The sequence below is a fragment of the Streptomyces sp. WAC 06738 genome (assembly GCF_003945505.1).
In the GTDB taxonomy this organism is placed as follows: domain Bacteria; phylum Actinomycetota; class Actinomycetes; order Streptomycetales; family Streptomycetaceae; genus Streptomyces.
This window is the reverse complement of record NZ_CP029618.1, coordinates 4831227-4888449: the sequence shown is the minus strand read 5'-3', so window position 1 is coordinate 4888449 and position 57223 is coordinate 4831227. Positions and strand designations below refer to the sequence as shown.

Sequence of the window (57223 nt, the reverse complement as noted above, 5' to 3'; positions counted from 1 at the left end):
CACACACGCGCAAGGGCCTCCGCGGGGAGCGCGGGCGCGGAAACGGATCCGAGTGATGTGGGCCACAGTACGAGTTGTGGAGCAACCGTCCTTGCTTGGTTTGCGGCGGCAGAAGTGATAACCGTCCGGCAACGTTCGGCGCGCGGGCCAAATCCCGTGCGTATCAAGGAGGTAACGACGCGGGGGAAGGCCGGCCGCCGGCGAGCACCCGGGGAACGGACCGCCCAAATGCCTCATTTCACAGGCCGGGCAGCCAAGTGTGGCGCATCCCACGACTGTTGAAACAGGGTCCTTCCCCCTGATAGCGCTGGTGTTCATGTCCCGTAAACCGCACATACCCAGCCACCGGAAGCCCCGGCGCCGGCAGGCCCCCGCGTGGGTCGTCCGCACCGGGGTCGCCGGTGGCGCCCTCGGCACCATGGTCGCGACGGCGGCGTCCGCTCCCGCCCTCGCCGACACCAGCAGGACCACCGGTTCGACGGCCACGGAGTCGACCGCCGCACTCCCCACCGTGGACGTGAGCACGGCCCTCACCACCGGCGTCGAGCAGAGCGCCGACGCCACCCAGACCGCGGCCCTCCGCCTCGAACTGCGCACGAACGCGCAGGAGGCCGCCGAGGACGCCCGCAAGGCGGCCGCGAAGGCCAAGAAGGAGGCGGAGGCCCGCGCGGCCGCCGAGGAGCGCGCCAGGGAGCGCGCAGCGGCCCGCGCGGCGGAGCGCGAGGAGTTGGCCGCGGCCTCGGCCTCGGACGCCTCCACCGCCGACTCCACGCCCGCCGCCGAGACCCCCGCGGCGGCCCCGGCCGCGTCGGGCAGCGCCGGCACGGTGCTCGACTTCCTCAACGCCCAGGTCGGCAAGGCGTACGTGCTCGGGGCCACCGGCCCGTCGTCGTACGACTGCTCGGGCCTCACCCAGGCCGCGTTCCGCACCGTCGGCGTGGAGCTCCCCCGCACCGCCGCGGAGCAGTCCACGGTCGGCACCCCGGTCGCGGTCTCCGACGTCCAGCCCGGCGACCTGGTCTTCTGGGGCGGCACCGGCTCGGCGTACCACGTGGCCGTCTACATCGGCGACGGCAAGTACCTGGACGCGGCCAACCCGTCGAAGGGCGTGGTCATCCAGGAGATGTCGTACTACATGCCCACATCGGCCGTGCGGGTCCTCTGAGCCCTCCCGCACACCCGCGCACGCGTACGCGAGAGCCCCCGCCGGCGGTCCGGCGGGGGCTCTCGCGTGTGCGTCCGAGGCGCGTGTGCGCGAATTCTCAAGCCCGCGGGGCGACCTTCGTCAGGCCGTTGATGATGCGGTCCATGGCGTCGCCGCCCTGGGGGTCCGTGAGGTTCGCCAGCAGCTTGAGGGTGAAGCGCATCAGGACCGGGTGGGTGAGGCCGCGCTCGGTGGCGAGCTTCATGACCTTCGGGTTGCCGATGAGGCGGACGAAGGCGCGGCCGAGCTGGTAGTAGCCGCCGTAGGTGTCCTTGAGGACCTTCGGGTAGCGCTGCAGGGCCAGCTCGCGCTGGGCCGGGGTCGAGCGGCCGTGGGCCTGGACGACGACGTCCGCGACGATCTGGCCGGACTCCATCGCGTACGCGATGCCCTCGCCGTTGAACGGGTTGACCATGCCGCCGGCGTCGCCGACGAGGAGCAGGCCGCGGTCGTAGTGCGGCTGGCGGTTGAAGGCCATCGGCAGGGCGGCGCCCCGGATGGGGCCCGTCATGTTGTCCGGGGTGTAGCCCCACTCCTCCGGCATCGAGGAGCACCACGCCTTGAGCACGTCCCGCCAGTCCAGCTCCTTGAAGGCGGACGAGGAGTTGAGGATGCCGAGGCCGACGTTGGACGTGCCGTCGCCCATGCCGAAGACCCAGCCGTACCCGGGCAGCAGCCGGTCCTCGGGGCCGCGCTTGTCCCACAGCTCCAGCCAGGACTCCAGATAGTCGTCCTCGTGCCGCGGGGAGGTGAAGTACGTCCGCACGGCCACGCCCATCGGGCGCTTCTCGTTCCGGTGCAGGCCCATGGCCAGGGAGAGCCGCGAGGAGTTGCCGTCGGCGGCGATGACCAGCGGGGCGTGGAAGGTGACGGGCGTCTTCTCCTCGCCGAGCTTGGCGTGCACGCCGGTGATCCGGCCCGTGCGCTCGTCGATGACCGGCTGGCCGACGTTGCACCGCTCGTAGAGCCGGGCGCCGGCCTTCTGCGCCTGCTGGGCGAGCTGCTGGTCGAAGTCGTCGCGCTTGCGCACCAGCCCGTAGTCCGGGTACGCGGCCAGCTCCGGCCAGTCGAGCTGCAGCCTGTTGCCCCCGGCGATGATCCGCAGGCCCTTGTTCCGCAGCCAGCCGGCCTCTTCCGAGACGTCGATGCCCATGGCGAGGAGCTGCTTCGTCGCCCTCGGGGTGAGCCCGTCGCCGCAGACCTTCTCGCGGGGGAACGCCGTCTTCTCCAGCAGCAGGACGTCGAGCCCGGCCTTCGCGAGGTAGTACGCGGTCGTCGAGCCGGCCGGCCCGGCCCCGACGACGATCACATCGGCAGTGCGGGTGGACTCAGAGGCGTCGGTCACGGCGGCTCCCAGGGAACGCGGGTCGGTCCCCGCATTCTAGGTCCCGCCCCCGACACCCTCACGTCCGCCCCGGCCGTGCACAGGACCCGGCGGCCTCAGCTCGGGGCGTACGCGCGGTGGAGGGCGACGATGCCGCCGCTGAGATTGCGCCATGCGGGGCGGGTCCAGCCGGCGGCGCCGAGTTCGGCGGCCAGCGCGGGCTGGTCCGGCCAGGCGCGGATGGACTCCGCGAGGTAGACGTACGCGTCCGGGCTGCTGCTCACCCGCTCCGCGATCGGCGGCAGCGCGCGCATCAGGTACTCCGTGTAGACCGTCCGGAACGGTGCCCACGTCGGGTGCGAGAACTCGCAGATCACCAGCCGGCCGCCCGGCCGCGTCACCCGCCGCATCTCGCGCAGCGCCGCGGCCGTCTCCTGGACGTTGCGCAGCCCGAAGGAGATCGTCACCGCGTCGAACACCCCGTCCGCGAACGGCAGCCGCGTCGCGTCCCCCGCCGTCAGCGGCAGCCGGGGGTGGCGCCGCTTGCCCTCGCGCAGCATGCCCAGCGAGAAGTCGCACGGCACCACGTACGCGCCCGCCGCCGTGAACGGCAGCGACGACGTGCCCGTACCCGCCGCCAGGTCCAGCACCCGCTGCCCCGGCCGGGCGTCGACCGCGCGGGCGACCGCCTTGCGCCACAGCCGCGCCTGGCCGAGCGAGAGGATGTCGTTGGTGAGGTCGTAGTTCGCGGCGACGTCGTCGAACATCGCCGCCACCTCGTGCGGCTGCTTCTCCAGGGTCGCGCGCGTCACCGGTCGGCCTCCACCAGCGTCAGTTCCGGGTGCGCCGTACCGCCGTCGAGGGCGGTGGACGACAGGTGCGAGACGACGCGGTCGTCCACGGGGTCGTCCGCCGGATCGTCGTGCACCACGAGATGCTCGTATGTCGTCGCCCGCTGCGCCGGCACCCGGTCGGCGCCGCGGATCATCTCGATGATCTCGCGCAGGTTCGAGCGGTGCCGCGCCCCGGCGGAGGACACCACGTTCTCCTCCAGCATCACCGAGCCGAGGTCGTCCGCGCCGTAGTGCAGCGTCAGCTGGCCGACGTCCTTGCCGGTGGTGAGCCAGGAGCCCTGGATGTGCGCCACGTTGTCGAGGAAGATCCGCGCGATGGCGATCATCCGCAGGTACTCCAGCGTGGTCGCCTGGGTGCGGCCCTTCAGCTTGTTGTTCTCCGGCTGGTAGGTGTACGGGATGAACGCCCGGAACCCGCCGGTGCGGTCCTGCACGTCCCGGATCATCCGCAGGTGCTCGATCCGCTCCGCGTTCGTCTCCCCCGTGCCCATCAGCATCGTGGACGTCGACTCCACGCCCAGTCCGTGCGCCGTCTCCATGATCTCCAGCCAGCGCTCGCCGCTCTCCTTCAGCGGCGCGATGGCCTGCCGCGGCCGGGCCGGCAGCAGCTCGGCGCCGGCGCCGGCGAACGAGTCCAGCCCGGCGGCGTGGATGCGGCGGATGGCGTCCTCGGCGGTGGTGCCGGAGATGCGCGCCATGTGCTCGACCTCGGAGGCGCCGAGGGAGTGGATGACGAGCTGCGGGTACGCCTTCTTGATGGCGGAGAAGTGCTCTTCGTAGTACTCCACGCCGAAGTCGGGGTGGTGGCCGCCCTGGAACATGATCTGCGTGCCGCCGAGCTGCACGGTCTCCTCGCAGCGGCGCAGGATGTCGTCCAGGCCGCGGATCCAGCCCTTGTCCTTCGCGGTGGGCGGCGCGTAGAAGGCGCAGAACTTGCAGGCCGTCACGCAGACGTTGGTGTAGTTGATGTTCCGCTCGATGATGTACGTCGCGATGTGCTCGGTCCCGGCGTAGCGCCGGCGGCGCACGGCGTCGGCGGCGGCGCCCAGCGCGTGCAGCGGGGCGGAGCGGTACAGGTCGAGGGCCTCGCCGGGGGTGACGCGGCCGCCCGCGGCGGCGCGGTCCAGGACTGCCTGCAGATCGGTGGTCACGGTGACCGGCCCCTTCCGCGAGTGGTGCGTACGAGCGGACCCCAGCCTACGCGGGGCAGGCCGCGGGCTCCGGCGCAGGGGCGGGCGCCGGAGTCAGCCGCCGCCCTTCCGCAGGGTGGCGCGCGGGTTGCCGGACGCTTCGGCGTCGGAGCGGTACTCCACCGTCGCGCCGCCCTTGTGCGTCAGCGTCACCTCGGAGGTGCCGGGGGCGCACACGCCCTCGCTGTTCTTCCTCGCCGGGTCGTCCTCCTCGCGCAGGACGAGGGAACCGCCGGTGGCTGCGGTGAGCTTGGCGCGGCTGTAGCAGTGCGCGACGTCGTAGAGGGAGTAGTCGAAGTACGCGACGTACTCGCCCTTCCCGCCCTCCTCGATCTCGACGCTGACGCGGCCGTTCGGGACGCCGTTGTCCTGGAGGACCTCGCCGTTCCAGGTGCCCAGGAACCGATCGGGGACGCTGTCGACGGTCTTCGTGGGATCGGGGGACGGGCTGTCGGTGGCCGCGCCGCCGCTGCCGCCTGCTCCGTCCTCGTTGCCGCTGTCGTTGCCGTTGCCCGCGGAGTTGCCTCCGGTGGGGTTCTGGGCCTGCGGGCGGTCGGCGCCGCCGTCGTCCAGCAGTCCGGGTACGAGGAAGAGGCCGAGCCCCAGCGCCGCGAGGGCGCCCGCGACGGAGAGCACCAGGGTGCAACTGAACCGGCGCGAGCGCAGGCCGACTTCCGCGCGCCGCTCCGGCCCCGTCGCCGCGGCCGCGCCGAGCGCGGCGCCCGCGGCCCCGGCGGGCGGCGTCGCCGCCGCCGCGGCGCCGTCCGCAGGCGGAGCGCCCGGCGCCCCCGCCCCGGCCGCCGCGCCCGGCGCCGTGCCGTCCAGCACCGGCGGCGGCCCGAACGCCCCCGGCCCGTACTCCGCCTGCTGCAGCGGCACGGGACCCGACGGCAGCCCGTCGTCCCGCCGCTCCGGCGCGGCCGCCGGCTGCGCCTCCATCGCCAGCAGTTCCACCGCGCGCCGGCTGATCTGCTCCGTGACCGGCGGCGGCAGCCATCCGGGCCGTACGAGGTGCGCCGCCTCGCCGCCCGCCGTCAGCCGGTCCACCAGCTCCGCCGGCTCCGGCCGCCCCGCCGGGTCCTTCGACAGGCACGCGAGGGCCAGTTCCCCCAGCTCACCGGTGAGACCGTGCAGTTGCGGCTCCTCGTGCACCACCAGGTACAGCAGCGTCGGCGCGCTGTCGCCCGGGAAGGGCGACTGCCCGGTGGCCGCGAAGACCAGCACGGCGCCGAGGCTGAAGACGTCGCCCGCGCCGGTGACGGGCCGGCCGAGTATCTGCTCGGGCGACATGTAGCCGGGCGAGCCGACCGAGGCGCCGGAGGCGGTCAGCGAGGCGGTGCCGTCGGTGGCGCGGGCGATGCCGAAGTCGATGAGCCGGGGGCCGTCGAGGGTGAGCAGGACGTTGGAGGGCTTGACGTCCCGGTGGACGAGCCCGAGCCCGTGCACCGCCGCCAGCGCCTCGGCGAGCCCGGCGCCCATGGGGCGCAGGGTCTCCTCGGGCAGCGGTCCGTGCTCGGCGACGGCGTCGCTGAGGCTGGGTCCGGCGACGTATCCGGTGGCGACCCACGGCACGTCGTCGTCGGGTCCGGCGTCGAGCACGGGCGCGGTCCAGGCGCCGCCGACGCGGCGGGCGGCCTCGACCTCGCGGCGGAAGCGGGCGCGGAACTCGTCGTCGTGCGCGAAGTGCGGGTGGACGACCTTGACGGCCACGGTCGCGCCGCCCGGGCTGCGGCCGAGGAAGACCCGGCCCATGCCGCCGGAGCCGAGCCTGCCCAGCACCCGGTACGGCCCGACGGCCTCGGGATCACCGCTCTGAACTGGCTGCATGAACTCCCCCCGGTCCCGCCTCTCCTACGGTCCCCGTACGCCCCTCGTGGCCGCCCCAGCTTAGGGCCTGTCGTTTGGATCTTCGCCGGGCTCGCGACGCCTGGCACTGCACCTCGCGGCGTTGTCGTCGGTCGACGACGCTCCGCGTCGCCTCCCTCCTCCGCCTTGCGATGCACAGCACCAGCCGCCGCTCCCTGATCCGGCAAGACCCAAACGACAGGCCCTATGCGCCGCCCGCCGCCGGCAGCAGCCGTACCCGCGCCTCGTCCGGGAAGCCCGCGCGGCGGGCGAACTCGTCGATGCCCTCCAACTGCTCGGCGCCCAGCCGGAAATCCAGCGTGCGGAAGTACCGCTCGAGCAGCGGCGGGTCGAACGACTCCCACCGCGCCGCCTGCTCCGCCACCTTGTCGACCTCGGCCAGCGACAGGTCGCGGGAGTCGAGGAACGCCCGGTGCACGTTCGCCACCAGCTCGGGCTCGCGCGCCAGGAAGTCGCGGCGTACGGCCCATACGGCGAAGACGAACGGCAGCCCGGTCCACTCCTTCCACATCTGCCCGAGGTCGTGCACGTGCAGCCCGAGCCGCGGGGCGTCGTGCAGCGACGCGCGCAGCGCGGCGTCCCCGATGAGCACGCCGGCCTGGGCCTCGCGCATCATCAGGGAGAGGTCGGGCGGGCACGAGTAGTAGTCCGGCGTGATGTCGTACTGCTCGCCGATGAGAAGCTCGGCCAGGCGCACGGAGGTGCGGGAGGTCGAACCGAGCGCCACGCGCTCCCGGTCCAGATCCCCCAGCGGGCGCTGCGAGACGATCACGCAGGACATCACGGGCCCGTCGCAGCCGACGGCGATGTCGGAGAGGGCGACGAGCTCGTCGGCGTGTCGGAGGTACTCCACGAGGGTGACCGGAGCGATGTCCAGCTCCCCGTCGATGAGCTGCTCGCTGAGCCGTTCCGGGGTGTCCTTCGAAAGCTCCAGGTCGAGCAGGGTGCCCGTACGGGCGAGGCCCCAGTAGAGGGGGACGCAGTTCAGGAACTGGATGTGGCCGACTCGTGGCCGGCGCCGGGCTCCTGCGTCGTCAGGCGGTGCTGTCACGGCTCCGAGGCTAACCGCAGCCCTGACCGCACTCGGGTACGGGGGCACACCGGAGGGTGATCTTTTCCCTACCGGGGCGGGCTCGCGCGTGCTAGGCTCAACCGCAAGTTGCAGTTTGGTTTCCTTGCAGTACCGTGCCTGCGGAGATTCTGACGCCGCGGGCATGTGTCGTTTTCAGGCTTCTTCGAGGCTCTGGGGCAGGGCGACCCTTTGGCCCAAGGAGGGCTCATGGCTACCGGAACCGTCAAGTGGTTCAACGCTGAAAAGGGCTTCGGCTTCATCGCCCAGGACGGCGGCGGTCCCGATGTCTTCGTCCACTACACCGCTATCAACGCCCAAGGCTTCCGCTCGCTCGAGGAGAACCAGCAGGTGACCTTCGACGTGCAGCAGGGCCCGAAGGGTCCGCAGGCGGCCAACGTCTCCCCGTCGTGACGCTAGCCCCAGGCTGACCTGAGAAACCCCCGTCCTCCTGGCGGGGGTTTTCTCATGCCCGGATGCCGGCGGGGAGCGGATACGGTGGCGTCGTATGAGCGACGCGGAGACGGGCGTGGGGCCCGAGCACGAGGCAGGCACGGCGGGCGGTACGGGCGGCGGGGGCGCGACCGGTGGCGGGGGCGGGGGCGGGGCTGACCGGGAGGCCGAGCACGGGACCGGGGCCGGGCACGGCACCGGCGCCGAACCCGCTTCCGAACCCGCCTCCGGCGCCGACACCGACGCCGGCGCCGGCCCCGAGATCACCGCGGACCTGATCCGCGAGCTGCTGCGCGAGCAGCACCCCGACCTCGCCGACCGCCCCCTCACCCTCGGCGCCCGCGGCTGGGACAACCAGCTCTGGCGGCTCGGCGACGACCTCGCCGTCCGCCTCCCGTGGGCCACGGAGTCCGCCGACGAGCTGCTGCGCAAGGAGCACGCCTGGCTCCCCGAGCTGGCCGCGCACCTGCCGCTGCCCGTGCCCGTACCGCAGCGCATCGGCGAGCCCTCCGAGCGCTTCCGGCGCCCCTGGATCGTGACCACCTGGGTGCCCGGCACCCCCGCCGACCGCGCCCCGGTCACCCGCGGCCCGGCCGCCGCCGACGCCCTCGCCGCGTTCCTCACCGCGCTGCACCGGCCCGCCCCCGGCGGCGCCCCCGCCGGGCGGGGCCGCGGCGGGCCGCTGTCCGACGCGTCCGGGTGGTTCGAGCAGCAGCTCGCCGAGGCCGCCGGCCTCGGGCTCGTCGCGGACGCGGATGCCGTACGGGCCGTCTGGGACGACGCCGTCGCCGCGCCCCTGTGGAGCGGCCCGGCGCTGTGGCAGCACGGCGACCTGCACCCCGCGAACGTCCTCACCGCCGACGGCACCCTCTGCGGCGTCGTCGACTTCGGCGACCTGTGCGCCGGCGACCCCGCCCTCGACCTCGCCGCCGCGTGGATCCTGCTCCCCGACGACGCCGCCGCGGAGCGCTTCCTCACCGCGTACGGACCGGCCGTCGACGCGGCGACGCTGCGCCGCGCCCGCGGCGTCGCGGTGATGCGGGCGCTGGTCGGCCTGCTCGTCGGGGAGGCGGGCGTGCGGGGCCGGAAGGGCGGCAAGGCGACGTGGGGCCCGCCGGCGCGGGCGTCGCTGCGGAGGTTGCTGGCGGACGCGGAACGGGGGTAGGGGGCGCCCGCTGCGGGCCCGCTCCCCCCGTCCGCCGGAGCCCGGGGCCGTTCCCGGTCAGCCTTCGGCCGCGTACAGCTCGTCGATGACGTGCCCGAAGTCCCGTACGATGGCCGCCCGCTTCAGCTTCATCGACGGCGTCACGTACCCGGCCTCCTCCGTGAAGTCCGCGGGCAGCACCGCGAACCGGCGGATGGACTCCGCGCGCGAGACCAGCTCGTTCGCCCCGTCGACCGCCCGCTGGAGGTCGGCGCGGAGCAGCGGGTCGCGTACCAGCTCGGTGACCGGGACGTATTCGCGCTTGCGCATCATCCGCCAGTGCTGGAGCCCCTCGGGGTCGAGGGTGAGGAGCGCCGCGACGTACGGGCGGTCGTCGCCGACCACGAGGCACTGGCTGACCAGCGGATGCGCCCGGAGCCGGTCCTCCAGCGGCGCGGGCGCGAGGTTCTTGCCGGAGGCGGTGACGATGAGGTCCTTCTTGCGGCCGGTGATCGTCAGATAGCCGTCGGCGTCCAGTTCGCCGAGGTCGCCGGTGGCGAACCAGCCGTCGTCGGTGTCGAGCCGGGTGACGCCGGCCTCGGCGTCCCAGTAGCCGGAGAACAGGTGGCCGCCGCGGACCAGCACCTCGCCGTCGTGCGCGATGCGTATCGCGGTGCCCGGCAGCGGCCAGCCGACGGTGCCGAAGCGGGGTTTGAGCGGCGGGGTGACGGTGGCGGCGGCGGTGGTCTCGGTGAGCCCGTACCCCTCGAAGACCATGACGTCGGCTCCCGCGTAGAAGGCGGCGAGGCGGCGGCCGAGCGGGGAGCCGCCGCAGATCGCGTACTTGACGCGGCCGCCGAGCGCGGCCCGGATGCGGCGGTAGACGAGCGCGTCGTACAGCTTGCGCAGCGCCCTGAGGCGCGCTCCGGGGCCCGGGCCCTCGCCGTGCAGCTCGGCCTCCAGGGCCTCGGCGTAGCGGACGGCGACCTTCGCGGCGCGGTCGAAGGAGGCGGCGCGGCCGATGCCTTCCGCGGTGGCGCGGCCGGTGTTGAAGACCTTTTCGAGGACGTACGGGATGCCGACGAAGAACGTCGGGCGGAAGGCGGCCAGGTCGCGCAGCAGGTCCTCGGTCTTGATGCTGGGCGCGTGGCCGAGCTTGACGCGGGCGCGGAGGCAGCCGATGGCGGTCATGCGGCCGAGGACGTGGGAGAGGGGGAGGAAGAGGAGGGTGGCGGGTGGGTCTTCGCTGACGGCGGTGAAGAGGGGGTAGAGCAGCTCGATGGCGTTGTCGACCTCGGCGAGGAAGTTGCCGTGGGTGAGGACGCAGCCCTTGGGCAGGCCGGTGGTGCCGGAGGTGTAGATGACGGTGGCGACGCTGGCCGGGCCGAGGCCGGCGCGGCGCTGGCGGACGAGGGTGTCGGGGACGTCGCGGCCGGCGGCGGCGAGCTGGCCGAGGATGCCGGTGTCGAGCTGCCAGAGGTGGGCGAGGTGCGGCAGGTCCTGGCGCCGGCCGCTGATGAGGCGGGCCTGCTCGACGCTCTCGACGGCGCAGGCGAGGGCGCCGGAGTCGTGCAGGATGTGGCGGGCCTGGATGGCGGAGGACGTGGGGTAGACGGGGACGGTGATGAGTCCCGCGGCCCAGGCGGCGAAGTCCAGCAGGGTCCACTCGTACGTCGTACGCGACATGATCGCAAGCCGGTCGCCGGGTCGCAGCCCGTGGACGATGAGGCCCTTGGCGACGGCGAGGACGTGCTCGGCGAACTCGGCGGCGGTGACGTCGGCCCAGGTCCCGTCGGTACGGGGGCGGGCGAGGGCGGGTTCGCCGGGGGCGTGGGCGGCGTTGTCGAAGGGGATGTCGGCGAGGGAGCCGTGCTGGACGTGCGGGGCGGCGGGAGGCACCTCCGCTTCGCGGACGCCGTAGGCGTCGGCGCGGACGGCGGGGGGCAGCAGCGGGGGGACCGCGGTGCCGGGGAGGAGTCTGGAGTTGATCTCCTTGAGGTACTGCGACGGTGATGCGGGCGCCGGGTGCTGCTTCTGCGGTGGTGCGGAGTGCGTCATGGGTGGCTCCGTGACGTTCGCGTCGGCTTCGTACGACTAGCCGGGCGGCAACGGACGCCGCATTCTCGCGAACGGCAGGCCACCCCGCCAGAGGACGCCCCGCCCGGTACTCCCGGTTCCGCTTGCCCCGCACGTCGCCCCGGGCGCGCCGGCGCCCCGTCAGCGGCAGACGGCGAAGGCCCCTTGCCCCGCGTCGGGCTCGCCGCGCACGGCACCCACGGCGACGGCGACGAGGGCGGAGCCGACGAAGGTCCCCATGAGGATGAGGGCGACCCCGACGGCGAAGAGCCCGGTGTTGTCGTCGGACCAGTCGTAGTACGAGGCGAAGGTGAGCCCGGCGGTCGACCCGAGCACGGCGGGCACGAAGTGCCGCACGTACGCGACGACGGCCACGGCGACGAGCAGCGTCAGCACCAGCCCGCCGACCTGCCACACCGCGTACGGCCCGGTCTCGGTGTCACCGCTCACCTCGCGCTCCTGGTCCCAGCCGAGCCACGCGGCCCAGGCCCCGGCGGCGGCGCCGGCGAGGAGGACGAGGGAGAGTAGTTGGAAGAGAAGAATCCGCAGCACACGACGCATACCCTCACCCTGGTGCCCGGCCCGCGGCCCGAACCAGAGCGCAGGTACTCACCCCGCCTGAGTACGAACCCGCACCTCACTTACCCCGGCTCCCCCGGTTTCCCCACCACTCGCCGGAACACCTGCCGCGAACCCCCTTCGGGCCCGTGCGGGGCGGCTTCGGCGGGCCTGAACCCCAGCCGCTCGTAGAAGACCCGCGCCCCGCTGGCGACGGCCCCGGGGTGATCGGCCCCGAACGTGACCACCTCGACCCACCCGCCCCGCCCCCGCACGAACCGCCGCTCCGCCTCCCTCATCAGCGCCCGCCCGACGCCGAGCCCCCGCACGCCCTCGTCGACCACCAGCCAGTGCACCCGGAAAACGGGCGCCTCACCCCCGAACAACAACCCCCGACAACGGTCCCCCCGGAAACGGCGACGAGGGCAGCCCCCCGCCGCATGTGCGCCCGCACGGCGTCGTGAAACCCGGGCTCGTCGACCATGGCCCCGAACCACTGCTCAACCCCACCCGCAAGCCGAAGAAACCCGCCGAAGTCCGGCTCCTCCGCAAGTCTGACGATCACCGGGAGAAGTCTGGCAGGCTGCTGCCCCGGTCCGCTCAAGCGGGTAGCCACGACGGTGTCCCGGCTCGTTCCCGGCATCGCAGTAGGCACGCGAGCGCATGATGAGCGAGGCGGCGAGATACCCGCACAGCAACCCGGTCAGCGGGCCCAGCACGAAGGCGGGCAGAAAACGCCCCGACGGCCAACGGTTGCCCCTCACGCCCGTACGACGCCCCACCTGAGCGAACGGTTGCACGGGCAATCCGGTACTTCCGGCACCCGCCCGTGCGGAAGGATTGCGGAGGGGGCCAACGGCTGAGGAGGGGAAGCGGGATGGTACGGCTTTTCAGACGGCGATCGGTCTCGGCTCGGTCTTCACGGAAACCGCCGCCGGAGCTGGTGGCTGAGGCACGGCGCCATCCCGGCGGCTGGGTGTACGAGATCGACGGAGCGATGGTCGATGATCCCCATGGAGAGGTGCCGCCGAGCGCAATAGTCGGGGCCTGGGAGGTGGACCCTGACGGCGCACTGACCGGCGTCTACGAGGCGAACCCGAACTACGGCACCGCCGACCCCCAGCCGCCACACGACTGACCCGGCCACACCGCCGACCGCACGCGCCCCCGGAACAAACCCGTCCGTGGCCAGAGGTATTGACCACGTGGAGATCTACAGCACCAGCCGAGGCAGCAGAAGGCCGCCACGGATCGACCTCGATATAGGTTGTTCCAGTCGGCGCGGACCACGTCTGACGACATCGCCACGTCTTCAACCCGTCACAGGTCGGTTACCGAACTTCCTGCCCGCAACCATCGGCTTTCCGCAGGGGCATCTCCCGCCTACCGTGAATTGCACAGGGCACCCAGCTTGGAGGTGAGGTCGTGACCATCGTTGAGATCGCGGTAGCGCTCATCACCTCCGGCCCTGCTTACATCATTACCTGGTGGACCATCCACAAGGAGGGGCGGGGCCGGGGAGCGACGACATGCTCAGCGTGCACCACTTGCACCCGGTGCGGAGGGCACGCGAGCCTGAGGGATCAGGACATGCGAGCCCGGCTGACGAAATGGGCCCTGGCAGCTTGATCCGCTGGGTCCAGCCCGCGACGAAATCAATCATCGGAATGGCCCGCGATCCTTTCGGATCGCGGGCCTTCTTCCATGCCTCCTCAAGGACGGACAGACGTGCGGTCGGCTCCTCAGCTACGCGAAGATCGCCGGGGCCACCGGCTACACGTGCGACCACATCGGGAAGATGGCGCGACCCGAAACCCAGGGCAAGGGGAAGCCGGGAAGCCCGAGTCGGCTAGCCAGCGCGGCACCGATCGTGCCCGTGGGCCTCAGGCTGACGAGGGTGCGCATGCGGACGCCCGCAGCCCCGGGGCTGCGGGGTGCGGGCGTCGCGTGGGGGCGGTGGCGTCAGGCCACTGCTGTGACCGGGGTCTTGGGCGGGGTGGGGTTCGCCGGGTCCGGGTCGTCGAGGTCGAAGCTGGTGGCGTTCTCGTACATGTCGCGGTCCAGGATCTTCTCCTGCGACGCGACCAGCACCGGGATCACCGCCTGGCCCGCGACGTTCGTCGCCGTGCGGACCATGTCCAGGATCGGGTCGATCGCCAGCAGCAGGCCCACGCCCTCCAGGGGGAGGCCCAGGGTGGAGAGGGTCAGGGTGGTCATGATGGTGGCGCCCGTGAGACCCGCGGTGGCGGCGGAGCCGATGACCGAGACGAAGGCGATCAGGATGTAGTCCTGGAGGCCCAGGCTGACGTCGAAGATCTCGGCGATGAAGATGGCCGCCAGGGCCGGGTAGATCGCGGCGCAGCCGTCCATCTTCGTCGTCGCGCCGAAGGGGACCGCGAAGGAGGTGTACTCCTTGGGGACGCCGAGGCGTTCGGTGACCTTCTTGGTGACCGGCATGGTGCCGACCGAGGAGCGGGAGACGAAGGCGAGCTGGATCGCGGGCCAGGCGCCGCGGAAGAACTGCAGGGGGTTGACCTTGGCGACCGTGGCCAGCAGGAGCGGGTAGACGCCGAAGAGGACTAGGGCGCAGCCGATGTAGACATCGGCGGTGAAGGTCGCGTACTTGCTGATCAGGTTCCAGCCGTAGTCGGCGATGGCGAAGCCGATGAGGCCCACGGTGCCGAGGGGGGCCAGGCGGATGACCCACCACAGCGCCTTCTGCAGCAGCTCCAGAATCGTTTCGCTGAACGCGATGATCGGCTGGGCCTTCTCGCCGAGCTTCAGGGCGGCGACGCCGAGGGCGGCGGCCATGAAGACGATCTGCAGCACGTTCAGTTCGGTGAAGGGCGTGATGACGTCCGTCGGGATGATCCCGGTGAGGAAGTCGATCCACGAGCCGCTGTCCTCGGGGGCCGCGCCGTCCTTCGGGGACAGGTCGGTGCCGGCGCCGGGGTTGGTGAGCAGGCCGATGGCCAGGCCGATGGCGACCGCGATGAGCGAGGTGGCGAAGAACCACAGCAGGGTACGGGTCGCGAGGCGGGCGGCGTTGTTGACGTTCCGCAGGTTCGTGATCGACACCAGGATGGCGAAGAACACCAGCGGGGCGACCGCCAGCTTGAGCAGTTGGACGAAGATGGTGCCGATCTGGTCCAGGGTGTCCTTCAGCCAGGCGACGTCGCCGGTACGGGCGGCCCAGCCGAGGAGCACGCCGAGGACGAGGCCGGCGAGGATCTGGGCCCAGAAGGGCACCTTGGGTATCCGGAAGCCGCTGCGCGGCTGCGCGGTGGGGGCGGGGGTGGGTGTGGACACGGGCGTCTCCGTGACTGGGCGCGCCGGGCCGCCTCGTCCGGGCACGGTGGTGCCGGGACCGGGACGACGGGCGCGCGTCTGCTACTTGGGGAATGTGGTGCGTGACCGGTCAGAGCGCGGGGACTAGCGGCTCTGACATGCCGCGGACAGGCAGCGGCAGAGATCGACGTGCAGGCGCGCCACGAGCAGAGGGCTCGTAGGCATGCGAAGCGCACGCACGATCGTCGTCATGACGAGAAGACTAACACTCCCGCTTTGACATTCCCATAGTGCGGCTTTGGGGGTGACGGTGACGCCTCTCACGTCCCCTGTGCGGCCTTCCCCTACGCCGTACCGCGTGCCTCGTCGTCCGCCTCGTCCTCGCGGCTGCGGTTCGCCGCCAGCCGCTCCTTCGACTTCTGCACCCGGCCCACGATCTGCTCCGACATCTCGTCCCGCTGCCGGCGCAGCAGGACGAAGCTCAGCGGCGCGGAGACGACGATCGACAGCAGCATGACCCACAGGTAGTTCGAGTCGCCCAGGCCCGCCGGGAGCGCGCCGACCCGGACCAGGACGGCCAGGATCACGAACGACGCGGCGAAGACGCCGAGGCGCATGGCGGTGTAGCGGACGGCGGGGTTCGGTTTGGGGGTCACGGCTGACAACTTCTCTCTGCTCTCTGCTCCGTCGGTCAGGGTGGCGCTGCGTGCGGGTCGTGCTCCGTGCCGGTGGTGCTCCGTGCGAGTCGTACTCAAGTATGCAGCGGCAGCCACATCGTGATGTCGTCGCGGTAGTCGTCGTCCGCGACCCGTATCGCGTCGGGTACGCGGCCGACCTCCTTGTAGCCGCAGGCCGCGTAGAACGTGTCGACCCCCGTCCCGCCCCGGCACGTCAGCCGGATCCCCCGCATCCCCAGGCCTTGGGCCGCGTCCGCCGCGGCGGCCATGAGGCGGCGGCCCTCGCCCGTGCCCTGCCGGCCGGGGTGGACCATCACGGTGTAGAGCCAGCACCAGTGCCGCATCAGGCGGTGGGTGTTGAGCGTCAGGAACGCGGTGGCGGCCGGGCGGCCGGCCCCGTCGAGGGCGGCGATCAGGTGGGTGCGGCCCTCCGCCATGGCGGCGAGGTGCTTGACCAGCTCCGGGCGGATGTCCGCGGGCGTCACCGGGGGGACGAAGCCCACCGCGCCGCCCGCGTTGCTGACGTCGGCCCAGAGCGTGCATATGCCGTCCCGCAGGGCAGGGGTGACCGCCGGGTCCAGCTCGTAGCGCAGGGTCATGGCGGCCTCAGAAGCGCATCGGCTGCGGCGTCTCGCGCCGCTCCGGGTCCGGGCCCGCGTGCTCGCGGACGGCGGCGTAGCGCGCGTCGCGCTCGACCGGGTGCAGGCCCGCGTCCTGGATGAGCTCGACGAGTTCCCCGGCCGGGAGCGTGTCCGCCGCACCCGGGGCCGGGGCGAAGTCGTCCGCGCCGTGCTGGAGCGCGAGCTGCGCCGTCTGCGTGCCGTACGCGGTCCACGCGGCCCGTACGTGCGGCACGTTGTCCAGCAGCAGCCGCACCACCGCGAACGTCTTCAGCGCCGCCGCGCCCGTGACCCGCCCCGCCGCCAGCGGCACGACGGCCAGCAGGCCGGCGCCGGCGTCCTGCCGGTCCCGGAGCGCGAGGAGCGCGTCGACGGTCTGCGCGGGGTCCTCCCCGCCGTACGAGACCACCGCCACCGGCTCGGCGGGGTCCGCGGCCGTCGCGAAGTACCCGCGCTCCCCGTGCCGCCGCGTCCGCGCCTCGTGCGCGAGCCCGCCCAGCCACGCCAGGTCGCCACTCCCGTACAGCGCGACGCCGTCCGCCCGGCTCAGCCGTGCGCCCGCGCGCGCCTTCTCCGCCAGCTCGCGCCTGAGCCCTGCGTCCACGCGCCGCCTCCCAGCCCGTAAGTCACGTTCCTGCGCATCTGCGCGTATCCGAGCCTACGCGGCCTACTCCTCCGCGATCTCGCCCACCCTGCTCTCCCACATCGTGGAGAGCACCACCGTCGTCGCCGTGCGCGAGACGCCCTTGATCCTCGACATCCGCCGCACCGTCTTCCCCAGCCCGTCGACGTCCGGCGCCCGCACCTTGAGCATGAACGAATCGGCACCGGCGATGAAGAAGCAGTCCTCGATCTCGGGCAGGTCCCGCAGCCGGTCCGCGACGTCGTCGTGGTCCACCGCCTCGGAGAGCGAGATCCCCACGAGCGCGGTGACGCCCCGGCCCAGCAGGGCGGCGTCGACCGTGGCCCGGTAACCGGTGATCACCCCGGCGGCCTCCAGGCGGTTGATCCGGTCCGTGACGCTGGGCCCGGAGAGCCCCACGAGCCGGCCCAGCTCGGCGTACGAGGCCCGGCCGTTCTCCCGCAGTGCCTGGATGAGCTGTCTGTCGACGGCGTCCATGTGCGATCTCAAGCCTTCCGTGCTGCTGTGCCGGCTGCCGGCTGTCTGCTGCGTGCCATCTGCTGTGTCAGCGGGAGCGCCCCAGCTCCCCTTCCCATCTGCGATAGAGCTTGTGCGCCACGCCCGCGGCGTCAAGGGCGCGGCCGGCGACGAAGTCCACGAGGTCCTGGATGCCGGTGGCCCCGGCGTAGAAGGCGGGTGCGGCCGGGAGGACCACGGCGCCCGCCTCGTCCAGGGCGACCATCTGCCGCAGCGTCGGCCCGGGCAGCGGCGTCTCCCGTACGACGACGACCAGCGGCCGGCCCTCCTTCAGCGTCACGCTCGCGGCGCGCTGGAGGAGATCCTTGGAGAGCCCGAGCGCGATGCCGGCCACGGCGGCGGTCGACGCCGGGACGACGATCATGCCCTTCGCGGCGTACGAACCGGAGGAGGGGCCGCCCGCCAGATCGCCGGCCGCCCAGTGCCGTACGCCGGAGAGGTCCACCGGGCCGAAGGCGTCCGGCCGTCCTTCGGCGCCCGCGGCGAGCCAGCGCCGCAGGTCGTCGCGCCAGTGCGCGTCGCGGAACGGGCCGCCCGTCTCGTCCAGCACCGTCAGCCGCGCGGCCCGGCTGACGACGAGGTCGACGGCCTCCCCGGCCGCCAGCAGCGCGCGCAGCACGGCGGCCGCGTACGGGGTGCCGGAGGCGCCGGAGACGCCGACGACCCAGGGCCGGCGCCGGTCGCGGCCCGGCTGCCCGGCGTACGGCGCGGCGTACGGCCCCTCGGACGGCGGCCCGTCCGGGTTCTCGTACGGCGTCTGGTGAGGCGGCTCCACCCGGCGAGCCTATCCGGCGGCGGGAACCGCGGCGCAGGCCGCCTGCGTTTCCCTCAGGGAGGACACACTGGTCCGAAGGGGGCTTGAGTGATGTACGAACCTTACGGGCGCGGCACCCCCGCCGCGCGGCCCGCACGGGCGGCCCGGCCGCCGCGCGGGCGCATATACGTGAAGCGCGCCGGGATGGTGATGCTCGCGTGGGTGGCGCTGCTGTGGGTGCTGGAGGCGGTCGACCAGGCCGGCGGCAACAAGCTGGACACGTACGCGATCACGCCGCGCGACTTCGGCGAGCTGCGGGACGTGATCCCGGCGTCGTTCATGCACTTCGGCTGGGACCACCTGTCGGCGAACACGGGGCCGTTGCTGGTGCTGGGCTTCATAGCGGCGATGCGGGGGATCGGGCGGTTCGTGGGCGTGGTCGCGGTGATCATGCTGGTGAGCGGGCTCGGGGTGTGGCTGGTCTCGCCCGCGGGCACGGCCACGGCGGGCGCGTCGGGGGTCGTCTTCGGCCTCTTCGGGTACGTGGCGGTGCGCGGCTTCGTCGACCGGCGGATGTCCGACGTGCTGATCGGCATCGTGGTCGCCCTGGTCTACGGCTCGATGGTGTGGGGCGCCCTGCCGACGGACCAGGTCCTGGAGCAGTCGATCTCCTGGCAGGCCCACCTCTTCGGCCTCCTGGGCGGTGTCCTGGCGGCCTTCTACTTCAGCGACCGGCGGCGGGGCGCGCTTCAGGGAGGCTAGGGTCTGCGTCCGAAGCGGAACGGACGCTCACGCGGGGGACGGGACGTATGACGGAGCAGGACCCGAGCGACGACCGGGCGGCCGGAGAGCCGCCCGGACACCCTGCCGGAGAGCCGCCACCGGCCGGAGAACCGCCACCGGCCGGAGAACCGCCACCGGCCGGAGAGCCGCCACCGGCCGGAGAGCCGCCCCGGCACCCTGCCGGACAGCCGCCCCCACCCCGGCACCCGGCCGGGCAGCAGCCACCGCCGGTGCCGCCGCACGCACCGCCCGGTGTCCCGGCGCCGTACGCACCGCAGGGCGCCCCCGGCCTCCACCCCCATCCGGGCCCCGCCGTCCCGTACCCGCCGCAGCTCTACCCGCACGGCCCGCCCGGCAAGCCGCCGCCCGACTCGGCGATGTGGGCGCACCTGTCCGCGCTGCTCATCTTCATCGCCGGCACCGGCGCCTGCTGCATCGGCTTCCTGGTCGCCTGGATCGGCCCGCTGAACATCCGCGGCAAGTCCGGGGACCCGTTCGTCCGCCACCACGGCACCGAGGGCCTGAACTGGGGCATCACCCAGATCGTCGCGGTCGTCGTCTTCGGCGCACTGACCGGCGGGAGCATCTACCTGGCGGAGGAACAGGGCTGGCCGGAGTGGGTGCCGGCGGTACCGATGACGGCGTGGGGGCTGCACCTGGTGACGTCCTTCGCCTTCGCGATCATCGGCTGCAGGCGCGCCAAGGCCGGTGTGCTGTGGTCGTACCCGCGACCGGTCGCGCTCCCCTTCACCAAGCCCTGAGCGGCGCGACGGGACATGCATCTTCTGTACAGTTGATGCATGAGCGAGACCCTGCCCATCGCGCAAGCGCGCAGCCAGTTCGGCGCGCTCGTCCGCCGCGCCGCCCTCGGCCGCGAGCGCACCATCATCACCGACCACGGTGAGCCGGCCGCGATGATCGTCGGTATAGCGGACATCGAGGACCTGGAGGACGCCCTCGCCGTTGCGCAGTACGAAGCCCGCAAGGCCCGCGGCGAGGACACGTACGTGCCGCACGACGAGGTACGCAGGCGCCTGGGACTCGACGCGTGAGTCACGAGGTCGTCTGGGAGACCGATGCCGTGAACGCGGCCGCCGGCTTCCTCGCCGACGACCCCGCCGGGCTGCGGGCGCTCGTCGACGGCATCGACGCGCTCGCCACGGAGCAGCGCCCGAAGAACTCGGCCCCCTGGGGCACCGACAAGCGCCGCCTGCGGGTCGGCCGCTACCGGGCGATCTACCGGATCGACGACGGCACGGTCACCGTGCTGGTCCTCCACGTCGGCCGCGGGGCGGCGGCGTGAGCGCGGGGGTCAGAGGCTCAGGTCGCGGACGAAGAGGTCTGCCGCCGCGCAGCAGAAGAGGACGATGCCGATCACGCCGTTGAGCGTGAAGAACGCGCGGTTCAGGCGGCTCAGGTCGTCCGGGCGGACGATGCCGTGCTCGTACGCGAACACGCCCGCCACCACCGCCAGGCCGGCCCAGAACAGCGCGCCCGCGTCCGTCGCCAGGGCGTACCAGACGAAGAGCGCCATCGTCACGACGTGCGCCGCCCGCGCCCCGTACAGCGCGCCCGCGATGCCGAAGCGGGCCGGGACGGAGCGGATGCCCTGGGCGCGGTCGGTGTCGACGTCCTGGCAGGCGTAGATCAGGTCGAAGCCGCCGATCCACACGCCCACCGCGAGCCCCAGCAGCACCGCCGGCCACGACCACTCCCCCGTGACCGCCAGCCACGCGCCGATCGGGCCGATCGCCTGGGCGAGGCCGAGGATCGCGTGCGGGTACGTGGTGAACCGCTTGCCGTACGGATAGACCACCATCGGCACCGCCGCGACCGGCGCCAGCACCAGGCAGAGCGGGTTGAGCAGCGCCGCGGCGCCGAGGAAGATCGCCAGCGCGATCAGCGCGCCCGTCCACGCGGAGCGCACGGAGACCGCGCCGGTGACCAGTTCGCGGTGGGCGGTGCGCGGGTTGCGGCCGTCGATCTCGCGGTCGATGATCCGGTTCGCGGCCATCGCGAACGTCCGCAGCGCCACCATCGCGACGGTGACGAGCAGCAGCGTCCCCCACTCGATCGCCCCGTCGCCGTCGACCAGCATGGCCGTCAGCGCGGCGATGTACGCGAACGGCAGCGCGAAGATCGAGTGCTCGATCATCACCAGCCGCAGGAACGCCCGCACCCCGCTGCCGGACCGGGCGGGGCCGGGACCGACGACGCTCCCCGCGGCCGTCACAGGCCGTACTCCCGCCACCGGGCGTCGACCTTCGCCGCCGTGTCCGGATCGGAGACGACCATCTCCGGCCAGCCGCGCGTGTAGCCCTCCTCGGGCAGCTTCGCGGTGGCGTCGATGCCCGCCTTGCCGCCCCAGAACTGCTGGTACGAGGCGTGGTCGAGGTGGTCGACCGGGCCCTCCACGACGGACAGGTCGCGGCTGTAGTCGGTGTTGCCCAGCGCCCGCCAGGCGACCTCATGGAGGTCGTGCACGTCGCAGTCGGCGTCGACCACGATGATCAGCTTGGTGAGCGACATCATGTGCGCACCCCAGATCGCGGACATGACCTTCTGCGCGTGCTTGGGGTACTTCTTGTCGATCGAGACGATCGCGCAGTTGTGGAAGCCGCCCGCCTCCGGCAGGTGGTAGTCCACGATGTCCGGCACGATCACCTTCAGCAGCGGCAGGAAGAACCGCTCGGTGGCCCGGCCCAGCGGCCCGTCCTCGGTCGGCGGGCGGCCGACGACGATGGACTGCAGCAGCGGGCGGCGGCGCATCGTGACGGCGTCGATGGTCAGCGCGGGGAACGGCTCCTGCGGGGTGTAGAAGCCGGTGTGGTCGCCGAACGGGCCCTCGGGCAGCTCCTTGCCGGGCTCCAGCCAGCCTTCGAGCACCACCTCGGCGTGCGCGGGGACCTGGAGCGGCACGGTCTTGCAGTCGACCATCTCGACCCGCTTGCCGCCGATGAAGCCGGCGAGCATGTACTCGTCCATGTCGCCGGGCAGCGGCGCGGTCGCCGCGTACGTCACGGCGGGCGGGCAGCCGAAGGCGATGGCCACCGGCAGCTTCTCGCCGCGGCGGGCGGCGACCTGGTAGTGGTTGCGGCTGTCCTTGTGGATCTGCCAGTGCATGCCGATGGTGCGGCGGTCGTGGCGCTGGAGGCGGTAGAGGCCGAGGTTGCGGACGCCGGTCTCGGGGTCCTTGGTGTGGGTGAGGCCCAGGTTGTAGAAGGACCCGCCGTCCTGGGGCCAGGTGAAGAGCGCGGGGATCGTGTCGAGGTCGACGTCGTCGCCGGTGAGCACGGTCTCCTGGACCGGCCCGTCCTTCGTCTTCCGCGGCGGTACGTGCGCCATGGTGCCGAGCTTGCCGAACGCCTCGCGTACGCCCGTGAAGCCCTGCGGCAGTTCGGGCTTGAGCAGCCCGCCGATGCGCTCGCCGATCTCCGCGTACGAGCCGAGGCCGAGGGCCTTGAGGAGCCGGCGGTCGGTGCCGTAGACGTTCATCGCCAGCGGCATGGCGGAGCCCTTGACGTTCTCGAAGAGCAGCGCGGGTCCGCCGGCCTTGTTCACGCGGTCGGTGATCTCGCCGACTTCGAGGTACGGATCGACCTCGGCCGTGATGCGCTTGAGGTCGCCGTCGCGCTCCAGAGCCCGCAGCAGCGAGCGGAGATCGTCGTAAGCCATGCGCCCCAGTATCCGCCAGGCGCCGGGCGCGGTCCGCGAAGGGGGTGGGGGGCGGGGCGCGGGCGGGGTCGCGGGGGTGTCTCCGCCACGGATTACCCTGGACGGAACCGCGGAGTCCGTACGGGAGCCGCACCGAACCCGGCGAGGAGACCGCCGCGCCGCCGCTGCACCGCACGTCGAAGGGCCCCACATGCTCAGGTATCTGCCGTTTCTCCTGGTCCTGGCGGTGTGGATCTATGCGTTCATCGACTGCCTGAACACCCCGGAGAAGGACGTACGGAACCTGCCCAAGCTGGTCTGGGTGGCGATCATCGTGCTCTTCGGCTCGGTGCTCTTCGGCCCGCTGGCGTGGTTCATCGGCGGCCGGCCGCGGGGGCGCCCGGTGATCGCCGGCGAGGGCGCGGGCGGCGGGCGCCGGCCGGGCCGCGGCGGCTGGGTGGCGCCCGACGACAACCCGGACTTCCTCCGCTCGCTGGGGGAGGACCGGCCGAAGGACGAGCCGCGGGAGGAGCCGCGCGAGGAGCCGCGGCAGGAGTCCGGGGACGAGCGCGGCCGCGAGCGGGACGAGGAAGGTCCGGAAGGACGCCAGGGACCCGACGAGGACCGGCGCTGAGACGTTAACCTGACGCGGAGACGCAGCGGGGGCCGAGGCCGTAGCCCCGCGACATTCAGGGGGTTTGCCGCGTGCTCCGCTACCTGCCGTTGATGGTCCTTCTCGGCGTGGTGATCTACGCGCTGATCGACTGCGCGACGACGAAGAAGGAAGACGCCAAGCACCTCCCCAAGATCGTCTGGATCCTCCTCATCGTCCTGTTCCCGCTGCTGGGTTCGATCGGCTGGCTGATCGCCGGCCGCAACCGCCGCCACCTGCCGGCCGGCGGCTCCGGCGGGGGCGGCGGCACCGGCGGGGGGCGGCGCTCGACGTGGGTGGCGCCCGACGACAACCCGGAGTTCCTGAGGAAGCTCGGCGACGAGAACGCGAAGGACGACGAGGGCAAGGGCGACGACGGGGACGACGAAAGCGACGGCGACGGCAAGCGGGACGGCGACCCGGACGACGGGAGAGCGCCATGAGTGACCTTGCGTGGGTGCCGCGGTCCTGCACCCTGCCCACCGCCGAACGCCCCTTGCGGGTGGCCGAGTGGGACGCGCTGTTCGCGGCGGGGCCGGTCTCGCTGTCCCGGCCGGGGCCGCTGCGGCTGCGGCTGGTGCTGGCGGGCGGGCCGGAAGCCGGGGAGCGGGTACGGGAGTTGGCGGAACGGGAGAGCGGCTGCTGCTCCTTCTTCACCTTCACGACCGGCACGGACACGGGCACCGACACCGGCGCCGACACCGGCACGGGCAGTGCCGCCGGCGGCGGGGACCGTACGGCAGGGCGGCTGTGGCTGGACATCGCCGTGGACCCGGCGCACGCGGCCGTCCTCGACGCCCTCGCCGCGCGGATCGACGCGGTGGCGGCGCGGTGAGCGGCACCCTGCGCGGCGGGCAGGTCGCCGCGGCGGCCGCCGTGCACGTACAGATGCCGCGCTCCTACGAGCGCCGCGGCCTCCTCCCCGCGCCCGCGCGCGGCAACGGCGGCCACCGGCGGTCCCGCCCCCGTTCCCCCCTCCCCTTCGCCACCCCCGCCGGGGGCCGCTGACGCGCCCCGGCATGGCGCCCGGCCCCGCGCCCCGCACAATGGGGCGGCAGGTTCGGGCGGCGAAGGGCGGATGATGGGCGCGGGTCGCAAGTCGGTCTGGCCGGTGGACGCCTCCGTGGCGCACAACGCGCGGGTGTGGAACCACTGGCTCGGCGGCAGGGACAACTACGCCGTGGACCGGCAGGTGGGCGACCACGTGGCGGGCCTCTTCCCGGTGATACGCGACGTGGCGCGCGCCGACCGGGAGTTCCTGGGCCGCGCGGTGCGGTACCTCGCGGGCGAGGCGGGGATACGGCAGTTCCTCGACATCGGCACCGGGCTGCCGACCGCGGAGAACACCCACGAGGTGGCCCAGCGGGTGGAGCCGGCGGCCCGGATCGTCTACGTCGACAACGACCCCCTCGTCCTCACCCACGCCCGCGCCCTGCTCACCGGCAGCCGCGAGGGCGCCACCGCGTACGTCGCCGCCGACGCCCACGACCCCGAGGCGATCCTGCTCGGCGCCAAGCGCACCCTGGACTTCGAGCAGCCGGTGGCGGTCATGATGCTGGGCATCCTCAACTTCGTCCTGGACACGGGCGAGGCGCGCCGGGTCGTACGCCGGCTGATGGCCGCCGTACCGCGCGGCAGCTACCTCGCGCTCACCCACCCCACGGCGGAACTGGGCGGCGAGGGCAACGCGGCGGCGATGCGCTTCTGGAACGCGAACGCCACCCCGCCGATCACCGCCCGCAACCGGACCGAGGTCGCAAGCTTCCTCGACGACCTGGACCCGCTCTCCCCCGGCCTGGTCTCCTGCACCCACTGGCGCCCCTCCCCCGAGGACCCCGCCGACCCCGCCGGCCCTCCGGTGGTACCGCAGTTCGGCGCCCTGGCCCGCAAGGTCTGACCGCCGGCCCGGGCGCCGCGGTCAACGCGCCGTCGGGGCCGGTGCCGTCGCGGGCTGGTCCATGGCTCGGTCCAGGTGGGCGATGTTCGCCGGTATGTCGGCGCTCTCCGTGCTGCGGATCAGTTGCAGGGCGGGCTGGGCGAGGCCGCCCGAGTGGGCGATGAGGCGGGCCAGGACGGCGGCGTGGATGTCGAGGCGGTCGATCGTCGCCGCGCGCTGCTCCTCGTTCTGGGCGGCGAGGAGGACGGCGTTGTGCCATGCCTCCTCGCGGGACTGGCGGACGCTGAAGTCGAGGATCCGCTCGTCCGTACGTGCGCCGATCGTGTCCAGCAGCGACAGCAGCGGCGACAGCGCGCCCACCGAGTCCTCCACGGCCAGGACCACCCGCGCGAGGATGTCGTTGATCAGGAGGAAGTCGCGCCGCAGCGACCGGATGTCCTCGCCCGGGGAGGTCCGCGCGGCGGCGACGGCCAGGTCGAGGTTGATGTGCGCGTTCACCCCGAGGATCAGGTGCTGGACGATGACCGTGCGGTCGTCGTCCAGTAGCCCGAACGTCTCGCGCCAGCAGCGCGGTCCGCCGCGGTCGCGGCGCCACGCGTCGTACGCCTCGAAGTAGCGGTTGCCGAAGAGCGTGTCGAAGCGGTCCATCCGGGCCCCGTCGTCGAACCGCCCCTCGTGGATGGCCCTGCGGACCTCGACGGTCACCTGCCGGTACAGCGCCGCGAAGTACCCGGCCCGGTCCCCGTCCCGCCGGGCGTCCCGTACGATCCCCGCCAGCCCGTCCACGACCTCGTCGATGTTCTCCGCCACCGCGACCCACTCCCCTCTCCAGAATCCCTCGTCCGCCCCCCGTCCGTCCTACCACCGCCCGCCGGGGAGGGGGCCCCGCCGATCACCCGCACCGCTTGCGGTACTCGCCCGTCGGCGGTGCCGTCTTGATCAGGCCGTCGACGTTCTCGGCGCGGTGGGCGCGGCAGGCGGTGCGGCGGTCCGCCCCGGGTGCGTAGTCCACGGCGAAGACGGCCTTGCCCGCCTCGACGAACGGGCGGAGCCGGGCGCATTCGCCGTACTGCGCGCACTCCTCGGGCAGCGCCCAGTCGAAGTGGCCGACGAGTTCCGCGACGGCCCCGGGCTGGTCGTGGCCGTTCTTCATGCCGGCCGACAGGCCGCGCGCGTGGGCCTCTGCGGCGACCTCGCGGTACCACGAGACCTGGTCGTCGCGGGTGATCGGGAACCCGGGACGGTTGTCCAGCGGGTTGTTCTGGTCGGGCTCGACGCCGTCGCAGCCCATGCGCGCGGCGAGGTCGAGGTCGTACATCGCGCGGTGCTCGTCCAGTTCGTACGGCGCGTCGATCTGCCAGTCCCAGTCCGCCGCCTCGCCGGGCCGCGGCGTCCACCGGCCTTCGTCCCGGCTCTCCGGCCGCGACATGCAGGCGGTGGCGAGTACGGCGACGACGGCGAAGGTGAGCACGCGCCGGGCCGTCGCCGCGAGCGCGGGAATGGCTGTCATGCCGGTACACACGCCGGCCGCCGCCGGGCCGTTCCCACCGCGGCCACAGCCCCGGCCGCGGACGGCGGTTCACCGCGTCCGGCCCGTCCCGCCCGGGTGACGGGCACCTCCCCTGATCGGGTCGCCCTCCCCCGTACCGCTGCCATGGGTGACCGTTGCGGTACACCCTGTGACCCTACGGCGCTACGGTACCGGTCAGCGACTGAAAGTCCGCCGGCCGGCAGGGAGATCCCATGCACATCAAGATCACGGCACAGGGCGGGCCGGAGGGCGAGGAGGAGCTGCGCTCCTTACGGAGGCATCTGGAGGATGACCCGGCCATCCCGCTGACCCCCTCCATGGGACTCACTCTGGAGGCCATCGAGTTCGTCACCGGAAGCTCCTTCGACCTCGCCAACCTGGTCCTGGCGCTGTCCGCCTGGCGCGCCTCGCGGCCCGTGAGTTCGACCCTGGAGGTGCGGCGGGACGAGCACACCGTACGGCTCTCGCCGCAGGCCCTCGCCAACCCCCAGACGACCGACGCGGCCCTGCGCCCCCGGCTGCCGCTGCCCCACCTCTCGTACGCCGTGCTGATCGGCGTCGCCGACCACGTCCCCGAGAGCGGCCTGCGGCCCCTGCCTGCCGTGGACCGCGGCTGCCTGGAACTGCGGGACGTCCTGGGCGACTCCCGGATCTGGGGCCTGCCGGCCGATCGGTGCCAGATCGTCCGCCCGCAGAACCGCGAGCAGCTTCTGGACCCGGTGGCCCATGCCGCGCGACAGGCGTCGGACTGCCTGGTCGTCTACTGGGCGGGCCACGGCCTCACCCACGACGGCGCGCTCCATCTGGCCCTGCCCGGCAGCCGCGAGGCCGACGTTCCGGGCACCGCGGTCCCGTTCACCGACCTGCTCCGCCGGCTCGGCGCCGCCCCCGACCCGCCGTCCCGGACGATCATCATCCTGGACTGCTGCCAGGGCAGCGTCGCCTTCGACGCCGTACGCCGGGAGGTCGAGGCCGCCGAGCTGCGCGACATCTACGTGCTGGCGGCCTCGCCCCCCGGCGGAGACGCGGTCGGCACCACAGGCAGCGGTCTCACCGCGTTCACCCAGGCCCTGGTCGAAACCGTCCGGGCCGGTCTCGGCAACCGCCAGGACTTCCTGACGCCGAACGACATCGCCGACGAGCTGCGCCGGACCGTTCCCGGCCAGGGCGGCCCCGCGCCCCACACCCTGGACCCGCACACGGTGGGCAGCCGGCCCTTCGTCCGGAACCTCCGTGCCAAGCCGGCGACCGCGCACCTCTCCTGGCCGCGCCGGCACTCCAGGGCCCTGACCGCCGCGGCGGTCGCCCTCGCCGTGATCACCGGCGTGGGGGTCTGGAAGGGCTCCGCCGGCACCGGCACCACAGGACCCTGCTCGGAGAAGGTCGGCCTGCTGGGTTACTCGGACGCCCTGGACACCGTCGCGGGCTCCACGCCGGTGCAGGGGCTCTCGGCCCTGGCCGTCACCGGGGACCGCAGCATCCTGGCCCTGGGGGACAACCGCCCTCCCCGCCTCCACTCCCTCACCCTCGACGACGCGCGGCTCGTCCCCGCGGTCGGAGACCCCACGATCCTGCACCCCCGGGACGACAACCTCGCCGCCGCCGACATCGACGGCGAGGGGATGGCGGTGGACGGGGAGAACGTCCTGATCAGCTCGGAGGCGGGGCCGTCGATCCGGTCGTACCGGCTGAGCGACGGGATGCAGAACGACGAGATCGAACTGCCGGAGGTCTTCCGGGAATCCAGCCCCGCGCGGCGGCTGGAATCCCTGAGCCTGAGCGAGGACCGCACCCAGTTGTACGCGGGCATGGAAGGTCCCCTGTACGTCGACGGCGAGTCGGCGGGCCAGAACCACGTCCGGATCCTGCGCTACACCCGTTCGCCGGGCGGGGAGTTCGGCGAGAAGCCGCAGCAGTACGCGTACAAGACCGAATACGGTCTCTTCCTCACCGAGCTGATCGCCCTCGGCGGCGACCGGCTGCTCGCCCTGGAGCGCGGCTACATGCCGGAGGGCAATTCCGTTCACCTCTACCTGCTGTCGCTGGCGAAGACGCCGGACATCAGCGGGAGGAAGTCGATCTCCGGCATCACCGACGACTCCTGGGTGGAGAAGGATCTGCTGGCCAATCTGGTGCACTGCCCCACCGCCGGAGCACCGCGCAAGCAGGCTCAGCTCAACCCCCTGCTGGACAACATCGAGGGCATGGCCCTGGGCGAGCACCTGCCGGACGGCCGCCGCGCCCTCTACCTGGTCAGCGACAACAACGCCAACACGGAGTACCAGACGACCAGGTTCTACAAGATGAGCGTGGACCTGTCCTGACGTCCCGACACTCCCGGAGGACCTGATGAACGGATGGTCGCGGGCCGGGCTCGCCGCGCTGCTGCTGACGGTGTCGTCGCCGGCGGCCCTGGCGGCCCCGGCCGAGCGCGCAGCCCCCGTCGAGCCCACCGCGTCGCCGGACGGGCGGCCGGCTGCCTGCTCGCCGCGTACGTCCCTGGCCGGCTTCAGCGACGTCCTGGACAAGACGACCTTCGCCGGAACCCGGGTCGCCGGCCTCTCCGCGCTGAGCGCCCGCGGGAACTCGCGGGTCCTGGCGCTGACCGACAACACCGACGCCGACGAGGCCAGGATCTACGAGCTGGCCGTGCGCAGCGCTCCGGGGCACGTCGGGGCGGCGGTACGCGACGTCACCGTCCTGCGCCGCCCGGACGGCACTCCGTACACCGGGACCGACTTCGACGGAGAGGGCCTGGTCGCCGAACCCGCGGGCACGGTGCTCGCCTCCTCGGAACGCGAGCCCTCCATCCGCCGCTTCCGCCTGTCCGACGGCCGCCAGACGGCCGAACTGCCGGTGCCCCGCCGCTTCCGGGTCGCCCCGGCCGGGCAGGCCGCGGCAAACGAGACCTTCGAGTCCCTGACCACCGCCCCGGACGGGCGCACCCTCTACGCCGGACTGGAGGGCCCGCTCGAAGCCGACGGCCACGACGCGGCGAACCGCGGCCTGCTGCGCATCCTGCGCTACGGCGCCACGCCGGGCGGCGCCTTCGCCCCGCACGCCCAGTACGCCTACCGGGCCGACCCGGGCCTCGGCCTGGCCGAGATGGCCGCGCTGGACCGGCACCACCTGCTGGCCCTGGAACGCGGCTACACGGCAGGCGTCGGCAACACCGTCCGCATCTACCGGGTTTCACTCCACGGGGCGCCCGACGTCACCGCCCTCCCCTCGCTCACCGAGGCCGGCGCCGAGGTCTTCGCCACCAAGCGGCTCCTGGTGGATCTGGCGGACTGCCCGCCGTCCGGGGCCACATCACCGCAGCCGCAGCCGAACCCGCTGCTGGATAACGTGGAAGGCATGACGCTGCCGGGCCACCGCACCCTGCTGCTGGTCTCGGACGACAACGCCTCGGCCCGGCAGATCACCCGCCTCTACGCCCTCCGCCTGGAGTGACCACCCGGTCCTCGCCTCTGGTGAGCGCCGGTGTGGGGTGGGTCTGGGGATCCGGGCCCGGCGAGGTTGCCGCCTGACCGACTCCACCGGCTTTCACGGCGACCGTGCGGATCACCACCGCGTACTCGCCGCAAGGCACCCGCTGCCGGAATTCGATGGTGCGCAGCGCCCCCGCGACCTGCCCGGGGACCCCCCGGTCCGGTCACTGCGGCCTGCCCAACCGGGTCGTGGGCCACCCGTGCTAAGCTGGCTAAATTGCAGTTGTGGTTCCCATGTACTTTGTGTGCGCCTGCTGGCTTTGACCTTCAGGCGCATTTCTGTTTTTCGGTGCTTTCCGGAGATCTGGACCGGCGCCGCATGGCATGGGGCCGTGCCCCGCGGCCGGAGTGCTCAGCGCACCGCGCCGCCGTTCGCCCATTCCGTGGCCCGTTCCTGCGGCTTCCGTGCGGCTCGTCGCCGCCGGGATCTCCTCGACACGCGCCGTGACGAGGAGGTTCCCATGAACCGCAGTACACGCCACAACCCCGGCACCCCGGCCCGTCGCCGTTCGCGAAGCCAGCCTCCGCGCCGGCCGGGTCGCCGGAAACCCGCCGCCGCGCAGGGCGAGTTCGCGCTGCCGGTGAACGGCACCCCCGCGCTTCCCCCGGCCGCGTCGTTCGCCGACCTGGACATGCCGGCCGTGCTGCTGACGACGCTGCACCACCAGGGGGTGAGCGTGCCGTTCCCCATCCAGGCGGCCACCCTCCCCGACTCCCTGGCCGGCCGGGACGTGCTCGGCCGCGGCCGTACCGGCTCGGGCAAGACCCTCGCCTTCGGCCTGGCCCTGCTGGCCCGTACCGCCGGGCGGCGCGCGGCCCCCCGGCACCCGCTGGCCCTCGTCCTGGTCCCCACCCGCGAACTGGCCCAGCAGGTCACCGAAGCACTCACCCCCTACGCGCGGGCAGCGCATCTGCGGCTCGCCACGGTGGTCGGCGGCACGTCTCTGGCACGGCAGGCCGCCGCGCTGCGCGACGGCTCCGAGGTCGTCGTGGCCACCCCGGGACGGCTGCGGGATCTGATCGACCGCGGCGACTGCCACCTGGACCAGGTACGCATCACCGTGCTGGACGAAGCCGACCAGATGGCCGACATGGGCTTCCTGCCCCAGGTCACCGCCCTGCTGCGGCAGGTGCGTGCGGACGGCCAGCGGATGCTGTTCTCGGCGACGCTCGACCACAACGTCGACCGGCTGGTGCGGGCCTTCCTCACCGACCCGGTCGTCCACTCGGTCGACCCGTCGGCCGCCACCGTGACGACGATGGAGCACCACGTGCTGCACGTCGCGGACGGCGACAAGCGGACGGCCGCCACCCACATCGCCGCCCGCGACGGCCGTGTGCTCCTGTTCGTCCACACCAAGCGCGGCGCCGACCGGCTGACCCGGCACCTGCTGAGCAACGGGGTGAGGGCCGCCGCGCTGCACGGCGGCAAGTCCCAGTCCCAGCGCACCCGCACCCTCGACCAGTTCAAGCGCGGAGACATCACCGCACTGGTCGCCACCAACGTCGCCGCGCGCGGAATCCACATCGACGACCTCGACCTGGTCGTCAACGTCGACCCGCCCGCCGACCACAAGGACTACCTCCACCGCAGCGGCCGCACGGCCCGCGCCGGCGAGTCCGGCAGGGTGGTGACCCTCGTCCTGCCCGACCAGCGCCACGAGATGACCCGCCTGACCACCACAGCCGGCATCAGCGCGCACACCACCCGCATCCGGCCGGGCAGCGCAGAACTCGCCCGCATCACCGGCGCCCGCACCCCGACCGGCGTCCCCGTCACCCTCGCCGCGGCCGCGGTGAGCCCCGTCAAGCGCAAGAACGCCGGCGGGGGCAGCGGCCGACGCGGCGGCCCCGCCCGTACCCAGCGCGCGTCGTTCCGCACCCGCTTTCCGGAGAAGACGACACGCAGGGCAGCCGCCTAGCGCCACAGCTCAGCCGGCACTGAACCAAGGGGCTGTACGGGCTTGGTTTGCTCGGCGCGGAACACGACGCCGGCCAGCCGGCCGCTACGGCTCAGTCCTCCGGGAAGTACGGCGCGACAGCCTCGGCGATCGCCTGAGCGGTGTCACACATGCCCTCAGCGCCGGCGGACTCGACCGTCGCCAGTTCCACGCCGACCGCGTCGTCGCCGCGGCTGAACTCCACCAGGCAGCCAACACCGGGCGCCTCTCGGACACTGGCATCACGACCGTCGATGGTGGTTCCGTCACCACCGACCTCGGTGTCGGCCGAGAACTTCACCGAGGTGGTGATGTCCTCGTTGTCGGCGCGGTCGATCATGCATTCGACCAGCGAGGGGTCGTCGAAGGGTTTCAGTTCGTCGACGGGGACCGGCAGTTCGGCGACGGGGATCGCCGCGCAGACCTGCTCGGTGGTGACATCGCTCTGATCAGCCGGGACCACCGTGGCTCCCGTCAACTCAGCGTCGTCGCCGGAACCGTCCTCGGCACCACCGGTCTGCTTCTCGGACCCGGCGCCCGGGCTCGACCCGCCGCCGTCCGAGCCATCCTCAGCCGCACCAGCCTGGCCCGCGGCCCCGGCCGACGGGTTCGCCCCGCCCTCGCCGCCCGTGTCATCGCCACATGCGGACAAAGTGCACAGCGCGGCCAGCACGGCGGCCACGATCGTCAACCTTCGTGTCATGACGCGACTATGACAGCTTCGACGACTCTGCGTCCCGCTCGTCGGTGTCGGGCACCCCTCGAAATCCCTGGTGCGGCACCAGCCGCCTCCACACGGGACGTGAGCCGCTCAGCAGTTCAAGGAACGCTCCGCGACGTGCTGGAGGCGTTCGGCGAAGATCTTCTCGGCTTCCGGGGTGATGGTCCGCAGGGCGACCATGCTGGTGAAGATGACGTCGCAGAGTTCGGCCTGGACGTCGTCCCAGGTGTGGCTGTTGCCCTTGCGGGGGTTGGAGCCGGTCACCCCGTGGATGGCCTCGGCGACCTCGCCGGCCTCCTCGCTGATCTTCAGTACGCGCAGGAGCCGGGCCATCTCGGGCGAGACGCCGCTTTCCGCGTCGAGCCACTCGACAAGCCGGTCGATGGTCTCCCAGGTGTCGCGCATGGGGGGTGCTCCGTGTTCTGTCCGGGTGTCGGGTGGGGGCCCTGCGGTCAGGTCGCAGAGCCCATCCGAAGGGCACGTCCGCCGGAGGTCACTCCGGCGTGTGCCCTCTCTGTGCCCTGGCGGGCCTCAGGGCCAGACCAGGCAGTACGGCTGGTGGCCCGCCTCGTGGAGGCGGTCGGCGAACTCCTGCCATTCGTGGAGCCAATGATCACAGCGGAGCGCTGACCTGCGACGATGCACCGATTTTGCCGGTGACCAGCGGAAACTGCCTTCAACATTTGAGGCTGATCACCGGCGATTTCGACCCCCATGTGCCCTGGATGTGCCCTCGTAGCGGAGCCAGGCGAACCGCTGCGCCACAAGCGATGTGCCTGCTCGCCTCACCACATTGGGCATGCTCCAAGTCAGCGTGCGGTTCGGTTCGGCAGGCAGCGATGCTGCTGCGTCGATGCACAAGGCGGTGAGTCCCGCCGAAGCCAACGCGGCATATCGCCGGCCGGTTCGCCACCGGACGCACCGAACGCTTCAGCACCTGCAGCTCCGCAACGATCAGCGCCGTGCCCGCCCCAGTCTCGAACCGCTTGGCCGCCCTCAACCGCACATCCCTCCGCTTCCCCTGCTCAGCGGGCGCCAGCTCGCCCCCTTTCGCGTACCGCATACCGCAGTCGTACCGCGGTGATCACCGCCCGTCACAGCCACCCCGGCATCGCGGATTCAACCTGAGTACCAGGCACAGCGGGCCGCAGGACACAAGAGCTGCCCGGCAAAAGGGCCGAAGCCGACATCGACAAACTCGGCGAGGAACTGGCCGAGGCCCGCCAGAAAGAACGGAAACTGACCCAGCCAGTGGCCACCTACGCCGTCGTGATCGAGTAACTGGCCCAGGAGCGGCCCGAAGCAATCGCCGAACGGGACAAGGCACTGGCCGCCCGGGAAGCCGTGCTGGGCGTGACGGCTCCGCCCCCGCCACAGCAACGGTCCGCCTTGCCTGCTAGCCGATGCCCACGTCATCCGCTCCCGCAGGTGCAGCGGTATTCTGCGCACAGAGATAGCGATGTAGTTGAGCTGCGCATCCGTCATGCCGAATGATCAATGGGCTCGTCGAGTCCCAGCGACCGGAGTAAGGCCACGACGGCTAGACAGAAGGACGACGTCCTTCGGGTTGGTGCTCCGGCGTAGTCCCTTGAGAACGGCCTGCTGGGTCTCTGGCGTCCAGAAGATCCGAAGGCGGTCACGTGCCCGGGTGACGGCCGTGTAAAAAATGCTGTGTGTGATGTCATCTTCGTTGGCATCGGTGATTACGATCTTGACGGAATCGTACTCGAGGCCCTGCGCCTTGTGGATCGAAACCGCATAGGCCACCTGAAACGGAACGGTGGTGTTCAGCGAGTCATCATCCTCGTCGCTGATGTCATAGTCGTAGACGGAGAATCTCACAGTTGAGTCACCCATCCATTCGAGTTCCTCACCGTCAACGTCGAACTCGCTGACGGTTCGATCAAGTTCGACGTCGAACTGGATCCGACCAGGGAAGAGCTCGATATCGACAATTCGACCCTTCAGATTGTTGTAGATCAGCGGCTTGAATCGCTCAGTCTCGTTAAAGAGAACCGGATCGCCAACCTTGTACGTGGAGACGCGCCAAGTGGTCGCTGCGCCAGGGTTACTACTCTGAAGAAAGCGGTTAATGTTATTGATGCCGTAGAGACCATCGTAGTTCAGGCACAGGATGATCTCGTCCTCGCGCTGGGCTTCGAACAGTGTCTTGTCCAGCACGGTCGAGTATCCATTGCGAGCCATCACCTCCGCGATGTCATCGTCAGCGTTTCGGACCTTCTCCCAGAAGTCTAGGAGTGATTCGTTCTTGGTTCTGAAGGGTGTTGTCAGTTCGAACACCGAGGCGATCGGGATAAAGGATCGGATGATGCCAAACCAGTTTCCAAACTGGATCGACTCGATCTGGTAGACGTCGCCCACGAGCACGAGCAACTTGAAGGATGCCTTCTCCAGCACCTTGAGTAGGTCAGTGTTGCTGACCGTGCTGCACTCATCGATAACCAGAAGGTCGTACTCCTGATCCATGGCGCTTCTGTAGATCTGACTACTGATTGTCCGGAAAGTCGAATTCTGCGCATTAACCTTGCGCCTGAGGTTGTCGATCGCCGGGTTGGTGTGAGCGAGAAAGAGTTTCTCCTCTTCGTTGAAGTAGTTCGCGATGTGGTCCACCATCGTCGACTTCCCAGTGCCGGCTGCGCCATAGATCAACGCCACATGCGACTGGCTGAACAACCTCTTGAGCGCATCCTTCTTACCCTCGTCGTCGATGGCACGAGGTGTCTCATCAAGCCAATGTTCGACAGCTTGGCTGTAGCCCTCGATTCCGGACGACGCATACTCCTGGAGCTTCTCGACGATGGCGACGGTACCGTCCTCGTACCCACAGATAAAGACGTGCCCTTTGTCCAGTACGAGCCGACGATCCTTATGCTTGTAGTACAGCTTGTTGTTGTAGGCAGAGATCAGTTCGTTGACGTCTCCGAACTCCACGAGATCGGCCTCTGGAGTGTAGAGGATTCCGTGACGGTCCACGTTGTTATTCACCCGTCGAGCTAGTAATTCGTGGCTTCGCCCGGTCACACCGAGGCTCTCAACGAGATCCCAATACCGCGGGTTGTGCCCCGGCAGTGACGTGCAGAGCGGCATAGTATCGAAGGGGATGCACCCATACTGCAATTTCATCCCGGAGAGGCGGCCGCAACCTTCCCAGGAATACTGCAGCTTCATAACCTGGTTGTACATCCGCAGTATCAGATAGCGGATGACATTGTGACCCGGGATAGCTGACCTCACGATGCGGCGCGCTTCATCCAACATGGGGAAGATCTGCGGCTTGCTGACGCTGGCCGTACCTGTCGCCTTCACCCTCGCGTACTCGTCGTCAGGCAGGTCAATCAAGTCGAGCAGGTTACTCGAAGTCGATGTAAGCCCCTGCATCAGGTAGCGGTACTCCCGAGAGTTAGTTCGAACGGTGGTATCGATACCCAGAAGACGAGCGAAATTCTTGAACTCGCACGGGCGAATGGAAACTTCCCACTCACGAATGATCGTGATCGGCATCGACTGGCCGAGCACTTCGATCGTGTCACTCTGGAGCGAAAGCATCGCCGCGTACGCGTCCGTTATATCGATGGCTGTGAAGGCGATGATGCGGTCAAACTTGCTCACCTTATTGACAGCTCGATAGAAGGTGACCTCGTAGTAGATGCGGCCTTCGACGAAGAACGGGCGCGTCTTGTGGATGTAGTACCGACCTCGCGCCCCGGTGTCCGGCGTAGGCGTCGGTGTCGGACGACGCACCTCGATCCTCGCGGCAATCTTCTCGTGGTACTCCCGCAGCGATGGATCGAGGTTGACGGGGAATGCCTCGAGGTTCGCCAACACCGCGATCCCACAACGGTCCTTGAGCATGCTGCGGATGCGGTGAAGGTACTCGTAGTACTTGAGCATCAACCGCTCGGAGGTGTCCCCATCCAAAGTGTAATGGGAGGCGCTCATTTGTATGAGTTTGTGGAACTTGGCCAGGAAGTTGAGCTTTGCATTGCCCTTGACGAATGCCAGTCCGGGCTCCACGGCCGCATAGTTGAACTGGGCGTCAGACCGACCGACGTGAAGACGCACCGAAACCCCCTCGACCAGATTGCGGAGCTGAGCGAGGACGTTCTGTGAGAGCAATGCCCGTTGGTCAGCGAGCAATGCGATATTTCTGCAAACTACCTCATCCACATTCTTAATCTGTTCGTCCACGGTGGTCACGAGCATTCTCCTTCCCAATCATCGGCAGACCCCTTCACCAAGCCTCCGGGGAGCCTTCGGAGCTGTCCTTACTTTCTGCCATTACTTTGCCGCCGACTTCCCGACCTCGGGGACGGTATCGTCTGCGTGCATTGACCACCGGTGGGCGATTTCGGCGGCGGCGACGTAGGTAAGCGTCCCGCCCGCCATCCGTGCCTGGGCGAGGTCGAACACGGCGGAGTCCCAGTCCCACGTGCCGGGCGGGATCGTGCCGCCCCCCGAGGAGCAAGTTCGCGACGGGGTGATGTCCAGCGTGCCCTCCGTGAGCCCGCGCACCGTGCCCTTCACGACGGTGCCGAACCGCATCGACTTGTCCTCCTCCCTGGCGGTGGGCACCCCGTCAAGGCAACGCTTGTCGTACCCCTGCTCAGTGATGTCCGGGTCGTCGCAGCCGGCGTACTTGCCAGTGGGCTTTGCCTCGCCGCTCAAGTCGGTGCCGTCGGAGCTGCAGGCAGTTGTTAACGGCAGGACGACTACTACCGCAACAGCAGCCATGGTGCAGACTCGCATGATCCCCCTGAGATGGTGCGTTAGTCGGGGGACCCTAGCGGCATGCGCCGCCGGGCAAGTATGGGCCGGACGGCCCCGGTGAGGGGCGCACGAGAGTGCATATGCGCAGTCACCAGACGTCGTGCTGGCGACCGCGACGCCAGGCGTTGAGGGCACGACGTCCTCGGCGCAGCAGGACGCCAACGTCCGAATCGGTGTCGCACTCGATCGGCTAGTGCGGAATGCCTTCGATGATCTCGTGCGCGATCTGACGCAGCGGCTCGCAGCTACTAGGCCGATTCTTCTGGATCATGTTGCTGAGCAGATGGAGATGGCGGCGAGGTAGATGGTGGCGGTCTTGTCGTAACGGGTGGCCAGGCCGCGCCATTACTTGAGTCAGTGATCACAGCGGAGCGCTGACCTGCGACGATGCACCGATACTGCCGGTGACCAGTGCAAACTACCTTCAGTAGTCGAGGCTGGCCACCGGCACTTTCGACCCTCATGTGCCCTGGATGTGTCCCTGGGCCTCTCACCAGAGAGCCCCCTGCTCAGCCGACGGGCCAGGAGGTGACGGTGGCGCTGTCGCGCACACCCGGGTCTTCTTGGTGATGAGACGCGCGTCCGTGATGACGGCACCCGACTCGCGTAGCTGTCGGACGGCGGTGATCACTTGAGCGGGCCGGTAGACGGTGTCCAGGAGGGTGTAGCGCTGAAGTTCCTGAACCGTTCGTCCGCTGGGTGCCTGGGATATGAAGTCGCGCAGGATCCGTCGTAGCGGGGCCGTGTCCGGTTCGAACACGAGGTCCAACATCTGCTGTTCGGAGTCCCTTGGGTCGCGGTAGCGGACACCGTATGAAGGGTCCACATTCCACATGGCGTCCTTCATCTTCTCCAGCCCCCGCTCATGCTGGGTGCCGAAGATCAGGTAGAGCTTCCTGCCGCCCTCGTCAACCATCTCGAAGTACAGCGTGTGCGTGAACCCGGCCTGGTGCAGCGTCGCTCGGTATTGCTCACGCAGGAACGTAAACTTGTTCGAGGAAGGCTGCCGGAAGACGGCTTGCCACTCCTGGCTGCCGAAGGCTTCGTCACCGAGTTGCCGGTGACCGTCGTGGCTCTCGGCGAACCGCGTAAGGAAGGCTGGTTCGAAGGTGACCATGACTTCGGTGCTTCGGTAGCGGCCAAGCTGATGCAAGATCGAGTACGGGACGTCTGGCCCACCGAAGCTGTCCAGGAGAACGAAGAGAGGCTTGCCCAGCCTGCCGGTGCTCCGCAGCCTCCGCAGGAGGGCTGGGTGGAAGTCTCCCTGCTCGATGTCGACCGTCAGACGTGCAGTGATGTCGTCCGCGTGCCTCGATTGCGCGAGGGCCATCTGGCGTTGCAGTTCTTCCACCCGTCGGCGGTCTTCCTCCATGAGGATCAAGCACATGCGCTTCGGGAAACGATGAAGAGCGTGGGCGAAGACCTCGTACGCGACGACGGGAGATCCGGGCTCGCCCCGCTTGTAGACGCCTGCCCCCGCGAACCCTTCGGCATATGTGATCACGTCGTTCCGGGACAGCAGAATCGGCGCCCACGCTTCCAAGTACCGCTTGAGTAAGTCGTGTTTGGCGGCTGTGTGCGGATCACGCTCCCACACAGCCTCCTTCGGCACGGCCATGATCGCCCCCCTGCTCAAGTACGGTCATACTGGAGAGAGGGTCACATACCGTTGCCGTACATCACCAGAGCGCGTACGGCTTCGTTGGAGATTGGCCGTTACCGCACTGCGGCCACGGGCAGCCGAGGCGGCATTTGGTCCCACGTCATCCCGGCAAGCTCGCGGCCTCCCGACTTGGGTGTGCGACCACCCCACTGCTTGAAGAAGAACGGCACGTCGGCCGCGCTGCAAGCATCACGGATCTCGACCAGCCATTCCTCTTGCACGGGGCGGTGCTGGGGGCCGGATTCTCCGCCGGCGATCACCCAGCCGATGCCCTCCAAACGGAGACCTGTCAGAGGGCCGAGCAGTGGTTCGCAGGACAAGAAGCGCACTGCCGCCGGCACCCGCCGCAGGTCATCAACACGATCCACATGATCCGCGTTCTCGACCGAGACACCCATCCACAGGTTGGGAGGCCAGTCAAGCTGATCCGCCAGGCGTCGGAGCCTACGGGCCCGCTTCGTCAGTAGTTGATAGGTGTGCTGCGGGGTATCGGCGATTACCTGGAAGACCTGCCGCACGTAGTCCAGGGGAACCCTGGCGTGGAACAAGTCGCTCATTGAGTTGACGAAGACCATGCGGGGAGTCTTCCAGTGACGTGGGACGGCCAGGGTGTCCGGATGGAGGGTGAGACCGAAGCCGGGACCCGATGTTCTGGGGTCACCGTCGGCTTGGTACTTCGGCACCCCCATCGCCTTGAGCCGTCGGGACAACGTCAAGGCGTAGCAGTTGTCGCACCCGGGGGTAACGCGATCACAGCCCGTGGTGGGATTCCAGGTCGCCTCAGTCCACTCGATGGTGCTGCGATCGCCCATGGGGTTCCCTCCCGTAGCAGTTGGGCAAGGTACGTCAGCGCTTGCCCACCCAGCGCTTCGACTGCGCTGCCTAACGAGCGGCGTACCGAACTGGCACGCGACCATGCCCATCTTTCAGGTCGAACGCACGTTCCGTGAAGGGGCTGTCTCGCATCGGCAGTAGCCGTCAGGCAGCCGTGGCACGGCGAGGCTCGCGGTGGAAGACCTGCCGGGCGTGCCAGTCGCGGTGAGCTGCGGCAACGGGGCACGCGCCGCGCTGCGGACCAACAGGCGGTCAACCAGCGGGGGCTACGACGTACTCGAGGGCTGTGCCCAATGAAGCCTTGGGAGAACCCAGGGCCGCCTGCGGCGACGATCCGCAAGTCACGCCCTGTGCAGAGGGGCGCGCATCATGGCGGCGAAAACCGGGGAGTCGGGGAAGGGTTGTTGCTCGCCGATCTTCTCGTAGCCCCACCGTTCGTACACGGCTTGGACCTTGCCGCCGCCGGCTTTCGGGTTGACCAGTAGCGTGACGCGCTGCTCGGTGCGGGGGGCGAGTAGGTGCTCGTGGAGTGCCTGCGCGGTGCCGGTGCCCCGCCAGGGCTTGCGGACGACGATCTCGTTGAGGGCGAGGGTGCGGTGGCCGTCCTCGGTGGTGTAGCCGTCGGGCAGCGGGGTGGTCATAGCCTTCCACCACCGGGTGTTCGGGGCGAGGGGGACGCAGTATGCGAAGCCGAACGGGATGTCGTCTTCGTAGCCGATAGCCGCCTCCCAGCCGAGGGCTGTTGAGTGGCCCGAGAGGCGTTCATTGAAGCGTTCACGGGAGTAGAACGGTCCGGTCAGGCCGAGGTCGCCGGCCCGGACTTCGACGTGGATGTCGCAGATCGTCTGGCGTACGTCCTCGATGCGGCTCTGGTCGTAGCGCTGGAATTCGACGGTCACGGGCGTGTGCTCTTTTCTGTTCGGGCGGCTTGGGCTTCGAGCCAGTGGCGGGTCTCGGCGGCGCGGGGTGCCACCCTGGTCAGCCGCTGACCGAAGGCATCCAGCAGGCCGGAGATGCGGCCGTGCCGGGCCCCTGCCGGCACCTTCAGAGCCGTGATGACCGCGGGTTCCAGGTCGTCCTGCCCGAGTTGGGCGTGCGCGAGGTGCGCGAGTGCGAGGGCTCGGTTTCGCTGGAAGCCGGACCGCAGCAGGGTGAGGTGGCGGTGGGCGTGCGCCTCGGCTTCCGCCCAGCGGCCCAGGGTCAGATGGGTGGTCAGGGCCAGCAGTTCCAGTTCGGCCTGGTCGTAGAACGCCATCCACGGTGGTCGGTGGGCGTCGGGGTCAGCGCGGTCCAGGGCGTGCTGTGCGCGGTCCAGTGAGCGGCGGGCGGCGGGGCTGTTGCCGTCGTCGGCACGGTGGACGGCGGTGCGGGCGTGGGCGAGGGAGGCGTACAGCGGGTCGCGACGGGTGATGGGGGTGCTGCGGGCGGCGTCGTCCGCGGCGAGGGCGTCCGTGCTGCGGCCGAGCTGGCGGTACAGCGCTCCGGCGTGGCCCCAGACGCGGAACTGCACCGCCGGATCGGCGGACAGCCCGGCGAGGGTCACGGCCTTGTTCAGGTGCTGCGTGGCCTCGTCCAGGCGCCGGCCGTCGATGGCGGCCCACATGGCGGATGAGGTGAAGGCAGCGGCCAGGGAGTAGAGCTCGCCGCGTATCCGCTGGCTGGCGGTGCTGTTCTGCTGCAGGTCCAGGGTCTGGGCGGCCAGGCGGACGGCCCGAGCCTCCACGGCCTGGGTGCCTCCATGACGGTTGTCCGAGGCCACGAGATCGGCGAGCTTGGCGGTGAGACGGTCCACGTCCGAGCTTCCGATGCGGGGAATAGGACTGCTCGTGCTTGCCAAGGGCACAGCCGCTGTGCCGGCGCTGGCGGTGATGAAGGTGCGTCGCCGCACAGGATCCTCCGGTGGTGCTGGGTGGGTGCCTTTCCCTCGCCGGACGAATCCCAGGTCCTCGGCTGACTTCCCTGTCACTGTTTCCAGTGCGACGCGCTGCTTCGCCTGAGGCCAGGCGACTTCGCCGCTCAGCCAGCGGCGCACGCTGCGGTCGGTCAGCATTCCCCGACGGCCTGACATCTGCCCGATGGCGTCATTGACCTCCTCGGCGAACTCGGTCTCGGTCATGCCGGTTTCGGCGAGGTGAGTGGCTAAGGCCGTGTTCAGGGCCATGTCTTCACGCTAGGACTCGGCAGCAGGCGGCAGTGGTAGAGAGAGTGTCAAATCGTCCTGTGCTGCGCGCGCTGCCGCGGGGCACTTCGGCCTGTTCATGACCGTCTCCGCCCAGTTGTCTAGGTGTAGCCAGGCCCTCACGCACAGGAGCGGAAGCAGAAGTATCGCCCACAGGCGACGTCATCAGCTCAGCCCGTGCGTGACGGGCGCTGGCACACCTCGTACCAAGCCGCAGAGGCGGAGACGACAATTAGCGCCAGAGATCTGGGGATGGGCCATCGATCGCACCCATGGCTGGGCCGCCGAGTAGTCGACACCGAACACGGCGACCGGGTGGGCGTACTCCGGGCCGTCGCGCCCGACGTGGACGACATTCGCACGGAGCCCGTTCTCGCGGTGCCGAGCACGCCGCCGGTGGCGTGGTTGGCTCCTGAGCGCGGCGGTGGCTGCGAGTGGACCACGAGTCTCACGGCGATCCAGGAGGCGGCCCGGTGACACCGCCACGGCATGCGCGTCCTGCTGAGCCCATCCGATTAAGCGTGTGGCGTCCCGTTGCCCTCCTCGCCCTTCTGGGCACCGCGGTCCCGGCGGCGTTCATCTCGCAGGCCCGCGGCGAACCGGCGGCGGTTTCAACTCCGGATGTCAAGGCGGAAGGGCAAGGGGACGGGCGTCGTGTGTAGGCACACGCTGACCTCCCCACACGATCCGGCCGCGCAGACGCAGCTCCCAGTCTCCCGGTCCTGGCGCCGCTCGACGTCGCGACCAGGTCGCATCACCAGTGAGAAGCACCATCGACCAGTTGGAGGAACCATGCTTACGACCGACGAGCTGACCCAGGCCACCGCACCCGTGGCCGACGGCATCGACCTGGACCTGAACGTCAGCATCGTCACCACCGGCCCGGTTGCCGCGGCCCTGCTGTCGTCCACGGACGACGGTTGCGACACCGTCCGCGGCGGCGACTGCTGAAGCAGTTGACCCGGCTCTGACGCCCCCGGGGTGTCTGCGGCGAGGAAGTCTCGGCGCGGGCCCCCGGAGGCCATGCCCGAAAGCCCAGGTCGCGGCGTGGAGAGGCAGCAGAAGGTGGCAGCGATCGAGCACACGCGGTACTACCGACCGCAGACGGCGGCGATGTGGCGGGCGAGCACCTACGGATCGGACAAGCACCTGCCGCCCTGGCCAGGTGAGGCAGCCGACGCCGCTTCATGGCGGTCCTGGCTCGCGAATGTGTGGACGGTCGGCGCCCTCGGTGAAGCCGTCACGCTGGCCAGCCCTTCCCTGGCCGACCGGATCGACCAGACCCTGGCCGGGCAGGAACGCGCTGTCGCTGACCTGCGGCACATGGCCACTTCCCTGGCCCGGTACCTGATCCGCCTACGCGGCCGGGCCACCCCCTTCGGCACGTTCGCCGGCGTCGGCCCTCTCCGCTTCGGCGACCGGTTCCGCCTGTCGTGGAACGACGACCACCGGCCACGTACGAGGGTCGACGCCGTGTGGCTCGCCGACATCATCGCCCGGCTCGAAGCGTGCCCGTCCCTGCGCGAGCGGCTGCCTGTCGTCGTCAACAACCTCGCCGTCGAGCGCAGAGAGAAGCTGGTGGTGCCGTGGCAGCCCCACCTGGCCGCCGCCGTCCGCAGCGCGGGCGAGGACGTGGCGAAGGTGACCGTACGACGGGTTCCGGTCGTGCACACGATCTGCCAAGCAGCCGGCACCCCCGTCGCGGCTGGCACCCTGGCTGAGAAGACCGCCGCCGAGCACCCCGGCGCCTCCCGCGATGCGCTGATGAGCGTGGTGGGCCAGTTGATGGTCTCCGGCATACTCATCAGCAGCCTGCGTGCCCCGGGCACCTGCACAGACCCCCTCGGATGGTTGCTGAGCGCCCTGGACGAGGCGGGCGCCACCGCCGTGCCCGAGGTGCAGACGGTGCACGCGGAACTCCGAGTCCTCCACCATCAGATGAGCGGCCACGGCCAGGTCGGGGCCGGGGGTGGCACGCAGCACCGGTGCCTGGTCAAGGACCGGATGCGGGCTCTGTCGAGCGTCACCGACCAGCCCCTGGCCGTGGACCTCTCCTTGGACGCCGACCTCGTACTGCCCCGCTCGGTGGCCATGGAGGCCGCCGACGCGGCCAAGGCCCTGATCCGGCTCACACCGCAGCCGTCGGCAAGCACATCGTGGCGCGAATACCACCACGACTTCCTGGCCCGGTACGGACCCGGAACCCTCGTGCCGGTCACCGAGCTGACCGATTCCGCTGGCGGACTCGGCTACCCGCGCCATTTCACCGTCCCGTCCTCCAGACGGGAGTTCACACAGCGGGACGAAGTCCTGCTCTCCCTCGCCCACCAGGCCGCCCTTGATGGCGTGAGCGAGATCGTCTTGGAGGAGGCGGACCTGGAACGGATCGGCCCTGCCGCCGATAGCGCTTCGCCGGTGTCGGCGGCGGACCTTTCGGTGGACCTTCGCGCCCGATCCCAAGCTGCCCTCAGCGAGGGCGAGTTCTCCCTTGCCGTGAGTGGGTTCGGCCGCGCCGGAGCCACGACCGGCCGCTTCCTCGATCTGCTGGAGGACCGAGACCGGGGCGAGACCACCGCCTTGTATCCATCGACGGTGACCGGGGTGGCCGGGGCGATGGCGGCACAGCTCTCGTACCCGCCCCGGCAGGTGGGCAGCGAGAACGTCCTGCGCGTGATGCCTGTGCTACCGCACGTCATCTCGCTGGCCGAGCACGGCCGCGGAGACGGGCATCTACCGCTGACGGACCTGGCCGTCGCCGCGGACTCCACGCGCCTGTACGTCGTCTCCCGCTCGCAGCGGCGGGTTGTGGAGCCGATGCTGCCGCACGCCGGAGCCCGGCACACCATGCCGGATCTGGCAAGGCTGCTGTTCGAGATTCCACGTTCCACCCACCCGGCAGTCACCGCGTTCGACTGGGGCGCCGCCGCCTGTCTGCCCTACCTGCCGCGCGTGTGCTATGGCCGTAGCATCCTCGTCCCTGCCCAGTGGCGGATCGACCCATCCGACCTCCCCGGGCCAAAGGCCCCCACGCAGCACTGGGCGGCAGCCTGGCAGGCGTTCCGCGACCGCCGGCGTCTCCCCTCCACCGTCGCGGTCGCAGATGGCGACCGCCGTCTGCGACTAGACTTGGACCAGGCCATGGACCTGGCGGTGTTGCGCTCCCATCTTCACGCTGCCGACGGGCCGGTGACCGCGGCCGAAGCGCCCAACGGCACCGAACACGGATGGTGCGGTGGCCGGGCCCACGAAATCGTCATTCCGCTGGCTCCGACGGCTCCGCCTGCGGCGTCACCGTCCTTCCTCACCTCCGTCCCACCTCCGGTAGCCGACAGCCGGGCCGGGGAAGGAGCGCTGTTCGCGAAGCTGTACGGCCCGAGCGAGACGGCCGACGACATACTCACCCGGCACCTGTCCGCGCTCCTGACCCGCTGGACCGAGCCGCCGCGGTGGTGGTTCGTCCGCTACCGCCATCCCTGCCCTCACCTGCGGCTGCGGGTCCGTGACGCCGACACGGCGCGGGCCGCCGGTCACCTCGCAGCCTGGGCCGGCGAGTTACGGCAGGCGGGGCTGGCCGGGGAGATCGCCTTCGACACCTACCGACCCGAGACAGGCCGCTACGGTGCGGGGGCGTCCATGAACGCTGCCGAGCATCTGTTCGCCGCCGACTCCGCCGCCGTCCTCGCCCAGCTCGCCTTCCTGGCCGCACACCGGGAGATCCCGCCGCAGGCGCTGACCGCCGCGAGCATGGCCGACCTCGCCGCCGCCATCATGGGCGGCCGACAGGCAGGGCTGGGCTGGCTGCTCGACCACCCCAGTACGCCGACGGCGCCGGTCCCCAGGACCCTCAGACGCGCCGCCACATGCTCCGCCTCGCCCACGACGGGACGTTGGAGACCTTGCCGGGCGGCAGCGATCTCGCTGCGGCCTGGGCAGCCCGCACGCAGGCGGCTGCCGATTACACCGCCCGCCTCACCATCACCGGCAATCTCCCAGCTCCAGCGACGGTGCTCGGCTCGCTACTGCACCTGCATCACGTCCGCGCCCACGTCCCCGGGGGAACGTCCGAGGCGACGACCTACAAGCTGGCCCGGGCCGTCGCCTTGGCCGGCGACGCACGCCACACCGATCGACAACACCGGGGAGGGGGCCGGTAGCCGTGCGGGAGACCACGACAGCCACGGCCGCGGCCCTGCGCGCACACGCAGCCACCATCGCCGCCGAACTGGCGGACGCACTGGCCGTGCCGCCGGATGTGGACTACGGCGACGACGTACGGCCCGACAGCCCACGCTGGCGCGACCAGTCCTTGTCCAAAGGCGCCGCCGGCATCGCCGTTCTGCACGGCCTGCGCGTCCAGCACGGCCTCGACGGCACCGAGGCGATGCAGGCATGGCTCGCCCGCGCCACGCGCGACGGCCTGACCGCCGGGGCGGGAGCCGGTCTCTGGTTCGGCGCCCCCGCCGTCGGCTTCGCCCTGCACCTCGCCGCCCCCGGACGCTACCAAGGCGCTCTTGCCCGCCTGGACGCCGCCGTGGCCCAGCTCGTCCGCGCCCGCCTGACGGCCGCCGCCCAGCGGATGGACGCCGCCCGGCGGCCGTCGCAGTACGAGTTCGACCTCACCCGCGGCCTCGTGGGGCTGGGTGCCTACCTACTCAGGCGCGATCCCGGCGGCACCCTGCTCCGCGGGGTTCTCGACTATCTGGTCAGCCTGACCCAGCCCATCCCGGCGGACGACGCCGCCGGAAGCCGGGCACCAGGCTGGTGGACAGCCGACCTCCCGGCCGGGATGCGCGATTCCTCCTTCGACCACGGGCACGCGAACCTCGGCATGGCCCACGGCATCACCGCCGCACAGGCCCTGCTCGCCCTCGCGATGCGCAAGGGCATCACGGTCGACAGGCACGCCGACGCCATCGAGACCATCAGCCACCACTTGGACGTCTGGCGCCAGCCGTCGGCCGCCGGCCCCTGGTGGCCCGAGCGGATCAGCCTCGACGAACTGGAAGACGGCCGCCCGCACCGGAACGGACCCGCCCGCCCCTCTTGGTGCTATGGCACCCCTGGCATCGCCCGCGCCCAGCAACTCGCCGCCCTCGCACTTGGCGACACTGCCCGCCAGCACGCGGCCGAGGACGCCCTCGCCCGGTGCCTGGCCGACCCCGCCCAACTCGCCCGTATCACCGACCCCGCCCTCTGCCACGGATGGGCAGGAATCCTCGCCACGGCCTGGCACGCCGCAGCCGACGCCACCACCCCCGGCATCGCCCGCGGCCTGGACCGGCTGCTGGTCCGCCTTCTCGACCACGCCTACGACACCGCCCCCGACCAAGCACTCGGCCTCATCGAGGGCAGCGCGGGCATCGCCCTGACCCTGCACAGCATCGCCACCGACACCCTCGGCGGCTGGCCCACCTGCCTGTTGATCAACTAGACCGAGGAAGTTTCCGTGATCACACGCGACGAACCCACCCCTGCCTGGCGCCAGGTCAACCTATCCAGCGACACCTGGCAGGCCGCCGAACACCGGGCCGTCCACCATCACCTGCCGCTGCTGGCCCAAGCCGAGGACGACGGAGCGATCACCTCCTGGTGGTTCATCCGAAAGCGGGAAACCTGGCGCCTGCGCCTCCGGCCTTCCGCCAACCGCGACGAGGACACCACCACGCTCCTCATGCAGATGGCCGAAGCCTCCGGCCTGAACGCCCACGCCGACGTGGTGTACGAGCCGGAGACGTACCGCTTCGGCGGCAAGCGGGCCATGGAGATCGCCCACCGTCTCTTCCATGCCGACAGCCGCCACGTCCTCGCCCACCTTGCCCGCGCGTGCGGCGGGCCGGACCACCGGCACGAGATCGGCCTGCGGCTGGCCACCCGCATGATGCAGGCGGCCGGCCAGGACTTCTACGAGCAGGGCGACATCTGGACGGCCGTCGCCGAACACCGTGCCACCCACGCCATGGCGCCGTCCGCTTCGACCCAGGCCAGGGTTCAGATGCTCATCACCGCCGCCGACGACAGCCCTGGCAGCCCTCTTGCCCAGACTCCCGCCTGGCCCGCGGCCTATGAGAACGCCGCGAAAGCACTCGCCGACCTCGCCAGCCACGGGGGTCTGACCCGCGGCATCCGCGCCGTCCTCACCGACCATCTGCTGTTCGCCTTCAACCGCCTCGGCATCAGCGCGGAGCACCAGGCCGCTGTCGCCCGTGCCGCAAGCCGCACCGTCTTCCACCGCAAGCCCGGCAGCGGCACGGACCCGCGAACCTTCGATGTCGCTATTGCTCAGCCCACTACAGTCAGGCCAGTGACCATGGACACCGCCCCTGCACCGACCACTGATCCCCGCGCCCTGCGAGACGCCCTCGTGGCCAAGATCGACAGTCTCGGCACCTTTCGCACGGAGGCCGTCAAGAACGCCTTCCGCACCATCCCAAGGCATCTGTTCCTGCCCGAGGTGGACCTGGCCACGGCGTACGTGCCCAAGCAGGTGGTCACCAAGCGTGCGGCCGACGGCACCGCGGTCTCCTCCGCCTCCAGCCCGAACATCGTCGCCACCATGCTCGAACAGCTCGACGCCGCCCCCGGACAGCAGGTCCTGGAAATCGGTGCGGCCACCGGTATCAACGCCGCCCTGCTCGCCGAGCTCGTCGGCGAGAGCGGGCAGGTGGTCACCATCGAACTCGACGACGACCTCGCCGAAGGCGCCCGCACCCACCTGGCCGAAGCCAGCTATGAGCACGTCACAGTGCTGTGCCAGGACGGCGCTCTCGGCGCCCCGGACCACGCTCCGTTCGACCGGATCATCGTCACCGCCGGCGCCTGGGACATCCCGGCCGCCTGGTGGGCACAACTCGCGCCCGGCGGACGGATCGTCGTCCCCTTGCGCCTCCACGGCAGCGGCCTGACGCGGTCCATCGCCTTCACCCGCACCGAAGAGGACCGCATGGTCAGCACCAACGCGGCGGTGTGCGGGTTCGTCCCCCTGCGTGGCGCGGCCGAGATGGGCGAGATCCACGTCCGACTCGCCGACGATGCCATCCTCAAGATCGACGCCGACGATGAGGCGGACCAGGCCGCGCTGGCAGGTGTCCTCGGCTACCCCGCTCAGCAGCACTGGACTGGAATCCACGTACGCCACGATGAGCAGGCAGCTCATCTCGACCTCTGGCTCGCCACGGTCGATTCCGGCATGAGTTTCGGCAAGCTGTCCATCGGCCCCGCTGCTCGCGACCTCGGCCTGGCCGCCCCCGCACTCCGCTGGTCCGGTGCCGCCATGTATATCGACGGCACCTTCGCCTATCTCACTTCCCGCCCCGTCGACGACGACGCCGATGAACTGGGCACCATCACCTACGGTCCAGACTCCGACCAGCTCACCGAGCAGGTCGACGACCTTCTGCACCGCTGGAGCCAGGAGCGCCCGGCCCACCCCCTCATCATGGCCTACCCTGCCGCCACCGAGAACGACCAGCTCGGCGACGGCGCCCGCGTCACCCGGCCCGACACCCGACTGACCGTCGGTTGGTGAACGGGCCTCCCCCTCACACGGCAAGCAAGGCACTGAGCCTCTGAGCCGGCGGATCTACCGGACCACCGCGACGGCACGGTACGAGCGGGCAACGGGCCGGGCACGGAGATCGTGTCCGGCCCTCGCGCGGCCGGATCACCCCTAACGCTGGCAGGCAAGGGCGGCCCCCGGTTGGCAACCGCGAGCAACCTCGGTGCGGAAAGCGGAGAGTACCGGGGCCGCTCGTCGTGCCCTGCCTAGATGGAATCCCGCCGAATGGAGAAGCACCCATTGTGGGTGCCTGCTCCCTGACCAAGAGGCAGGCCCGTGCGCAGTCTCCCTCGTGAACGGGGAGTTCAACTGGCTGGGGCGTTGCTGTTTGGGCAACGCCCCAGCCAAGTTCAACCGCACAACCACACGACGGCCTTGTCACGCGGGATACGAAAAGCGCGGTCTGGGCGCCGGCCGCGGCCGACATGCTGCACGTGATGCTCCGCCTCGACCGCGCGCTCGGGTTCTCCACTGCGGCCGCGGAGGAACGCCCGCACCTTTAGTTCGCGACGCAGTTTCCGAAGACCCGCAGACCGCCGCGCAGACGCTCGCGCTGCTCGCACAGGCTGAGACCGTCAGCACCGACACCAAGGTGCGTGCGGTGCACCCCGATTGTGACGACGAGCAGGTGCGTACGGGAGTCGCCCGCATACTCACTGAGGTGGGGGCAAGCGTTTCCGAGCCTTCTTCTTTCGCTTGAGGGCAAGCCGCTTACGGCGATGCTCCCACCAGGCGACCCACCAGTTGTACCGATCGCGCGATTCCTTGGGCAGGAGAGATTTCGCGTACACGGGAACAACAAGGACTATCACCAGCAGGCACCCCGCCCACCACGGTATTCCTTCGAGGACATTCTGTAGGATTTCAAACATGACGCGAAGCAGCCTTCGAGGAGAGACGGCGGATTCTTTTCAGCCTCTCGCGCTAGGTTCGCCACTTTCGAATAGACAGAAGGGCGTCGCCGAGCGTTACTTCATATATATCTCGATGTCTACTTAGCTTCGCACCGCGAATGCCAATCACGGGGTCAGTCAGCGATTCCGCCAAATCGGCGGGGTACGGGAAATCGGTCCACGTCAGCTCCCACTGATCCCCCGTGCCCCAAAGTCGACGCTGAAGGTTCGGCGCGAACCAGTTGACTTCTCGCTCCTCCACTGGGCGCTCCAGCGGGTCCCAATACCAGTTGCCGATAGCCCACCGCCGCTCAGGGTCCTGCGCAGAGAATCGCGCAGTGAGCCCAGCAAGCAACTCCTTGGCACTCTCGGTCATAGCGGGAACTGCGCCGAGGTGCTCATTTTCTACATGGGTTAGCGGCTGGTCACACTTCCACGGGCGAAAATATGATTCGTTTTCGCTCGCGTCTTCCACCTTACCCGACGGCTTATCCGTGACGACTAATTCTGCACCTGTTGGCAAATGCTTGAGAACGTAGCTCCCGTATCCAGTAAGCCGCTTCATCCTCAATCCTGGGAAATGGATCGGGTTCGACTTGGTTGGCAGTATGCGCTTTGCAACATTATGAGGGGCATCCGCTATGAGGACTGTTTGGTTCCATCGCGGCGACATCTTGACCGTGTATGAAATGATCTCGCTGGCACCCCAGCTACCGAAGGGATGCGCAGCAATCTGACCTCGGTTGAATATCCCAAGCGCCATGAGGACTCGCAGATACCGCTGCCCTATAGTCGCCGAATCAAGCCCATGAACAGGCTCACGGGGAATTCCCGAGAGAGCGGCCTGATAGCTCTCACCCGTGTATGACATCCGGGTGCGTGCAGCACGTTTCTGCGGCGAATTGGACATGCATCAGCCTCTCCCGTCGCCCGGCCAACGCTTGAGTGGCATGCCAAAGATGTGTTCCTTGCTTGCGCTACAGAGTGGGCGTGCTCCACACCCGTGAGCCGACACTCCGTGGTCCGGGTCCACGGTCATGTCGTCACGGCTCCCGATCCTCTGCTACCGGATGCACGAACACGGTACCGCACACCTGTCGGCGCATGGGGTCGGTTCCAGCGGATGCCGGGAGATGGGGGGCGCGCAGTGCCTGGCGGCTCCGCCTGTTCTCCGCGGCCGGACAACTGGTGACCACCGCATGCGGCGTCATTATCGCTGTCGTCGGGCGCGTTCCGGGCTGAGAGACGGTGTCGGGAGGCGTTTGTTGTCCGGTGCCTGTACCTGCCGTTGCTCGGTTCGGCTGCGGGTGGTGATCCGGGTCTGTGCGCCCTCAGCCCGTCGGGGCTGCACGCCCCGAGTGTTGTGCAGGCGCCAGATGAGGACCTCGGCGACGGAATCCGCGGTGTCGAGTTCGCGGCTGTCGGCTGCCTTGGCCAGAGCGTCGGCTGGTCGGCGGCCGTCGGACTCGGCCTCGTGAAGGGTGGCGGCCAGGGCTGGCCAGGACCCATCGGTGAGGATCTGCTCGGCGTGCTCTGGGAGGGCCATGCGGACGAGGGTGTCGTAGCGGTCGACGGCCGCAGGTGCCGGGGCGCGCTGGGTGAGGTTGTCTAGGGCTGGGGCGGCGGTGTGGCGGTAGGCGGCGCGGAGGTGGGGCAGGGTGGCTCGGGCTGCTGCGGCTTGTTGGGTGTGGCGTTGTGCGCGGTGCCAGCGGGCGGCGGCAATGGTCAGGAGGGTGAGGGTGAGCAGGAGGTCGAGGGCGGGGGCGTCGGGGATGGGTTGGCCTGCGGTGCGCAGGAGGTGCTTGGCGGAGGTGCGGAGTTCGGCGGCTTGGGCGTAGTCGAAGCGGATGGCCGAGCGGGTGGCGCGTTCGAAGGTCTGGGCGGCGGCGAAGAGTCCGCGGCGGGCGGGGCCGGTGGTGAGGGCGGGCAGGATGTCCAGCAGTTCGCTGGCGGCGGCCAGCTCGGCTTGGGCAGCAGAGGGGCTGCTGTTCTCGTGCAGGGTGCGGTGGGCGTTGCGGAGTGCGGTGGTTGTGTGGCGCCAGCGCTCGGCGGGCTGGACCTGGCGGGTGGTGGGGGTGTCGGAGGGCTGGCTGGTGAGGCGGGCGCGGATCTTCGGCAGGGAGAGGTCGGGGGCGAGTTTGCCGCCTGCGAACCAGATTGGGTCCCCGGCGGCGTTGGTGTCTCCGGCGAGGGCGACTTTGTAGCCGATGGTGTCCCCGGAGGGGGCGATGCGCTTGTCGACGAGGATGTCGGCGCCGGCCAGGAGGGCGAAGAAGTGGTCTTCGCTGGTGGCGTGGGCGGCTGCGGTGCGGACGGTGGCGCGCAGCTTCTCCCGTGGTGTGACGGGGCTGCCGGTGCGGCGGGTGGCTTTCTCGGTTTCGGCGCGGGTGGGGCGTTTGGCGGCGGTGCGGTCGCCGCGGTCGTAGGCACGTAGCCCCCACTCGGTCTCTATCTTCGCCAGCTCGGTGTCGGCGCGGTGGTAGTCGTTCCAGTGGCGGGGGCGGCGCAGGTCGTCGCGCATCTTGGTGGCGACGATGTGGATGTGGTCGTCGGCGTGGCGGGCGGCGATCCAGCGGCAGCCGTCCGGATCACCGGTAGGGGCGATGCCGGTGGCGTGCACGATGCGGCGGGCGACTTGGGCCCACTGCTCGTCGGTGAGGATCGGGTCTTCGGGTGCGGCCCGGATCGCGCAGTGCCACACGTGGCCCTTCGGCGCGCGGTCGCCGGCCTATTTCACCCGCACATCGAGGGCCTGCACCAACTGGCCGAGGGCCCGCTTGGGTTTGTCGGTGCGGCCGGGGTCGGGGACCAGTTCGTCCCAGGCGGCGACCAGGTGCGGGTCGGTGTGGTCGTGGCTGCGACCGGTCTTGTACAGGTAAGCGATCGTGTTGCGGGTGCTGTGACCCGGCTTCATGATCTTCGCAATCATCAGCCCGCCCGGCTGCTCGCGGCCGGGTGGGCCGAGGAGTCCAAGGACTCCAGAACTGCCTGGGTGAGGGCGATGGCCTGCTCGGCGGCGGCCAGCACGGCCGTGTCCGTGGGGTGGGTGGGGCCGCGGGAGTTCAGGCGCTTGGCGATCTGGTTGACGTTGTTGCTGACCCGGGAGATGGCGCTGCGCAGGGCGGCGAGTTCATCGATCAGGTCGTCGGTGGCGGTGCGCTGGCCGACGAGCGGGATGGTGTGGTCGACCACGGCCATGGTGGCATCCGCCATCAGGTGCGCGACCGCGATGTTCAGCTCCCTGGCCCGCGTCTTGATCTGCGCTTCCTCAGCACGGCTGAAGCGCACCGTCAGGCGCCGGGTGCGCTGGCGGGTATCGCGGCGCTGGCGGCGAGCAGCGCGGTGCACGGCGGCGATGGCGGCACGGATCGGCAGCGGCCCGGCGGACTCGCTGCCCGTCCCGCTTTGGTCCGGCTCCCCCTGGAGCCGGGCCTGGGTCTCCGCCACCCCCGGGGCAGAGACACCCCCACACGGACCGATCTTGGACGGTCCAGGGGGATACCTTGCTGCGCGGTTGGCGGGCGGGTTGCCGGTGTCTGTGCGGCGGCCGGCGGTGTGATCGGGGCCGGGCATGGTTGTCGTCCCTTCTTCGTCGGGGATGGGGTGCTATCCGTCCCATGCGTTGCAGGGCTGGTCAGCGCAGGTACGGATACGGGGACCGGGACGGATGAGTCCGTCCCAACCACCCCGTCCGTCCCGGCGCTGAGCTGCGCGGGGACGGATGGGACGCATCAGGCGGTCCCCGGGACGGACTAGCGGCGGCGGGCGGGACCGGGCGTAGGGCCGGGCGGCGGGACCACCGCCGTGTTCGGGACCGGGACCGGCGCGGGGACCGTGCTCGGGGACCGGGACGCGGTCGCGGTTGGGGACGGTCCTGGGTGGTGATGTGGGGTGGTTTCGGGCTCGGGTTCGGGGCAGTAGCGGTCCCAGGCGTCGGTGAACCGGCTGCGGGGGTAGCCCTTGGCCTGGGTGCCGTCAGGGAAGCGGATGTTGGCCGGGGTGATGCCGAAGTCGCGCAGCAGGTTGCTCAGGTGGTAAGCGTTCAGCCCACCGGTCGCGTGGTCGGCCCAGGGGGCTTCGGCGTCCTGGCACAGGGTGGCGAGCAGGTCGCGGGTGCGCAGCGCGGTGGGGTCGCCTGCATCCGCGAAGGCGCGGCGGATGTCGCGCAGCAGCCGGGTCTTCAGGCTGGCTTCCTCGTCCTGGCCGGCCTCGTGCGCGGTCATCGCGACGCATGCCGTCCGGGCCAGGGCGGGCCAGTCACCGCCGGCGAGGTCGGCCAACAGCACCAGCGGCTCCCACGTGTCCGCGGCCCGGTCAGTCACCGGCATCGCCGGGGTCATCTCCGCGGCCTGCTCGGTCAGCGGGGTCAGCCACCCGGTCAGCCGCTCGCGCAGGTCGTTGAGACCCGGCTGTCGCGGGGCACCCGGAAGTCGGCGATCTCCTCGCCTTTGCGGCGGCGCTGCATCCGGATGACGATGGAACGGTCCATGATGGTGTCCGGCAGGTCGCCGATCCCGGCGAGTGCGGCCATGGCGAAGGTCGGGAACGCGGTCGGCTCGTGGTCAGGGCCGGTGACCCGCCAGGCCGGGCGGTTGCGCTGGTGCCCGGCGTTGAGCAGCCCGCGCAGTTCCTCGTTCTTCTCCGCCACCTTCGCGCCGAAAATGGTGTCCGCCTCATCCACCAGCAGCGTCGGCGGCTCCATACCGATCACGCGGAAGATGACCGCGGGACTGGTGTTGACCGTGATCATCGGCCTGTTGACCGTTTCGGCGAGGATGTCCAGCAGACGGGACTTCCCGCATTTCTTAGTCGGCCCCACGATCGCCATCCTCGGCGCATGCTGCAGCACCGGCTGAAGGTGGCTGGCCGCCACCCACAACGTGACCGCGGTCAACGCCTCCTCATTCGGCAGCACCACGTACCGGGCAATCGCCGACCGCAACTCGCCCAGCACCTCCACCCCCTCAACCACACCCCCACCAGCCGAAGCGGTCAGGTCAGCGGAAGGCAGGCCACCGGAACCCCCGGAGACATCCGCCCTCCCGTGACCACCGGTCCCTGGCGGCGCTGCGGTCGGGTCGCTGACCGCGGGGTCAGCCGCCCGGTCCGCGGCGGTCGGCTGACCCGATGCCCTGCCTTGGCCGGAAGTCGTGGTGCGGTCTGCGGATGTGGGCTGACCGGAACTCGCGGGTTCGGTCTGGGGGTTCTGTTCGCGTGCCGTGGCCGTCCGGGCGGCATTGCGCTCAGCGCGCGCGACCAGCTCAGCAGCACGGGCATCACGGCGTTGCTCCCGGTGCGAGACAGGTGCGGAGGGCTGCGGTCCCTGCCGTTCCTGGCTGGCGCGGGCCGCAGCAACGAGGTGATCACCCGCCTCCCGGCCGGTGCCGGCGGATTGTGGTGGTTCGGTGGGAGGGGTCGGGGCTGTACCCTCACTCACGGACATTCCTCACCCGGTGCGGGCCGGGCAGCCACCCGGCCCACACCGCTTGGTAGATCGCTTACAGGGCGGTTTCTTGAGGTGTCCTCGGCCTCTGGTGTTGGCGCACCGGGGGCCACCTCGTCTTGGCGGTCAGGCCACGTCGTGGTCCGTCGTCCGGGAATCCAGCCACACCTCCACCTCCTCCCAGCGGTAGCGCAGGTGACGGCCGACCTTGGTCGCCTTCGGACCGATCCCCCGGTGATTCCAGGAGTACAAAGTCCCCAGCGGAACACCGAGATAGGCCGACAGCTCCTCCGGGGAAGCCAGCGGCCGGCGCTCCGAGCTGGACGACGGCGTACGGGACGAGGCTGCGGCGGACCCAGTGGCACGGGATGAACGCATCCAACACTCTCCATCATGACGAGACGGTGGCCGTGCGGCGCGGGATGGCGCCACACGTTCGGGAACCCATCCGGCGACATTGTGGCCGAAACCATGTAACACGACCAAACGACACCGGGTGTTGAACTCGATACGTCAATTGTCAGCAGGAACGCCGGTTTGGCTAACCGGCGATCGTCGTCTATGTTCCCCGCCGCGCCCCGCCGACCCTCCCTGCTCCGCACCCCGCAGCCCGTACACTGGGACTTGCCTGGAACCCGCCCCCCAGGTGAACATCGCGGTCATGGCAACCCGCCCCGTGGAGATCGGCCCCACCGGCCGTCAGACCGCCACCAACATCGAACGCATCCGCACCCTCCTCGGCCTCTCCCAGCGCCAACTCGCCGAGCGCCTGACCGACTTGGGCCGCCCCATCCCCTCCACCGCCCTCAGCAAGATCGAACGCGGCGACCGCCGCTGCGACGTCGACGACCTCGCCGCCCTCGCCGCAGCCCTCGGCGTCTCACCAACCACCCTCCTGCTCCCCCCGGTCGCCGACGACACCAACACCACCGTCACCGGCGCCGGCAACGTCACCACCCGCCA

The 57223-nt window shown here is 70.5% G+C and carries 51 protein-coding genes and 3 pseudogenes (1 of these 54 running past the window's edge); 20 read left to right on the top strand and 34 right to left on the bottom strand.

The annotated features are described in order from the left end of the window. Window positions 1-418: 418 nt before the first annotated feature. A complete protein-coding gene (locus tag DMB38_RS21570; protein WP_125939180.1) occupies window positions 419-1165 on the top strand; it encodes a C40 family peptidase in 747 nt (248 codons plus the stop codon). Window positions 1166-1262: 97 nt separating this feature from the next. Here DMB38_RS21570 and DMB38_RS21565 read toward each other — a convergent pair whose 3' ends face one another. The 5 genes from DMB38_RS21565 to DMB38_RS21545 all read right to left on the bottom strand — a co-directional run bounded on the left by DMB38_RS21565 (window position 1263) and on the right by DMB38_RS21545 (window position 7489). Next, window positions 1263-2549: a geranylgeranyl reductase family protein gene (locus tag DMB38_RS21565; protein WP_125936577.1), complete on the bottom strand. Its 1287-nt coding sequence runs from the start codon at window positions 2547-2549 to the stop codon at window positions 1263-1265. Window positions 2550-2644: 95 nt separating this feature from the next. Continuing rightward, window positions 2645-3340 carry a demethylmenaquinone methyltransferase gene (locus DMB38_RS21560; RefSeq protein ID WP_125936576.1) on the bottom strand — a complete coding sequence of 232 codons (696 nt, stop codon included), beginning with the start codon at window positions 3338-3340 and terminating at the stop codon, window positions 2645-2647. Next, a complete protein-coding gene (mqnC, locus tag DMB38_RS21555; protein ID WP_125936575.1) occupies window positions 3337-4533 on the bottom strand; it encodes a cyclic dehypoxanthinyl futalosine synthase in 1197 nt (398 codons plus the stop codon). Before mqnC ends, DMB38_RS21560 begins: the two co-directional genes overlap by 4 nt. A 93-nt stretch (window positions 4534-4626) precedes the next feature. Further along, window positions 4627-6399 carry a serine/threonine-protein kinase gene (locus DMB38_RS21550; RefSeq protein ID WP_164716072.1) on the bottom strand — a complete coding sequence of 591 codons (1773 nt, stop codon included), beginning with the start codon at window positions 6397-6399 and terminating at the stop codon, window positions 4627-4629. Window positions 6400-6622: 223 nt separating this feature from the next. Next, window positions 6623-7489 carry a menaquinone biosynthesis protein gene (locus tag DMB38_RS21545; protein ID WP_125936574.1) on the bottom strand — a complete coding sequence of 289 codons (867 nt, stop codon included), beginning with the start codon at window positions 7487-7489 and terminating at the stop codon, window positions 6623-6625. Between the two features lie 228 nt (window positions 7490-7717). Here DMB38_RS21545 and DMB38_RS21540 point away from each other — a divergent pair, with 228 nt between their 5' ends. Both DMB38_RS21540 and DMB38_RS21535 read left to right on the top strand, forming a co-directional pair. After that, entirely contained in the window at window positions 7718-7921 is a 204-nt protein-coding gene (locus DMB38_RS21540) for a cold-shock protein (RefSeq protein WP_018840208.1), read from the top strand. Between the two features lie 94 nt (window positions 7922-8015). Then, on the top strand, window positions 8016-9125 hold the full coding sequence (locus DMB38_RS21535; protein WP_125936573.1) for an aminoglycoside phosphotransferase family protein: 1110 nt from the start codon (window positions 8016-8018) through the stop codon (window positions 9123-9125). A 57-nt stretch (window positions 9126-9182) separates the two neighbouring features. On the opposite strand, the gene DMB38_RS21530 is transcribed toward DMB38_RS21535, so the two are convergent. The 3 genes and pseudogenes from DMB38_RS21530 to DMB38_RS21520 all read right to left on the bottom strand — a co-directional run bounded on the left by DMB38_RS21530 (window position 9183) and on the right by DMB38_RS21520 (window position 12303). Then, window positions 9183-11162, bottom strand: coding sequence for an AMP-dependent synthetase/ligase (locus DMB38_RS21530; RefSeq protein ID WP_125936572.1), 1980 nt, complete (start codon window positions 11160-11162; stop codon window positions 9183-9185). A gap of 159 nt (window positions 11163-11321) precedes the next feature. Then, a complete protein-coding gene (locus DMB38_RS21525) occupies window positions 11322-11741 on the bottom strand; it encodes a hypothetical protein (RefSeq protein WP_125936571.1) in 420 nt (139 codons plus the stop codon). Window positions 11742-11821: 80 nt separating this feature from the next. Beyond that, window positions 11822-12303, bottom strand: a pseudogene (locus DMB38_RS21520) (GNAT family N-acetyltransferase). A gap of 378 nt (window positions 12304-12681) precedes the next feature. Here DMB38_RS21520 and DMB38_RS21515 point away from each other — a divergent pair. Continuing rightward, window positions 12682-12876 (top strand): hypothetical protein, encoded by a 195-nt coding sequence (locus DMB38_RS21515; RefSeq protein WP_125936570.1) that lies wholly within the window; start codon window positions 12682-12684, stop codon window positions 12874-12876. A gap of 824 nt (window positions 12877-13700) precedes the next feature. On the opposite strand, the gene DMB38_RS21510 is transcribed toward DMB38_RS21515, so the two are convergent. The 6 genes from DMB38_RS21510 to DMB38_RS21485 all read right to left on the bottom strand — a co-directional run bounded on the left by DMB38_RS21510 (window position 13701) and on the right by DMB38_RS21485 (window position 18257). Further along, window positions 13701-15047, bottom strand: coding sequence for a dicarboxylate/amino acid:cation symporter (locus tag DMB38_RS21510; protein WP_125936569.1), 1347 nt, complete (start codon window positions 15045-15047; stop codon window positions 13701-13703). Between the two features lie 323 nt (window positions 15048-15370). Then, entirely contained in the window at window positions 15371-15682 is a 312-nt protein-coding gene (locus tag DMB38_RS21505) for a DUF4229 domain-containing protein (protein WP_125936568.1), read from the bottom strand. Between the two features lie 95 nt (window positions 15683-15777). Beyond that, window positions 15778-16302 (bottom strand): GNAT family N-acetyltransferase, encoded by a 525-nt coding sequence (locus tag DMB38_RS21500; protein ID WP_125936567.1) that lies wholly within the window; start codon window positions 16300-16302, stop codon window positions 15778-15780. A gap of 7 nt (window positions 16303-16309) precedes the next feature. Beyond that, window positions 16310-16927 carry a hypothetical protein gene (locus tag DMB38_RS21495; RefSeq protein WP_125936566.1) on the bottom strand — a complete coding sequence of 206 codons (618 nt, stop codon included), beginning with the start codon at window positions 16925-16927 and terminating at the stop codon, window positions 16310-16312. A 63-nt stretch (window positions 16928-16990) separates the two neighbouring features. Then, on the bottom strand, window positions 16991-17443 hold the full coding sequence (locus tag DMB38_RS21490; protein ID WP_125936565.1) for an Lrp/AsnC family transcriptional regulator: 453 nt from the start codon (window positions 17441-17443) through the stop codon (window positions 16991-16993). 67 nt (window positions 17444-17510) lie between these two features. Further along, on the bottom strand, window positions 17511-18257 hold the full coding sequence (locus tag DMB38_RS21485; RefSeq protein ID WP_125936564.1) for a UbiX family flavin prenyltransferase: 747 nt from the start codon (window positions 18255-18257) through the stop codon (window positions 17511-17513). Between the two features lie 183 nt (window positions 18258-18440). Between DMB38_RS21485 and DMB38_RS21480 the strand changes: the two genes are divergently transcribed. The 4 genes from DMB38_RS21480 to DMB38_RS21460 all read left to right on the top strand — a co-directional run bounded on the left by DMB38_RS21480 (window position 18441) and on the right by DMB38_RS21460 (window position 20322). After that, window positions 18441-18998: a rhomboid family intramembrane serine protease gene (locus DMB38_RS21480; RefSeq protein WP_240662728.1), complete on the top strand. Its 558-nt coding sequence runs from the start codon at window positions 18441-18443 to the stop codon at window positions 18996-18998. Between the two features lie 251 nt (window positions 18999-19249). Beyond that, the gene (locus DMB38_RS21470) at window positions 19250-19780 is read left to right on the top strand and encodes a DUF4870 domain-containing protein (RefSeq protein ID WP_125936563.1); all 531 of its coding nucleotides are present in this window, start codon (window positions 19250-19252) and stop codon (window positions 19778-19780) included. A gap of 39 nt (window positions 19781-19819) precedes the next feature. Next, window positions 19820-20071, top strand: a complete 252-nt coding sequence (locus tag DMB38_RS21465) for a type II toxin-antitoxin system Phd/YefM family antitoxin (RefSeq protein ID WP_125936562.1) — start codon at window positions 19820-19822, stop codon at window positions 20069-20071. Continuing rightward, window positions 20068-20322, top strand: coding sequence for a type II toxin-antitoxin system RelE/ParE family toxin (locus tag DMB38_RS21460; RefSeq protein ID WP_125936561.1), 255 nt, complete (start codon window positions 20068-20070; stop codon window positions 20320-20322). The genes DMB38_RS21465 and DMB38_RS21460 overlap by 4 nt, the downstream gene beginning before the upstream one ends. 9 nt (window positions 20323-20331) lie before the next feature. On the opposite strand, the gene mqnP is transcribed toward DMB38_RS21460, so the two are convergent. Further along, window positions 20332-21252: a menaquinone biosynthesis prenyltransferase MqnP gene (mqnP, locus tag DMB38_RS21455; protein ID WP_125936560.1), complete on the bottom strand. Its 921-nt coding sequence runs from the start codon at window positions 21250-21252 to the stop codon at window positions 20332-20334. Then, window positions 21249-22694: a menaquinone biosynthesis decarboxylase gene (locus DMB38_RS21450; protein WP_125936559.1), complete on the bottom strand. Its 1446-nt coding sequence runs from the start codon at window positions 22692-22694 to the stop codon at window positions 21249-21251. The genes mqnP and DMB38_RS21450 overlap by 4 nt, the downstream gene beginning before the upstream one ends. Window positions 22695-22884: 190 nt before the next feature. Here DMB38_RS21450 and DMB38_RS21445 point away from each other — a divergent pair, with 190 nt between their 5' ends. From DMB38_RS21445 to DMB38_RS21425, 5 genes are all read left to right on the top strand, one after another. Further along, window positions 22885-23307, top strand: a complete 423-nt coding sequence (locus tag DMB38_RS21445; protein WP_164716070.1) for a PLD nuclease N-terminal domain-containing protein — start codon at window positions 22885-22887, stop codon at window positions 23305-23307. 71 nt (window positions 23308-23378) lie between these two features. Continuing rightward, the gene (locus DMB38_RS21440; protein ID WP_125936558.1) at window positions 23379-23768 is read left to right on the top strand and encodes a PLD nuclease N-terminal domain-containing protein; all 390 of its coding nucleotides are present in this window, start codon (window positions 23379-23381) and stop codon (window positions 23766-23768) included. Next, window positions 23765-24160, top strand: a complete 396-nt coding sequence (locus DMB38_RS21435; RefSeq protein WP_125936557.1) for a hypothetical protein — start codon at window positions 23765-23767, stop codon at window positions 24158-24160. The genes DMB38_RS21440 and DMB38_RS21435 overlap by 4 nt, the downstream gene beginning before the upstream one ends. Next, on the top strand, window positions 24157-24333 hold the full coding sequence (locus DMB38_RS21430; RefSeq protein ID WP_125936556.1) for a MerR family DNA-binding transcriptional regulator: 177 nt from the start codon (window positions 24157-24159) through the stop codon (window positions 24331-24333). Before DMB38_RS21435 ends, DMB38_RS21430 begins: the two co-directional genes overlap by 4 nt. Window positions 24334-24403: 70 nt before the next feature. Continuing rightward, window positions 24404-25222: an SAM-dependent methyltransferase gene (locus DMB38_RS21425; protein ID WP_125936555.1), complete on the top strand. Its 819-nt coding sequence runs from the start codon at window positions 24404-24406 to the stop codon at window positions 25220-25222. Window positions 25223-25243: 21 nt separating this feature from the next. Here DMB38_RS21425 and DMB38_RS21420 read toward each other — a convergent pair whose 3' ends face one another. Both DMB38_RS21420 and DMB38_RS21415 read right to left on the bottom strand, forming a co-directional pair. Continuing rightward, window positions 25244-26032, bottom strand: coding sequence for a DUF5995 family protein (locus tag DMB38_RS21420; RefSeq protein WP_125936554.1), 789 nt, complete (start codon window positions 26030-26032; stop codon window positions 25244-25246). An 82-nt stretch (window positions 26033-26114) separates the two neighbouring features. After that, window positions 26115-26732, bottom strand: coding sequence for an endo alpha-1,4 polygalactosaminidase (locus tag DMB38_RS21415; RefSeq protein WP_125936553.1), 618 nt, complete (start codon window positions 26730-26732; stop codon window positions 26115-26117). A gap of 233 nt (window positions 26733-26965) precedes the next feature. Here DMB38_RS21415 and DMB38_RS21410 point away from each other — a divergent pair, with 233 nt between their 5' ends. The 3 genes from DMB38_RS21410 to DMB38_RS21400 all read left to right on the top strand — a co-directional run bounded on the left by DMB38_RS21410 (window position 26966) and on the right by DMB38_RS21400 (window position 32166). Further along, window positions 26966-29077, top strand: a complete 2112-nt coding sequence (locus tag DMB38_RS21410) for an esterase-like activity of phytase family protein (RefSeq protein ID WP_125936552.1) — start codon at window positions 26966-26968, stop codon at window positions 29075-29077. A gap of 25 nt (window positions 29078-29102) precedes the next feature. Continuing rightward, window positions 29103-30206 (top strand): esterase-like activity of phytase family protein, encoded by a 1104-nt coding sequence (locus tag DMB38_RS21405; protein WP_125936551.1) that lies wholly within the window; start codon window positions 29103-29105, stop codon window positions 30204-30206. Between the two features lie 499 nt (window positions 30207-30705). Beyond that, complete coding sequence (locus tag DMB38_RS21400) at window positions 30706-32166, top strand: DEAD/DEAH box helicase (RefSeq protein ID WP_125936550.1); 1461 nt, start codon at window positions 30706-30708, stop codon at window positions 32164-32166. Window positions 32167-32257: 91 nt separating this feature from the next. On the opposite strand, the gene DMB38_RS21395 is transcribed toward DMB38_RS21400, so the two are convergent. From DMB38_RS21395 to DMB38_RS21355, 10 genes and pseudogenes are all read right to left on the bottom strand, one after another. After that, window positions 32258-32866 (bottom strand): hypothetical protein, encoded by a 609-nt coding sequence (locus DMB38_RS21395; RefSeq protein WP_125936549.1) that lies wholly within the window; start codon window positions 32864-32866, stop codon window positions 32258-32260. 129 nt (window positions 32867-32995) lie between these two features. Then, a complete protein-coding gene (locus tag DMB38_RS21390) occupies window positions 32996-33310 on the bottom strand; it encodes a MazG-like family protein (RefSeq protein WP_125936548.1) in 315 nt (104 codons plus the stop codon). A 714-nt stretch (window positions 33311-34024) separates the two neighbouring features. Next, entirely contained in the window at window positions 34025-34390 is a 366-nt protein-coding gene (locus DMB38_RS21385) for a hypothetical protein (RefSeq protein WP_125936547.1), read from the bottom strand. Between the two features lie 9 nt (window positions 34391-34399). After that, window positions 34400-37123 (bottom strand): ATP-dependent RecD-like DNA helicase, encoded by a 2724-nt coding sequence (locus DMB38_RS21380; protein ID WP_125936546.1) that lies wholly within the window; start codon window positions 37121-37123, stop codon window positions 34400-34402. An 81-nt stretch (window positions 37124-37204) separates the two neighbouring features. Next, window positions 37205-37657: a hypothetical protein gene (locus DMB38_RS21375; protein WP_125936545.1), complete on the bottom strand. Its 453-nt coding sequence runs from the start codon at window positions 37655-37657 to the stop codon at window positions 37205-37207. A 526-nt stretch (window positions 37658-38183) separates the two neighbouring features. Beyond that, the gene (locus tag DMB38_RS21370; protein ID WP_125936544.1) at window positions 38184-39311 is read right to left on the bottom strand and encodes a three-Cys-motif partner protein TcmP; all 1128 of its coding nucleotides are present in this window, start codon (window positions 39309-39311) and stop codon (window positions 38184-38186) included. Between the two features lie 98 nt (window positions 39312-39409). Continuing rightward, window positions 39410-40168 carry a phage Gp37/Gp68 family protein gene (locus DMB38_RS21365; RefSeq protein WP_125936543.1) on the bottom strand — a complete coding sequence of 253 codons (759 nt, stop codon included), beginning with the start codon at window positions 40166-40168 and terminating at the stop codon, window positions 39410-39412. A gap of 166 nt (window positions 40169-40334) precedes the next feature. After that, window positions 40335-40497, bottom strand: a pseudogene (locus DMB38_RS37690) (restriction endonuclease); the annotation flags it as partial. Window positions 40498-40531: 34 nt separating this feature from the next. After that, complete coding sequence (locus DMB38_RS21360) at window positions 40532-41089, bottom strand: GNAT family N-acetyltransferase (protein WP_125936542.1); 558 nt, start codon at window positions 41087-41089, stop codon at window positions 40532-40534. After that, window positions 41086-41982, bottom strand: a complete 897-nt coding sequence (locus tag DMB38_RS21355; protein WP_206337723.1) for a hypothetical protein — start codon at window positions 41980-41982, stop codon at window positions 41086-41088. The genes DMB38_RS21360 and DMB38_RS21355 overlap by 4 nt, the downstream gene beginning before the upstream one ends. 1179 nt (window positions 41983-43161) lie before the next feature. On the opposite strand from DMB38_RS21355, the gene fxlA reads away from it, so the two are divergent. Next, entirely contained in the window at window positions 43162-43320 is a 159-nt protein-coding gene (fxlA, locus tag DMB38_RS21345; RefSeq protein WP_125936541.1) for an FxLD family lanthipeptide, read from the top strand. A 405-nt stretch (window positions 43321-43725) separates the two neighbouring features. Here fxlA and DMB38_RS37020 read toward each other — a convergent pair whose 3' ends face one another. Next, window positions 43726-44352, bottom strand: a complete 627-nt coding sequence (locus DMB38_RS37020) for a hypothetical protein (RefSeq protein WP_125936540.1) — start codon at window positions 44350-44352, stop codon at window positions 43726-43728. A gap of 2173 nt (window positions 44353-46525) precedes the next feature. Here DMB38_RS37020 and DMB38_RS21330 point away from each other — a divergent pair. Continuing rightward, complete coding sequence (locus tag DMB38_RS21330; protein ID WP_240662406.1) at window positions 46526-47800, top strand: lanthionine synthetase C family protein; 1275 nt, start codon at window positions 46526-46528, stop codon at window positions 47798-47800. Between the two features lie 15 nt (window positions 47801-47815). Next, a complete protein-coding gene (gene fxlM / locus DMB38_RS21325; protein WP_125936539.1) occupies window positions 47816-49894 on the top strand; it encodes a methyltransferase, FxLD system in 2079 nt (692 codons plus the stop codon). 2133 nt (window positions 49895-52027) lie between these two features. Here fxlM and DMB38_RS21320 read toward each other — a convergent pair. The 5 genes and pseudogenes from DMB38_RS21320 to DMB38_RS21305 all read right to left on the bottom strand — a co-directional run bounded on the left by DMB38_RS21320 (window position 52028) and on the right by DMB38_RS21305 (window position 56638). Further along, entirely contained in the window at window positions 52028-53518 is a 1491-nt protein-coding gene (locus DMB38_RS21320; RefSeq protein ID WP_240662404.1) for a mobilization protein, read from the bottom strand. 27 nt (window positions 53519-53545) lie between these two features. Further along, on the bottom strand, window positions 53546-53746 hold the full coding sequence (locus DMB38_RS37015) for a hypothetical protein (protein ID WP_240662403.1): 201 nt from the start codon (window positions 53744-53746) through the stop codon (window positions 53546-53548). Beyond that, on the bottom strand, window positions 53746-54264 hold the full coding sequence (mobC, locus tag DMB38_RS21315; protein ID WP_164716069.1) for a plasmid mobilization relaxosome protein MobC: 519 nt from the start codon (window positions 54262-54264) through the stop codon (window positions 53746-53748). The genes DMB38_RS37015 and mobC overlap by 1 nt, the downstream gene beginning before the upstream one ends. 305 nt (window positions 54265-54569) lie before the next feature. After that, window positions 54570-55828, bottom strand: a pseudogene (locus DMB38_RS21310) (DUF3631 domain-containing protein). A gap of 558 nt (window positions 55829-56386) precedes the next feature. Beyond that, window positions 56387-56638 carry a helix-turn-helix domain-containing protein gene (locus tag DMB38_RS21305; protein ID WP_125936537.1) on the bottom strand — a complete coding sequence of 84 codons (252 nt, stop codon included), beginning with the start codon at window positions 56636-56638 and terminating at the stop codon, window positions 56387-56389. A 283-nt stretch (window positions 56639-56921) separates the two neighbouring features. Between DMB38_RS21305 and DMB38_RS37685 the strand changes: the two genes are divergently transcribed. Next, window positions 56922-57223, top strand: partial view of a helix-turn-helix transcriptional regulator gene (locus DMB38_RS37685; RefSeq protein ID WP_346429512.1) — the 5' portion only. 217 nt of this gene lie beyond the right edge of the window; only the first 302 of its 519 coding nucleotides appear in the window; its start codon is at window positions 56922-56924; its stop codon lies off the right edge, out of view.

What these genes read in the sequence shown, in the direction of transcription:
- DMB38_RS21450 (WP_125936559.1), bottom strand. Translation starts at nt 22,694, where the DNA reads ATGGCTTACGACGATCTCCGCTCGCTGCTGCGGGCTCTGGAGCGCGAC.
- DMB38_RS21375 (WP_125936545.1), bottom strand. Translation starts at nt 37,657, where the DNA reads ATGGCTGCTGTTGCGGTAGTAGTCGTCCTGCCGTTAACAACTGCCTGC.
- DMB38_RS21465 (WP_125936562.1), top strand. Translation starts at nt 19,820, where the DNA reads ATGAGCGAGACCCTGCCCATCGCGCAAGCGCGCAGCCAGTTCGGCGCG.
- DMB38_RS21365 (WP_125936543.1), bottom strand. Translation starts at nt 40,168, where the DNA reads ATGGGCGATCGCAGCACCATCGAGTGGACTGAGGCGACCTGGAATCCC.
- fxlA (WP_125936541.1), top strand. Translation starts at nt 43,162, where the DNA reads ATGCTTACGACCGACGAGCTGACCCAGGCCACCGCACCCGTGGCCGAC.
- DMB38_RS37015 (WP_240662403.1), bottom strand. Translation starts at nt 53,746, where the DNA reads ATGATTGCGAAGATCATGAAGCCGGGTCACAGCACCCGCAACACGATC.
- DMB38_RS21415 (WP_125936553.1), bottom strand. Translation starts at nt 26,732, where the DNA reads ATGACAGCCATTCCCGCGCTCGCGGCGACGGCCCGGCGCGTGCTCACC.
- DMB38_RS21500 (WP_125936567.1), bottom strand. Translation starts at nt 16,302, where the DNA reads ATGACCCTGCGCTACGAGCTGGACCCGGCGGTCACCCCTGCCCTGCGG.
- DMB38_RS21305 (WP_125936537.1), bottom strand. Translation starts at nt 56,638, where the DNA reads ATGCGTTCATCCCGTGCCACTGGGTCCGCCGCAGCCTCGTCCCGTACG.
- DMB38_RS21445 (WP_164716070.1), top strand. Translation starts at nt 22,885, where the DNA reads ATGCTCAGGTATCTGCCGTTTCTCCTGGTCCTGGCGGTGTGGATCTAT.
- DMB38_RS21435 (WP_125936557.1), top strand. Translation starts at nt 23,765, where the DNA reads ATGAGTGACCTTGCGTGGGTGCCGCGGTCCTGCACCCTGCCCACCGCC.
- DMB38_RS21535 (WP_125936573.1), top strand. Translation starts at nt 8,016, where the DNA reads ATGAGCGACGCGGAGACGGGCGTGGGGCCCGAGCACGAGGCAGGCACG.
- DMB38_RS21405 (WP_125936551.1), top strand. Translation starts at nt 29,103, where the DNA reads ATGAACGGATGGTCGCGGGCCGGGCTCGCCGCGCTGCTGCTGACGGTG.
- DMB38_RS21425 (WP_125936555.1), top strand. Translation starts at nt 24,404, where the DNA reads ATGATGGGCGCGGGTCGCAAGTCGGTCTGGCCGGTGGACGCCTCCGTG.
- DMB38_RS21540 (WP_018840208.1), top strand. Translation starts at nt 7,718, where the DNA reads ATGGCTACCGGAACCGTCAAGTGGTTCAACGCTGAAAAGGGCTTCGGC.
- DMB38_RS21410 (WP_125936552.1), top strand. Translation starts at nt 26,966, where the DNA reads ATGCACATCAAGATCACGGCACAGGGCGGGCCGGAGGGCGAGGAGGAG.
- DMB38_RS21525 (WP_125936571.1), bottom strand. Translation starts at nt 11,741, where the DNA reads ATGCGTCGTGTGCTGCGGATTCTTCTCTTCCAACTACTCTCCCTCGTC.
- DMB38_RS21550 (WP_164716072.1), bottom strand. Translation starts at nt 6,399, where the DNA reads ATGCAGCCAGTTCAGAGCGGTGATCCCGAGGCCGTCGGGCCGTACCGG.
- DMB38_RS21400 (WP_125936550.1), top strand. Translation starts at nt 30,706, where the DNA reads ATGAACCGCAGTACACGCCACAACCCCGGCACCCCGGCCCGTCGCCGT.
- DMB38_RS21385 (WP_125936547.1), bottom strand. Translation starts at nt 34,390, where the DNA reads ATGACGGATGCGCAGCTCAACTACATCGCTATCTCTGTGCGCAGAATA.
- DMB38_RS21390 (WP_125936548.1), bottom strand. Translation starts at nt 33,310, where the DNA reads ATGCGCGACACCTGGGAGACCATCGACCGGCTTGTCGAGTGGCTCGAC.
- DMB38_RS21490 (WP_125936565.1), bottom strand. Translation starts at nt 17,443, where the DNA reads ATGGACGCCGTCGACAGACAGCTCATCCAGGCACTGCGGGAGAACGGC.
- DMB38_RS21530 (WP_125936572.1), bottom strand. Translation starts at nt 11,162, where the DNA reads ATGACGCACTCCGCACCACCGCAGAAGCAGCACCCGGCGCCCGCATCA.
- DMB38_RS21480 (WP_240662728.1), top strand. Translation starts at nt 18,441, where the DNA reads ATGGTGATGCTCGCGTGGGTGGCGCTGCTGTGGGTGCTGGAGGCGGTC.
- DMB38_RS21570 (WP_125939180.1), top strand. Translation starts at nt 419, where the DNA reads ATGGTCGCGACGGCGGCGTCCGCTCCCGCCCTCGCCGACACCAGCAGG.
- DMB38_RS21370 (WP_125936544.1), bottom strand. Translation starts at nt 39,311, where the DNA reads ATGGCCGTGCCGAAGGAGGCTGTGTGGGAGCGTGATCCGCACACAGCC.